Source organism: Pseudomonas sp. 2835 (assembly GCF_050435905.1).
Lineage (GTDB): Bacteria > Pseudomonadota > Gammaproteobacteria > Pseudomonadales > Pseudomonadaceae > Aquipseudomonas.
In genome coordinates this window covers 335,652-390,992 of record NZ_JBNDLE010000002.1, presented here as the reverse complement: position 1 = coordinate 390,992, position 55,341 = coordinate 335,652, and the positions used below count along the sequence as shown (strand labels likewise).

Sequence of the window (55,341 nt, the reverse complement as noted above, 5' to 3'; positions counted from 1 at the left end):
AACAGCGCCGCCAGTGCCGCCGACGCCGCCCGCGGTGCCGACCGTTCGGCCAAGGACGGTATGGCGATCATCGAGCGCAGTACCCGCGACATCACCGTGCTCGCCGAACAGGTCAGCAAGGCCGTGGGCGAAGTGGAAACCCTGGCGCAGAACAGCGAGCAGATCGGCTCGGTGCTGGAAGTGATCCGCAGCATCGCCGAGCAGACCAACCTGCTGGCGCTCAACGCCGCGATCGAGGCCGCCCGTGCTGGCGAGAGCGGTCGCGGTTTTGCCGTGGTTGCCGACGAAGTACGCAACCTGGCGCGCCGTACCCAGGACTCGGTCGAAGAGATCCGCCAGGTGATCGAGCGCATCCAGAGCAACACCCGCGAGGTGGTCGCGACCATGCATTCGAGCCACGGCAAGGCCCAGGAAAACGCCGGGCAGATCCACCAGGCGGTGCAGGCGCTGGACAAGATCAGCGAGGCGGTCACGGTGATCAGCGACATGAACCTGCAGATCGCCAGCGCCGCCGAGCAGCAGAGTGCGGTGGCCGAAGAGGTCAACCGCAACGTCTCGGCGATCCGTGGTGTGACCGAAACCCTGACCGGCCAGGCCGCCGAATCTGCGCAGGTAAGCAGCCAACTCAACACCCTGTCGTCGCAGCAGATGGCCTTGATGGATCAGTTCAGGGTTTAATTGTGGGAGCCGGCCCTGCCGGCGTTGGGGTGCGTAGCACCCCAGGCCCGGCTACAGGCTCAACACCCCACTGTACAAGCCATAGGCCGCCAATCCCGCGCCCACCAGTACGGCGGCAAAGATCAGCTTCTCCCAGGTGGTAAACAGCGCCTGGCCCTGCTCATGTTTGGCCCGGGCAAACAGGATCACCCCCGGCGCGTACAGCAGCGCCGACAGCAGCAGGTACTTCAGCCCCCCCGCATACAGCAGCCAGATCGCGTAGATCAGCGCGATACCTGCAACCAGCAGGTCCTTGCGCCGCGCGCCCGGGTGCCCCTCATACGACTCGCCGCGCACCGCCAGCAACACGGCGTACGCCGCCGACCACAGGTACGGCACGAGGATCATCGACGACGCCAGGTAGATCAGGCTGGTGTAGGTCCCGGCGGAAAACAGGGTAATCAGCAGGAACAGCTGAATCATCACATTGGTCAGCCACAGGGCATTGGCCGGCACGTGGTTGGCGTTTTCCCTGGCCAGAAAGCGCGGCATGGTCTGGTCGCGGGCCGTGGCGAAAAGAATCTCGGCGCACAGCAGGGCCCAGGACAGCAACGCCCCCAGCAACGATACCGCCAGGCCGATGCTGATCAGCAAAGCGCCCCAGGGCCCGACGATATGCTCGAGTACCGACGCCAGTGACGGGTTCTGCAGCGCCGCCAGTTCTGGCTGGGTCATCACCCCCAGCGACAGCACGTTGACCAGCACCAGCAGCGCCAGCACGCCAATAAAGCCGATCACCGTGGCCTTGCCGACGTCCGAGCGCTTCGCCGCCCGGCCCGAGTAGACGCTGGCGCCCTCGATGCCGATAAACACGAACACCGTCACCAGCATCATGTTGCGCACCTGGTCGAGCACGCCGCCGAATTTCGGGTTGCTCAAGCCCCAGATATCCCGGGTAAAAATGTCGGCGCGAAAGGCCACCGCGGCGATGACGATGAACATCACCAGCGGCACGATCTTCGCCACGGTGGTCACCTGGTTGATGAACGCCGCTTCCTTGATGCCGCGCAGCACCAGAAAATGCACCGCCCACAACAGCAGCGAGGCGCAGGCGATGGCGATCGGCGTATTGCCCTCGCCAAAAACCGGAAAGTAGAAGCCCAGGGTGCTGAACAGCAACACGAAGTAGCCGACATTACCCAGCCAGGCGCTGATCCAGTAGCCCCAGGCCGAAGAAAAACCCATGTACTCGCCAAAGCCGGCCTTGGCATAGGCGTACACCCCGGAGTCGAGCGCAGGCTTGCGGTTGGCCAGGGTCTGGAAGACGAAGGCCAGGGCCAGCATGCCCACCGCCGTGATCCCCCAACCGATCAGCACGGCACCGACATCGGCACGCGCAGCCATGTTTTGCGGCAACGAGAAAATCCCGCCACCAATCATCGAGCCGACCACCAAGGCGATCAACGCTCCCAGGCGTAGTTTCTGTCCAGGTTCGGACATGCAGATCCCCTTCTGTCTCGTGTTTGTAACGCCAGAGGTACACCCTGAGTTAAATATAAGCCCAGAGTAAGCGTCCATATATATTAAACCACTAAGCGTTCCCTGCTCATAACTAGCGTGTCTATGCCTGGCGAACTAAACGGTGAGTTTTGTGCACAATTTCCGCTTCTTCAAGCTAATAAGATAATTTCTCAGGAAAAATTTGCGATTTGCCCAAAACGGACTAGCTTCAATTCTCGCAGCCCCGCAAGAGCGATTGCTCTAAAACGCCATGGAGGTGCCAGTGGACAAGGCTTGCAGCACTGTGGTCGGCACACTCCAGGAGGCTGTTTCAGTCACTGATTTGCAATGGAATGTCCTCATGAACTGACCTGAATCAGCTAATGACTTCGCCGCTGGATTTATTCTAGCGTCATCTCTTCTCCTGGTACGGAGTTATTCAATGTCAGACGCTCCCGGAAAACTACGACTCGGTGCGCTGGTTGCACTTGTTGTCGGCTCGATGATCGGCGGCGGGATCTTTTCGCTGCCGCAAAACATGGCCGCAAGTGCTGATGTAGGCGCTGTTCTGATCGGCTGGGGCATCACCGCCATCGGCATGCTGACCCTGGCTTTCGTGTTCCAGACCCTGGCCAATCGCAAACCTGACCTGGACGGCGGTGTGTACGCCTACGCCAAGGCCGGCTTCGGCGATTACATGGGCTTTTCTTCAGCCTGGGGCTACTGGATCAGTGCCTGGCTCGGCAACGTCGGCTACTTCGTGTTGCTGTTCAGTACCCTCGGCTACTTCTTCCCGATCTTTGGCGAAGGCAATACCCCGGCGGCGGTGATTGGCGCCTCGGTGCTGCTCTGGGCCGTGCACTTTCTGGTGCTGCGCGGGATCAAGGAAGCGGCGTTCATCAACCTGGTCACCACCGTGGCCAAGGTCGTGCCGCTGGCGCTGTTCGTGCTGATCGCCCTGTTCGCCTTCAAGCTGGATATCTTCACCGCTGATATCTGGGGCTCGATGAACCCGGACCTGGGCAGCGTGATGAACCAGGTGCGCAACATGATGCTGGTCACCGTCTGGGTGTTCATCGGCATCGAGGGCGCGAGCATCTTTTCGGCCCGGGCAGAAAAACGCTCGGACGTCGGCAAGGCCACGGTCATCGGCTTCATCACCGTGCTGCTGTTCCTGGTGCTGGTCAACGTGCTGTCGCTGGGCATCATGACCCAACCGGAGCTGGCCAAGCTGCAGAACCCGTCGATGGCCGCCGTGCTCGAGCACGTGGTCGGTCACTGGGGCGCGGTGCTGATCAGCGTCGGCCTGATCATCTCGCTGCTCGGGGCCCTGCTGTCGTGGGTGCTGCTGTGCGCCGAGATCATGTTCGCCGCCGCCAAAGACCACACCATGCCGGAGTTCCTGCGCCGCGAGAACGCCAACCACGTGCCGGCCAACGCCCTGTGGCTGACCAACGCCATGGTGCAGATCTTCCTGGTCATCACCCTGTTCTCGGCCAGTACCTACCTGTCGCTGATCTACCTCGCCACCTCGATGATCCTGGTGCCTTACCTGTGGTCGGCAGCCTATGCCTTCCTGCTCGCGGTACGCAGCGAAACCTACGAACAGGCCCTGGCCGAACGCAAGAAAGACCTGGTCATCGGCGCCATCGCCCTGCTCTACGCGGTCTGGCTGCTGTATGCCGGCGGCGTCAAATACCTGCTGCTCTCGGCCTTGCTCTATGCCCCTGGCGTGATCCTGTTCGCCAAGGCCAAGCGCGAGGTCGGCCAACCGATTTTTACCAACGTGGAGAAGCTGATCTTCGCCGCCGTAGTCATTGGCGCCCTGGTGGCTGCCTATGGCCTGTACGACGGTTTCCTGACTCTGTAACCCCGTTTTCGCAACTTGGAGGAAATGAACCATGTCCACGGATAAAGTTAAGTACGGCGTACATTCCGAAGCCGGCAAACTGCGCAAAGTGATGGTCTGCTCCCCTGGCCTTGCGCACCAGCGCCTGACCCCGAGCAACTGCGACGAACTGCTGTTCGATGACGTTATCTGGGTCAACCAGGCCAAACGCGACCACTTCGACTTCGTCACCAAAATGCGTGAGCGCGGCATCGAAGTGCTGGAAATGCACAACCTGCTGACCGAGACCATCCAGAACCCCGAAGCGCTGAAATGGATCCTCGACCGCAAGATCACCCCGGACACCGTCGGTGTCGGCCTGACCAACGAAGTGCGCAGCTGGCTCGAAGGCCTGGAGCCGCGCAAACTGGCCGAATTCCTGATCGGCGGCGTGGCCGGTGAAGACCTGCCGGAAAGCGAAGGCGCCGGCGTGATCAAGATGTACCGCGACTACCTGGGCCACTCAAGCTTCCTGCTCGACCCGCTGCCCAACACCCAGTTCACTCGCGACACCACCTGCTGGATCTACGGCGGCGTGACCCTCAACCCGATGTACTGGCCGGCGCGACGTCAGGAAACCCTGCTGACCACCGCCATCTACAAGTTCCACCCCGAGTTCACCGCGGCCGACTTTGAAATCTGGTACGGCGATCCGGACCAGGATCACGGCAAGGCTACCCTGGAAGGCGGCGACGTCATGCCGATCGGCAATGGCGTGGTCCTGATCGGCATGGGCGAGCGCACCTCGCGCCAGGCCATCGGCCAACTGGCGCAATCGCTGTTTGCCAAAGGCGCGGTCGAAAAAGTCGTGGTCGCCGGCCTGCCGAAATCCCGTGCAGCGATGCACCTGGACACCGTGTTCAGCTTCTGCGACCGCGACCTGGTCACGGTCTTCCCGGAAGTGGTCAAGGAAATCGTCCCGTTCGTCATTCGCCCGGACAGCAGCAAGCCATACGGCCTGGACGTGCGCCGCGAGAACAAGACCTTCCTCGACGTAGTCGCCGAATCGCTGAACCTGAAAAAACTGCGCGTGGTCGAGACCGGTGGCAACAGCTTCGCCGCCGAACGCGAGCAATGGGACGACGGCAACAACGTGGTGGCGGTTGAGCCTGGCGTGGTCATCGGCTACGACCGCAACACCTACACCAACACCCTGCTGCGCAAGGCAGGCGTCGAAGTCATCACCATCAGCGCCGGCGAACTGGGCCGTGGCCGCGGCGGCGGTCACTGCATGACCTGCCCGATCGTGCGCGACCCTATCGACTATTAATCGACCATCAACCGCCTGCACCTACAGGTGCAGGCGGGCCGATCACCGCTTTCCGTTCACACGAACAGGAGAAACATCATGGCGTTCAACATCCACAACCGTAACCTGCTGAGCCTGGAACACCACACCCCTCGCGAGTTGCGCTACCTGCTGGACCTGTCCCGCGACCTGAAACGTGCCAAATACACCGGCACCGAGCAGCAGCACCTCAAAGGCAACAACATCGCGCTGATCTTCGAGAAAACCTCGACCCGCACCCGTTGCGCCTTCGAAGTGGCTGCCTACGACCAGGGCGCCAACGTCACCTACATCGACCCGAACTCGTCGCAGATCGGCCACAAGGAAAGCATGAAGGACACCGCCCGGGTACTCGGGCGCATGTATGACGCCATCGAGTACCGTGGCTTCAAGCAGGAAATCGTCGAAGAACTGGCCAAGTTCGCCGGCGTCCCTGTGTTCAACGGCCTGACCGACGAATACCACCCGACCCAGATGATCGCCGACGTGCTGACCATGCGTGAGCACGCCGACAAGCCGATCCACGAGATCAGCTACGCCTACCTGGGCGACGCGCGCAACAACATGGGCAACTCGCTGCTGCTGGTCGGCTCCAAGCTCGGCATGGACGTGCGCATCTGCGCGCCGAAAGCCCTGTGGCCGCACGACGACCTGGTCGCTCGCTGCAAAAAATACGCGGAAGAAAGCGGCGCGCGCATCACCCTGACTGAAGACCCGAAAGCCGCGGTCAAGGGCGTTGACTTCATTCACACCGACGTCTGGGTATCGATGGGCGAGCCAGTTGAAGCCTGGGGCGAACGCATCCAGCAACTGCTGCCGTACCAGGTCAACGCCGAGCTGATGAAAGCCACCGGCAACCCGCGCACCAAGTTCATGCATTGCCTGCCGGCGTTCCACAACTCCGACACCAAGGTCGGCAAACAGATCGCCGAGCAGTACCCGAACCTGGCCAACGGTATCGAAGTAACCGACGACGTGTTCGAGTCGCCAGCCTGCATCGCCTTCGAGCAAGCGGAAAACCGCATGCACACCATCAAGGCGATCCTGGTGTCGACCCTGGCTGACCTGTAATCCATTCAGGGAGCGAACCTTCGCTCCTGTGGGAGCCGGCCTTGCCGGCGATGGTATCGGCGCAGTACCCGTTACTGCGCGGTGCCTGAATCGCTGGCAAAGCCAGCTCCCACAAGAGCTTCGCTGCCAACGCTAAAAGGACATCATCATGCGTATCGTTGTTGCATTGGGCGGCAACGCCCTGCTGCGCCGTGGCGAACCCATGACTGCAGACAATCAGCGCGCCAATATCCGCATCGCCGCCGAGCAGATTGCCAAGATCCATCCGGGCAACGAGCTGGTCATCGCCCACGGCAATGGCCCGCAAGTCGGCCTGCTGTCGTTGCAGGCGCAATCCTACAAGCCCGACGAAGCCTACCCGCTGGACGTGCTCGGTGCCGAAACCGAAGGCATGATCGGCTACATCATCGAACAGGAGCTGGGCAACCTGCTGGACTTCGAGGTGCCGTTCGCCACCCTCCTGACCCAGGTCGAGGTGGATGCCAACGACCCGGCCTTCAAGGACCCGACCAAGTTCATCGGCCCGGTCTACAGCAAGGAAGACGCTGAGCGCCTGGCCAAGGAGAAAGGCTGGGTGGTCAAGGCCGATGGCGACAAATACCGCCGTGTGGTCGCCAGCCCGAAACCCAAGCGCATCTTCGAGATCCGCCCGATCAAGTGGCTGCTGGAAAAGAGCAGCATCGTCATCTGCGCTGGCGGTGGCGGCATCCCGACCATGTATGACGCCGATCGCAAGCTCAAGGGCATCGAGGCGGTGATCGACAAGGACCTGTGCTCGGCGCTGCTGGCCGAACAGCTCGAAGCCGACCTGCTGGTGATCGCCACCGACGTCAACGCGGCGTTTATCGACTATGGCAAGCCGAGCCAGAAGGCGATTGCCCAGGCGCACCCGGACGAGCTCGAACGCCTCGGCTTTGCCGCAGGCTCCATGGGCCCGAAAGTCCAGGCCGCTTGCGACTTTGCGCGCAACACCGGCAAAGTAGCGGTAATCGGTTCGCTGGCCGACATCGAGGATATCGTCAAGGGTACGGCCGGTACCCGGGTTTCCACCGCCAAGCCGGGAATCAGCTACCGTTGAATGCAGTTGGCGGGCCCAGGGCCCGCCGTTTTCACCTTTGCGGAGGATTCCATCATGGCCCAGTTCAAACCCGGTCACGTGCATATCGAGCGCACTGCGCTGAACAAGGCTGATCACAGTTACGACCTGAATATCGAGTACGCAGCAGTCCGGGAAGCCAACAAACACGGCATTGATTTCCACATGCATGGGAGCATCGAAGGCAAGACCGTGGAGGAAAAGTTCTTCCTGAGCAAAGAAGAGGTACTGCCGAGCTTCCTGAGTGTTGCCACGCGCAGGGCGCAGAGCTACATGCCATCGCCCAAGAAATTCGAGAGCCTGGGCTCAACGCACAAGATCTACGACCTGATGTTCGAGGACATTCGCGAGAAGCTGGAGGTGAAGTCGGGGGACCCGGTCAATCCCGAGCACTTCGAATAGCCCTACCGGCCTCATCGCCGGTTCCCACAGAGACTCGGCTTCCCACTGTGGGAGCCGGCGTTGCCGGCGATTCGACCGCACAGCGGTCGCAAGGCATACTTGGCCTCTTCGGCCGCCTTGAACCCCTCCCCCATGCGCATCCACGTCAGTTTCATCGACCGCGTCGGTATCACCCAGGAAGTGCTGGCCCTGCTCGGCGCCCGCAACCTCAACCTGGACGCCGTGGAGATGGTGCCGCCGAACGTCTACATCGACGCCCCGACCCTCAGCCCCCACGTGCTCGAAGAGCTGCATGACGCGCTGTTCAACGTGCAGGGCGTACAAACAGTACAAGTGGTCGACATCCTCCCCGGCCAGCGCCGCCACCTGCAACTCGACGCCCTGCTCGCGGCCATGAGCGATCCGGTACTGGCCCTGGACAGCGCCGGTCACGTGCTGCTGGCCAACCCGGCGCTGGTGGCGCTGTGCGGGCAGGAGCCGTCCGACCGTTCGGTGGCCGACCTGTTTGGCGACCCGGGCTTGCTCGAAGCGCTGATCGAACAGGGCTTTCACCTGCCCCTGCGCGAAGTGACCCTCAACGGCCAGACCCTGCTACTCGATGCTACGCCAATCACCAACGCCGGCGCCCTGCTGACCCTGTACCAGCCCAACCGCATCGGCGAGCGGCTGTCGGCACTGCACCATGATCACGCCGAGGGCTTCGATGCACTGCTGGGTGACTCACCGCCAATCCGCACCCTCAAGGCCCGCGCCCTGCGCGTGGCGGCCCTGGATGCGCCGCTGCTGATCCACGGTGAAACTGGTACCGGCAAGGAGTTGGTAGCGCGCGCCTGTCATGCCATCAGCAGCCGCCACAGTGCGCCCTTTCTGGCCCTCAACTGCGCGGCGCTGCCAGAGAACCTGGCCGAAAGCGAGCTGTTCGGTTACGCCCCCGGCGCCTTTACCGGCGCACAACGCGGCGGCAAGCCAGGGTTAATGGAGCTGGCCAACCAGGGTACGGTGTTCCTCGACGAGATCGGCGAAATGTCGCCGTACCTGCAGGCCAAGCTCCTGCGTTTTCTCAACGACGGCAGCTTTCGCCGGGTCGGCGGTGATCGCGAGGTCAAGGTCAATGTACGGATCCTCAGCGCCACCCACCGCGACCTGGAAAAAATGGTCGCCGAAGGCACCTTTCGCGAAGACCTGTTCTACCGCCTGAACGTGCTCAACCTGCAGGTGCCGCCGCTGCGCGAGCGCGGCCAGGACATCCTCCTGCTGGCGCGCTACTTCATGCAGCAGGCCTGCACCCAGATCCAGCGCCCGCTGTGTCGCCTGGCCCCGGCCACTTACCCGGCGCTGCTGGGCAACCGCTGGCCGGGCAACGTGCGTCAGTTGCAGAACGTGATCTTCCGCGCCGCCGCCATCAGCGAAAGCAGCCTGGTGGACATCGGCGACCTGGATATCGCCGGCACCTCGGTGGCCCGTGGGCATGACGCTGAAGTCGATAGCCTGGAACAGGCCGTGGAGGACTTCGAACGCAACCTGCTGAGCAAGCTTTACAGTAGCTACCCCTCGACTCGCCAGCTCGCCAGCCGCCTGCAAACCTCGCACACCGCCATTGCCCATCGCCTGCGCAAGTACGGTATTCCCGCCAAGCCCTGATCAGTGTACTGAAATCGCTACATCGTAATGATATCGATACAGAACAGTTTCAGGGCCACAGCGCAAGGTTCTGATCCACTTGAGCTTTTTTTCCTGCCTTTGGGTGTATCGATTTCGATACAGTGATTGCATCAACTTTGCCTGAAAAACATTTAAGCCATTGTTTTGTAACGATATTTTATAGATGGCCGCAATATTGCTATGTCATTACTCATCACTGGGCTCACCTGAGCCACGCCCACAGCCGTCCCCTGCGGCCCTTGAGGAGTTTCCATGAGCGAGTTGCGTTTTACCGAAGATCACGAATGGCTGCGTAGCGAAGCTGACGGCAGTGTTACTGTCGGGATTACCGCCTTTGCCCAGAACGCCCTGGGCGATGTGGTCTACGTGCAACTGCCGGAGCTGCAACGCTACGAGCAAGGCGCCGAAGCGTCGACCGTCGAATCGGTGAAGGCCGCCAGCGGTGTATACATGCCCCTGACCGGCGAAGTGGTGGCGGTCAACGATCAACTCAACGATAGCCCCGAGCTGGTCAACGAAGACCCGCTGGGTGAAGGCTGGTTCTTCCGTTTCATTCCGGCCGACGCCGACGCCGTCGCGCAACTGCTCGATCAGGACGCCTACGACCGCCTGATCCAAGCCAACGCTCAAGCCTGAGGACCTGCCATGACCATCAACCTCGGCACTGCCAACGAATTTATCGCCCGCCACATCGGCCCACGCCAGCACGACGAGCAACACATGCTCGCCACCCTTGGCTTCGACTCGCTGGAGGCCATGAGCGCCGCAGTCATCCCCGACAGCATCAAGGGCACCAGCGTCCTTGAACTGGGCGCCGGGCAAAGCGAAGCGCAGGCCCTGGCCTCGCTCAAGGCCATCGCCGGCAACAACCAGCTGTTCAAGAGTTTCATCGGCCAGGGTTATTACAACTGCCACACCCCGGCGCCGATCCTGCGCAACCTGCTGGAGAATCCGGCCTGGTACACCGCCTATACCCCGTACCAGCCAGAGATTTCCCAAGGCCGCCTGGAAGCGCTGCTGAATTTCCAGACCCTGATCAGCGACCTCACCGGCCTGCCGATCGCCAACGCATCCTTGCTCGACGAAGCCACCGCCGCTGCCGAAGCCATGACCTTCTGCAAGCGCCTGAGCAAGAACAAGGCGAGCCACGCCTTCTTCGCTTCCGTGCATTGCCACCCGCAGACCCTCGACGTGCTGCGTACCCGTGCCGAGCCGCTGGGTATCGAAGTGGTCGTTGGCGATGAGCGCGAACTGAGCGATGTCAGCGCCTTCTTCGGCGCCCTGCTGCAATACCCGGCCAGCAGCGGTGAAGTCTTCGACTACCGCGAGCTGGTCGAACGCTTCCACGCGGCCAATGCCCTGGTGGCCGTGGCTGCCGACCTGCTGGCCCTGACCTTGCTGACCCCGCCGGGCGAATTCGGTGCCGACGTGGCCATCGGCAGCGCCCAGCGCTTCGGCGTGCCGCTGGGCTTCGGTGGCCCGCATGCGGCCTACTTCTCGACCCGCGACGCGTTCAAGCGCGACATGCCCGGCCGCCTGGTCGGCGTATCGATCGACCGCTTCGGCAAGACTGCCCTGCGCCTGGCCATGCAAACCCGCGAGCAACACATCCGCCGCGAGAAAGCCACCAGCAACATCTGCACCGCTCAGGTACTGCTGGCCAACATCGCCAGCATGTACGCCGTGTACCACGGCCCGCAGGGCCTGAAGCAGATCGCCGAGCGTACCCACGCGCTGACCGCGATCCTCAAGGCCGGCCTGCAACAGTTGGGTGTTCAGGTCGAGGTCGAACACTTCTTCGACACCCTGACCCTGGCTACCGGCAGCGGCACCGCCGCCCTGCACGACCAGGCCCGCGCCCAGCGTCTGAACCTGCGCCAGATCGACGCCCAGCGCCTGGGCCTGTCGCTGGATGAAACCAGCAACCAGGCCGACGTCGAAGCGCTGTGGCAGCTGTTTGCCGCTGGCAAGGCCACCCCGGACTTCGCCGCCCTCGCTGCCAGCGTTCAAGCGCAACTGCCGCGCGCCCTGCTGCGCCAGTCGGCGATCCTCGAGCACCCGGTGTTCAACCGCTACCACAGCGAAACCGAGCTGATGCGCTACCTGCGTCGCCTGGCCGACAAGGACCTGGCCCTGGACCGCACCATGATCCCTCTGGGCTCGTGCACCATGAAGCTCAACGCCGCCAGCGAAATGATCCCGGTGACCTGGGCCGAGTTCGGCAACCTGCACCCGTTCGCACCAGCCGAGCAGAGCCAGGGTTACCAGCAACTGACCAGCGAGCTGGAAGCCATGCTCTGCGCAGCCACCGGCTACGATGCCGTTTCGCTGCAGCCCAACGCCGGCTCCCAGGGTGAATACGCAGGCCTGCTGGCCATCCGCGCCTACCACCAGAGCCGTGGCGAAGCACGCCGCGACATCTGTCTGATCCCATCCTCGGCCCACGGCACCAACCCGGCCACCGCGCACATGGCCGGTATGCGCGTGGTGGTCACCGCCTGCGATGCCCGCGGCAACGTTGACATCGACGACCTGCGCGCCAAGGCCATCGAACACCGCGAGCACCTTGCCGCGCTGATGATCACCTACCCCTCGACCCACGGCGTGTTCGAAGAAGCCATCGGCGAAATCTGCGCGATCATCCATGACAACGGCGGCCAGGTGTACATCGACGGCGCCAACATGAACGCCATGGTCGGACTCTGCGCCCCGGGCAAGTTCGGCGGCGATGTCTCGCACCTGAACCTGCACAAGACCTTCTGCATCCCTCACGGCGGTGGCGGCCCGGGCGTCGGCCCGATCGGCGTCAAATCGCACCTGGCGCCGTTCCTGCCTGGCCATGCGCACATGGACAACAAGCAGGGCGCGGTCTGCGCCGCACCGTTCGGCAGCGCCAGCATCCTGCCGATCACCTGGATGTACATCCGCATGATGGGTGGCGCCGGGCTCAAGCGCGCGTCGCAGATGGCGATCCTCAACGCCAACTACATCGCCCGCCGCCTGGAAGAGCACTATCCTGTGTTGTACACCGGCAGCAATGGCCTGGTGGCGCACGAGTGCATTCTCGATTTGCGTCCGATCAAGGACAGCAGCGGCATCAGCGTCGATGACGTGGCCAAGCGCCTGATCGACTTCGGCTTCCATGCCCCGACCATGTCGTTCCCGGTGGCCGGCACGCTGATGATCGAACCGACCGAAAGCGAGTCTAAAGAAGAACTGGACCGCTTCTGCGAGGCGATGATCCGTATCCGCGAAGAAATTCGCGCGGTCGAAAGCGGCAGCCTGGACAAGGACGACAACCCGCTGAAGAACGCCCCGCACACCGCCGCCGAAATCGCCGGTGAGTGGAGCCACCCGTACAGCCGCGAGCAGGCGGTTTATCCGCTGGCGGCGCTGGTCGAAGGCAAGTACTGGCCGCCGGTCGGCCGCGTCGACAACGTGTTCGGCGACCGCAACCTGGTCTGTGCCTGCCCGTCGATCGAGAGCTATCAGGACGTCTGAGTACGAGCTGATGGCCTCATCGCTGGCAACGCCAGCTCCCACAGGTTCTGATAACAGCAAAGAACCCTGTGGGAGCCGGCCTTGCCGGCGATGCTATCCCCAAATTACGAGGGTACGACCATGTCACTAAGCGTCTTCGACCTGTTCAAGATCGGCATCGGCCCCTCCAGTTCCCATACCGTCGGCCCCATGCGTGCCGCCGCACGCTTTGCCGAAGGGCTGCGCCGCGACGACCTGCTCACTGCCACGGTTTGCGTCAAGGCAGAACTCTACGGCTCGCTCGGCGCCACCGGCAAAGGCCACGGCAGCGACAAGGCCGTGCTCCTTGGCCTTGAAGGCGAACACCCGGACAGCGTCGATACTGAAAGCATCCCCGCACGCCTGCAGGCCATTCGCAGCAGCGGCCGGCTCAACCTGCTCGGCGAGCATGTCATCGACTTCGTCGAAAAACAGCACCTGGCGATGATCCGCAAGCCCCTGGCCTTCCACCCCAACGGCATGATCTTCCGAGCCTTTGACGCCGCCGGCTTGCAGATTCGCAGCCGCGAGTATTACTCGGTAGGCGGTGGTTTCGTGGTCGACGAGGACGCGGCTGGCGCCGATCGCATCGTCGAAGACAGCACCGTGCTGCCCTACCCGTTCAAGACCGCCAAGGAGCTGCTCGGCCATTGCACCGCGCAGAACCTGTCGATCAGTCAGATCATGCTGGCCAACGAGGCGGCCTGGCGCCCGGAAAGTGAAACCCGCAGCGGCCTGCTGCGCATCTGGCAGGTCATGCAGGATTGCGTGTCCGCCGGTTGCCGTAACGAGGGCATCCTGCCTGGAGGGCTCAAGGTCAAGCGCCGCGCCGCCGCGTTGTACCGCCAGCTCTGCAGCAACCCGGAAGCGAGCCTGCGCGACGCGTTGTCGGTGCTCGACTGGGTCAACCTGTATGCCCTGGCCGTCAACGAAGAAAACGCCTTCGGCGGGCGCGTAGTTACTGCGCCGACCAATGGCGCCGCCGGTATCGTCCCTGCAGTGCTGCACTACTACATGCGCTTTATCCCGGGCGCCAATGACGATGGCGTAGTGCGCTTTCTGCTGACTGCCGCCGCCATCGGCATCCTCTATAAAGAAAACGCCTCGATCTCCGGTGCCGAAGTCGGTTGCCAGGGCGAGGTTGGCGTTGCCTGTTCGATGGCCGCCGGTGCCCTGTGCGAGGTCATGGGCGGCAGTGTGCAGCAGGTCGAGAACGCCGCCGAAATTGGCATGGAACACAACCTGGGCCTGACCTGCGACCCGATTGGCGGGTTGGTCCAGGTGCCCTGCATCGAGCGTAACGCCATGGGCTCGGTCAAGGCCATCAATGCTGTGCGCATGGCCCTGCGCGGTGACGGGCAGCACTTCGTCTCGCTGGATAAAGTCATCCGCACCATGCGCCAGACCGGCGCCGACATGAAAAGCAAATACAAGGAGACCGCCCGCGGCGGTCTGGCCGTCAACATCATCGAATGCTGACACCCTCTCAAGCCCCAAGGAGTCATCAATGTCCACCGAAACACTGCTCAAGACCCCGCTGCACGCCCTGCACCTGGAGCTGGGCGCCCGCATGGTGCCCTTCGCCGGTTACGACATGCCGGTCCAGTACCCGCTGGGAGTGATGAAAGAGCACCTGCACAGCCGCGAGCAAGCCGGCCTGTTCGATGTTTCGCACATGGGCCAGATCCGCCTGAGCGGCGCCGGTGCGGCCAAGGCCCTGGAAACCCTGGTGCCGGTCGACATCATCGACCTGCCGGTGGGCATGCAGCGCTATGCCATGTTCACCAACGAACAAGGCGGCATCCTCGACGACCTGATGGTCGCCAACCTGGGTAACGACGAACTGTTCCTGGTGGTCAACGCTGCCTGCAAGGAGCAGGACCTGGCTCACTTGCGCAAACATATCGGCGACCAATGCCAGATCCAGCCGCTGTTTGAAGAGCGCGCCCTGCTGGCCCTGCAGGGGCCGGTGGCGGTCAAGGTGCTGGAGCGCCTGGCGCCCGCCGTGGCGAAAATGACCTTTATGCAGTTTCAGCCGGTACAACTGCTGGGCGCCGACTGTTTCGTCAGCCGTTCGGGTTATACCGGTGAAGACGGTTTCGAGATTTCCGTTCCGGCAGAAAAAGCCGAAGAGCTGGCGCGCCGCCTGCTGGCCGAGCCTGAAGTACAAGCAATCGGCCTGGGTGCACGCGACTCGCTGCGCCTGGAAGCCGGCCTGTGCCTGTATGGCCATGACATGAACACTCAGACCACACCAATCGAAGCCAGCCTGCTGTGGGCCATCTCCAAGGTGCGGCGTGCCGACGGCGAGCGTGCCGGGGGCTTCCCGGGGGCCGACGCAATCTTCGCCCAGCAGCACAGCGGTGTTGCACGCAAACGCGTGGGCCTGCTGCCGCAGGAACGCACGCCTGTGCGTGAAGGCGCCGAGATTGTCGACGAGGCAGGCACGGTTATCGGCAGTATCTGCAGTGGCGGCTTTGGACCGTCATTGAACGCACCCGTGGCAATGGGTTATCTGGATGCGGCCCACAGCGCACTGGATACTCAGGTATGGGCAATTGTTCGTGGCAAGCGCGTAGCGATGAAAGTCAGCAAGATGCCGTTCGTTGCCCAGCGCTATTACCGCGGCTGAATCGATACTTGAAACAGAGTGTCATGGCGCGTTCGGATTTTCGAATTCGAACGCGTTTTATAACTTTCGAAAAGCGTTGCAACACCGCTTGGAATGAGCCGGAAAAAATCCATCGAACGGTGGCTAAAAGGCACAGCGGCAGCGGTCTGCAGGGCTTGTTTTTGTCTTCAAAGTTAGCGTATTGTCTGTGCACTGTGTTTGCATGGGTCGCTATGGTTCGTGACCTGGGCAGTAGCTCTGATGTTTGCTACACCCGTTCGACGTCTCTTACTTTCCTGCAACCCAGCCCAGTACTCTTTCATTTGGAAGAAGCTGTTACTAATTCTAAGTTTCATAGGAAATAAGCTATGTCGACTCGTCAGAGCGGTACCGTCAAGTGGTTTAACGACGAAAAAGGTTTTGGTTTCATCACTCCAGAAAGCGGTCCGGATCTGTTCGTACATTTCCGCGCTATTCAGGGCAACGGCTTCAAGAGCCTGAAAGAAGGCCAGAAAGTCACCTTCATCGCCGTGCAGGGCCAAAAAGGCATGCAGGCTGACGAAGTTATCGCGGAAGCCTGATTTCCCGATAGAAAAGCCCCTGCTGGCAACAGCAGGGGCTTTTTTGTGCGCGTTCGGCGGGCCTGGCCAGGAAACCGTGTCGCAGGGCAACGAATTGTCCGCGTAATTTCGTAGAATGGCGGTTTTGCCCAAGGAGGGCCCGTGTATGCCCAAGCCGTTGTTGCAGCCCCAGGGCGATTTCCCCCCGGTCGACCTGGGCCGCCGCCTGGCCGCGATGTTCTACGACTTCCTGCTCTGTACGGCGCTGCTGATCGTCACCGCAGGCGCCTACAAGATGATCCAGATGGCCTTTATCGGCGAGGCGCGCATGCGCGAGTTGACCGAGGCAGGCGCCCTGGATGGCGACCCCTTGCTCTCGACCATTTTGCTGTTCGCCCTGTTCGGCTTCTTCGCCAAGTTCTGGACCCACGGCGGCCAGACCCTGGGCATGCAGGTATGGGGCATCCGCGTGCAGAACGCCGACGGTAGCGCCATCAGCCTGTGGCAGGCGCTGCTGCGTTTTGTCGTGTCGATTGGCTCCTGGCTTTGCCTGGGCCTGGGTTTTATCTGGGCGCTGTTCGACAAGCGCAAGCGCAGCTGGCATGACATCTACTCCGACACTCAGCTGGTGCGTATTCCCAAGCGCAAAAAATGACCGTACACAAAAAAGCCGACCTTGAGGTCGGCTTTTTCTTGTTCGCAGCAAGCTATCCGGCGCGCCGCAACAGCCACAACCCGGCCACCGCACAGATCGCCGCCGGCAGCACCACCGCCAGCAATGGTGGGAAGCCGAAGACCTGACTGGAAGGCCCGAGCAGGTCCTGGGCGATGCGGAACACGAAGCCCACCAGCACACCGGTGAACACTCGCTGACCAAGGGTTACCGAGCGCAGCGGACCGAAGATGAAGGAGATCGCCATCAGCACCAGCGCAGCAGTGACCATCGGCTGCAGCACTTTGGTCCAGAATGCCAGCCAGTAACGGGCATTGTTCAGGCCCTGGTCGGACAGGTAGTGGATGTAGTCCCAGAGGCCGGTGATCGACAGTGACTCTGGCGCTACCACCACGGTATTGAGCAACTGCGGGGTAACGGAAACATCCCAGCGTTCTTCAGGCGTTTTGATGACTTCGGTGTGATCGCCACGGAAATAGGTGGTGGTCACGTCGTTGAGCAGCCAGTGATCTTCCTTGTACTGAGCACGGCGGGCAAAGCTCGACGTCTGCATGTGCCGCTCATTGTCGAAACGATAGCGGGTCACGCCGTACAGCAAGCCGTTGGGCTGCACCGAGTTGATGTGCACGAACTCGTCACCCTGGCGGTGCCACATGCCGCGCTTGGAGCTCTGCGCCTCACCGCCACCCTGGGCCAGGGAACGGTCGGCCTGGGCCTTGTTCTCGGTAACCGGGGCCAGGTATTCGCCAATCAGGATACCGGCCAGCATCAGCACCAGCATCGGCTTCATCACCGCCCAGACGATCCGCCCGATCGACACGCCGGCAGCGCGCATGATGGTCAGTTCGCTACTGCTGGCCAGGCTGCCCAGGCCGATCAGGCAGCCGATCAGCGCGGCCATCGGCAGCATGTCGTAGAGGCGCCGCGGTGCGGTGAGCAGGACGAAGTTGCCGGCGTCCATCAGCGTGTAGGTGTCGGTGATATCGCCCATCTCGTCGATGAAGGCAAACAGCGAAGCCAGGCCGAGAATGATCCCCAAAACGGCGAGGATCGCCATCAGCACGCTTTTGCCGATGTAACTGTCGAGCTTAACCATGGGCCACCTCCGCACGGCGAGCGGCGCGCTTGAGGCGCAACGGCTCCCAGTACATCAGCCCCAGGCCGATCAACAGGAACAGGCCATGGACCCACCAGATGCCCAGGCCGATCGGCAACTTGCCTTTCTCCAGGGCGCCACGCACGGCAATCAGCATTGTCAGGTACGCCATATACAGAAGAATCGCCGGCAGCAGCTTGAGGAAACGGCCCTGGCGCGGGTTGACCCGTGACAGTGGCACCGCCAGCAGGGTGACGATGAACACCAGCAATGGCAGCGACAGGCGCCATTGCAGCTCGGCACGCTCGCGCAGGCCCTTGCTGCCAATCAATTGCGAAGTCGGGATGGCTTCACGCTCGGTGATTTCTTCACTGACTTCAGGCTTGGGCAACAGCACGCCGTAGGTGTCGTACTTGATTGCGCGGTAATCAGCCTGGCCAGGGCTACCGTCATAGCGGTAGCCGTTTTCCAGGATCAGGTAGCGGTTGCCATCAGGATTGACCTGCTGGTGGCCTTTTTCCGCCACCAGTACCGACGGACCGCGGTCCTTGGTCTTGTCCTGGTTGAAACGCTTCTCGGAAATGAACACACCGCCGAGGTTGACCCGGTCTTCCGACAGTTGCTCGGTATAGGTAACCCGCGAACCATCGCGCAGGGTCTGGAAGCGGCCCGGCACCAGGGTGTCGAACTCGGTCAGGGCGTCCTGCTGGTTGATGATCTGCGCGACCTGGGTAACGCCCTGGGGCGCCAGGCTCAGGCTCAGCCAGGCCACCAGCAGGGCAACCAGTGCCGCCGGCGCCATGGTCATGCCCAGCAGGCGCTGCTGGCTCATGCCAGTGGCCGACAGCACGGTCATTTCGCTTTCCAGGTACAACCGGCCATAGGCCAGGAGGATGCCGAGGAACAGGCCCAACGGCAGGATCAGTTGCAGGAAGCCCGGCAGGCGGTAGCCCATGATCAGGAACAGCACGCTCGGGTCGAGCACGCCCTGGGCCGCCTGGGCCAGGTATTTGATGAAGCGCCCACTCATGATGATGACCAGCAGCACAGCGCTGACGGCACTCAAGGTCACCAGGACCTCGCGGGACAGATAACGAAAGACGATCAAACCAGACACTCCTGGGTTGTCAGGCTCGGACAGCCGAACAAGAAATCCATAACAGCCAAGATAGTAGCCCGCTCGCCAGAGCGAACCCGGGTAAAAGTTGGCGCATTATCCTGTGATTGGCCGTGCCTGTCACTTGGCGCCGCACAATGCTTCATCTCGGGGTTGTCACGGCGGGCGAAGCAGGCTCAAACTGGGGGCTTTAGCACTGGTACGCGACCACGCGGCCACGACCGCGCCTGCATAGACAACGCGCATCGACAGATCATTCGGGGAACCTGACATGGAACTGGTTGTAAAAAGCGTCGCCGCAGCATCCTTGAAAACCGCCACCCTGGTCCTGCCTGTGGCCGAAGGCGGCAAACTCGGCGCCATCGCCAAGACCATCGACCAGGCCACCGGCGGTGCCCTGGCCAGCGTGCTCAAGCGCGGCGACCTGGCCGGCAAGGTCGGCCAGACCCTGCTGCTGCACAGCCTGCCGAATCTCAAGGCCGAGCGCGTGCTGCTGGTCGGTACCGGCAAGGACGCCGAGCTGGGTGATCGCAGCTGGCGCAAGGTCATTGCCGCCGTGCTGGCAGTGCTCAAGGGCCTGAACGGTAGCGACGCAGCACTGGCCCTGGACGACGTCAAGGTTGCCGGCCGCGATGCTTTCTATGGCAAGACCCGCCTGTTGGCTGAAACCCTGCTCGACGGCCAGTACGTGTTCGACCAGTTCAAGAGCAAGAAAGCCGAACCACGCGCCCTGAAGAAAATCACCCTGCTCAGCGCCAAGGCCGGCGCTAGCGATGTCGAGCGCGCGGTCAAGCACGCCGTCGCCATCGCCAACGGCATGGGCTTCACCCGCGACCTGGGCAACCTGCCACCGAACGTCTGCCACCCAAGCTACCTGGCCGAACAAGCCAAGGCCCTGGGCAAGGAATTCAAAGGTCTCAAGGTCGAGGTTCTGGACGAGAAGAAGATCAAGGACCTGGGCATGGGCGCCTTCTACGCCGTTGGCCAGGGCAGCGACCAGCCGCCACGCCTGATCGTGCTCAACTACCAGGGCGGCAAGAAGAGCGAGAAGCCTTTCGTTCTGGTGGGCAAGGGCATTACCTTCGACACCGGCGGCATCAGCCTCAAGCCCGGCGCCGGCATGGATGAAATGAAGTTCGACATGGGCGGTGCCGCCAGCGTCTTCGGCACCCTGCGCGCCGTGCTCGAGCTGCAACTGCCGATCAACCTGGTGTGCCTGCTGGCCTGCGCCGAGAACATGCCAAGCGGCGGCGCCACCCGTCCGGGCGATATCGTCACGACCATGAGCGGGCAGACCGTCGAGATCCTCAACACCGACGCCGAAGGCCGCCTGGTGCTGTGCGATACCCTGACCTACGCCGAGCGTTTCAAGCCGCAGGCGGTAATCGACATCGCCACCCTGACCGGTGCCTGCATCGTTGCCCTGGGCAGCCATACCTCGGGCCTGATGGGTAACAACGACGACCTGGTCGGGCAACTGCTCGACGCCGGCAAACGTGCCGACGACCGCGCCTGGCAACTGCCGCTGTTCGACGAATACCAGGAACAGCTCGACAGCCCGTTCGCCGACATCGCCAACATCGGCGGGCCAAAAGCCGGCACCATTACCGCCGGTTGCTTCCTGTCGCGCTTTGCCAAGGCCTACAACTGGGCTCACCTGGACATCGCCGGCACGGCCTGGATCAGCGGCGGCAAGGACAAGGGCGCCACTGGCCGCCCGGTTCCGCTGCTGACCCAGTACCTGCTCGATCGCGCCAACGCCTGAGACGACGCCAGCCGCCTGCGCCCTCGGGCGTAGGCGGCCGGCAGGCTGACCATGACCAAAGTCGATTTCTACATATTGCCCAGCGCCGCGCCCTCGGCGCGCCTGGATTTCGCCTGCAAGCTCTGCGACAAAGCCTGGCGCCTGGGGCATCGGGTTTACCTGCATTGCAGCGATGCGGCCCAGCGCGATGAGCTGGATGCACGGCTGTGGGCGTTCAAGGGCGAGGCATTCGTGCCCCACGACGCGGCTGAAGACGACCCGCAGGGCAGCGTGGCCCTGGGCCTTGGCGATGACGCCGGCAGCCACCAGGACCTGCTGATCAACCTTGACCTCAAGGTGCCAGCGTTCGCAGCGCGCTTTGCCCGGATCGCCGAGATCGTGGTCGAAGAGCCGGCGATTCGTCAGGCGGCCCGAGAGAGTTTCCGTTTCTACCGCGAACAGGGCTATGCTCTGCAAGATCACCGCTTACAGCGACTCTGAAGACGATGGACAAACCCACTGCCCTGCCCCAATCCGCGCACCTGCTGGACGACCTGGAGTCGATCCGCCAGCTGCTTGGCGATGCATCCCTCGAACCGCCGCTGTTGACCGAGACCGTCGAGGAGCAGATCCCGCTGCTGCTCGAAGAAGCCCAAGCGGCACCGCAGCCGGCACCTGAAGCGCCAGCCGACCCGCAGGCCAAGCGCCAGGAAACCCTGCTGCACCTGGACGCTGAATTGCGCGCGGCCGCGCAACTGATCATGCAGGATGTGATCAACGATTTCGCCCCGCATATCGAGAGCGAGATCAAGCGCCGCCTGGATGCCCGGCTCGAGCGCCTGCTCAACCAATAAAAAGCAGTAACAAGCTTCAAGCGACAAGCTGCAAGAGCCGTGCGGCGCTCCAAGCTTGCAGCTTGTCGCTTGAAGCTTGCCGCTTCGTTATACTCTCCGGCTTTCCTGAATAAATGCCTAAGGGTCCCGCCGCGCATGGATAAGACCTACCAGCCGCACGCCATTGAAACTTCCTGGTACAACACCTGGGAGTCCGAGAATTATTTCGCTCCGCAAGGCGCGGGCGATTCCTACACCATCATGATCCCGCCGCCGAACGTCACCGGCAGCCTGCACATGGGTCATGGCTTCAACAACGCGATCATGGACGCCTTGATCCGTTTCCGCCGCATGCAGGGCCGCAACACCCTGTGGCAGCCAGGTACCGACCACGCCGGTATCGCCACGCAGATGCTGGTCGAGCGTCAACTCGAAGCCAAAGGCCAGAACCGTCACGACCTGGGTCGCGAGAAGTTCCTGGAAAAGGTCTGGGAATGGAAAGATCAGTCCGGTGGCAACATCAGCCGCCAGATTCGCCGCCTGGGCTCGTCGGTCGACTGGAGCCGCGAGCGTTTCACCATGGACGACGGCCTCTCGGAAGCAGTGAAAGAAGCCTTCGTGCGCCTGCATGAAGACGGCCTGATCTACCGCGGCAAGCGCCTGGTCAACTGGGACACCAAGCTGCACACGGCGATTTCCGACCTCGAAGTGGAAAACCACGACGAGAAGGGTCACCTGTGGAACCTGCGCTACCCGCTGGCTGACGGCGCCAAGACCGCCGATGGCAAGGATTACCTGATCGTCGCCACCACGCGGCCGGAAACCATGCTCGGCGACGCCGCCGTTGCCGTGAACCCGGAAGACGAGCGCTACAAGGCACTGATCGGCAAGTTCGTCGAGCTGCCGCTGGTTGGCCGGCGCATCCCGATCATCGCCGACGACTACTGCGACCCTGAGTTCGGCACCGGCTGCGTGAAGATCACCCCGGCCCACGATTTCAACGACTATGAAGTCGGCAAGCGCCACAACCTGCCGCTGCTGAACATCTTCGACAAGAACGCCTTCGTCCTGCCGGCCGCCCAGGTGTTCAACCTCGACGGCAGCATCAACGAAAGCATCGACGCGACCCTGCCTGCCCAGTATGCAGGTCTGGACCGCTTCGTCGCGCGCAAGCAGATCGTCGCCGATTTCGACGCCGCCGGCCTGTTGGTCAGCGTCGACGACCACGCCCTGAAAGTGCCGAAAGGCGACCGCTCGGGCACCGTCATCGAGCCGTGGCTGACCGACCAGTGGTATGTATCGACCAAGCCGCTGGCAGAGCCTGCGATTGCTGCCGTCGAAGACGGCCGCATCCAGTTCGTGCCCAAGCAGTACGAAAACATGTACTTCTCGTGGATGCGCGACATCCAGGACTGGTGCATCAGCCGTCAGCTGTGGTGGGGCCACCGTATTCCGGCCTGGTACGACGAGTCCGGCAAGGTCTACGTCGGCCGTAGCGAAGAAGAAGTGCGCAGCAAGCACAACCTCGGCGCCGACGTGGTCCTGAACCAGGACAACGACGTTCTCGACACCTGGTTCAGCTCGGGCCTGTGGACCTTCTCGACCCTGGGCTGGCCGCAGCAGACCGAATTCCTCAAGAAGTTCCACTCCACCGACGTGCTGGTCACCGGCTTCGACATCATTTTCTTCTGGGTTGCCCGGATGATCATGCTGACCATGCACCTGGTGAAGAACGAGGACGGCACCCCGCAGGTACCGTTCAAGACCGTCTACGTGCACGGCCTGGTGCGCGATGGCCAGGGCCAGAAGATGTCCAAGTCCAAGGGCAACGTCCTTGACCCGCTGGACATCGTCGACGGCATTACCCTGGACGAACTGCTGGAAAAACGCACCAGCGGCATGATGCAGCCAAAGCTTGCCGAGAAAATCGCCAAGCAGACCAAGGCCGAGTTCCCTGACGGCATCGCCAGCTACGGCACCGACGCCCTGCGCTTCACCTTCTGCTCGCTGGCCTCCACCGGCCGCGACATCAAGTTCGACATGGGCCGCGTCGAAGGCTACCGCAACTTCTGCAACAAGATCTGGAACGCTGCGCGCTACGTCCTGGACAAGGGCGAAGACTGCGGCCAGAACGGTGAAGCCTACGAGCTGTCGCTGGCTGATCGCTGGATCATCTCGCAGTTGCAGCGCACCGAAGCCGAAGTGACCCGTCAGCTCGATCAGTTCCGCTTCGACCTCGCCGCCCAGGCGCTCTACGAGTTCATCTGGAACCAGTATTGCGACTGGTACCTGGAACTGTCCAAGCCGGTACTGTGGGACGAGAACGCCCCGGTCGAACGCGCCCGTGGCACTCGCCGCACCCTGGTTCGGGTACTGGAAGTGGCGCTGCGCCTGGCGCATCCGTTCATGCCGTTCATCACCGAAGAAATCTGGCAGCGCCTGGCGCCGCTGGCCGGCGCGCAAGGCAAGACCATCATGCTGCAGCCATGGCCAGTGGCCAATGAAAGCCGCATCGATGCTGCTGCCGAAGGCGATATCGAATGGCTCAAGGAGCTGATGCTTGGCGTGCGCAACATCCGTGGCGAAATGAACATCGGCCCGGGCAAGCCGCTGCAACTATTCCTGAAAAACGCCAGTGCCGAAGACCAGCGTCGCCTGCAGGAAAACGAAGCGCTGCTGAAGAAGCTGGCGAAGATCGAATCCTTCACCGTACTCGGCGAACAGGACGAAGCGCCACTGAGCGCCACCGCACTGGTCGGCGATCTGCAGGTGCTGGTGCCGATGGCCGGGCTGATCGACAAGGATGCCGAGCTGGCTCGCCTGAACAAGGAAATCCAGCGTCTGCAGGGTGAAGTCCAGCGCGTCGGCGGCAAGTTGTCCAACGCCGCCTTCGTCGACAAGGCACCGCCTGCGGTGATCGACAAGGAGCGCGCCAAGCTGGCTGAAGCCGAACAGGCCCTGGCCAACTTCACCGAGCAGCATGCGCGGATTGCCGCCTTGTAACGATCGCTGACCTCAGTGATGCCAGCGCGGGTCAAGCCCGCTCCCACAGGAGTCTCTGTAGGAGCGGGCTTGACCCGCGATGCTTTCCACCGGACATCAAGATGACCACAGCCAACAAACCGACCCTGCACCCGCGCAACCGCCACCAGGGCCGCTACGACTTCCCCCAGCTGATCAAGAGCAGCCCTGAGCTGGGCCGGTTCATGATCACCAACCCCCACGGCAAGCCGAGCATCGACTTCGCCAACCCGGATGCAGTCAGGGTCTTCAACCGCGCCCTGCTCAAGGCCCAGTACGGCATCCAGCACTGGGACATCCCGGCTGACTATCTGTGCCCGCCAATCCCCGGCCGGGCCGACTACGTGCACGTGCTGGCCGACCTGCTGGCAGATGAGAACGGCGGCGAAATCCCCCGAGGCGCGCAGGTCCAGGTTCTGGACATCGGCGTCGGTGCCAACTGCATCTACCCGTTATTGGGCCACAGCGATTACCGCTGGCGCTTTCTCGGTTCAGACATCGACGCCACGGCGCTGGCTGCGGCCGGCGCCATCGTCCAGGCCAACAGCCTGGGCAAGGCCATCAGCCTGCGCCAGCAAGGCAATCGCAAGCACATCCTGCTGGGGCTGCTAAAAGGCGACGAGCGCTTCGACCTGACCCTGTGCAACCCGCCCTTCCACGCCTCGCGCGAAGAAGCCACCCGCGGCAGCCAGCGCAAATGGCGGGCGCTGGGCAAGGCCGACCCCAAGCGCAAGTTGCCGGTGCTGAACTTTGGCGGGCAAAACAACGAACTCTGGTGCGAAGGCGGCGAGATCCGCTTCGTCAGCCAGTTGGTGGCTGAGAGCGCCAGCCTTGGCCAGCAGGTGCTGTGGTTCACCAGCCTGGTGTCCAAAGCCTCCAACCTGCCCGGCATCCAGGCGGCGCTGAAAAAGGCCGCAGTTGTCGATCAGCGGGTGGTGGAGATGGGCCAGGGGCAGAAGCAGAGCCGCATGATCGCCTGGACCTTCCAGGATGCTGCGGCGCGCCAGGCCTGGCGCCAGCAGCGCTGGAGCAAAACCAAGGCATAAAAAAACCGCGTCCGGGCAACCCGGACGCGGCTTTTGTCGAGCTGTTTACAATTACTTGTTTACAGCGTCGGTCAGCACTTTGGCTGGTACGAACTTGACGACTTTCTTGGCAGCGATTTCGATGGCAGCGCCAGTCGAAGGGTTGCGGCCGGTACGGGCAGGACGCTCGGTGATTTTCAGTTTGCCGATGCCTGGCAGGGTGATTTCGCTGCCATTTTCCAGTTGATCAGCAACGATCTGGCCCAGTTGCTCCAGAGCGTTACGCGCGGTGGTTTTTGGCGCGTCGATAGCTTCAGCGATATCGGCGATCAGTTGGTCTTTGGTCAATGCCATGGTGGTGTTCCTTCCCTATCAAATTCAGTGAGTATGCAGAGTGCTACGTCAGTCATCGAGCCAGACCTGCGGGGTAGCCGGCGGTCCGGTGTTACAGCCACGTCAATCGCGTATGTAGATACGTAAAACGACGTTTGGTTCGACGTGACGCAAGCGGTCTGCCAGCAATGCGCCACACACGGGGCGCAAGACCGGGCAAAACTACCACAGGAATAGATAAATATCCGCCTCCCACAGGGCAAATGTGCAGGTTTTTCGGGGGTTTGCGCGAAAAAACGCAAAATTTTGAACAAAAAACGAACAACCGACATATCTGCCAACATCTGGCCGCTGAATCACCCCTGTGCTGAGGTACACTTGGCGACTTTGCAACGCGGCCAGCACCGCCCATTTTCAACCGAGAATCCCATGCCGATCCGTCATTGCATCGTCCACCTGATCGACAAGAAACCCGATGGCAGCCCCGCCGTGCTGCACGCCCGCGACTCGGAACTGGCCGAGTCGGGTGCCATCGAAAACCTCCTGGCCGATCTCAACGACAGCTACAACGCCAAACAGGGTAAAGCCTGGGGCTTCTTCCACGCAGAATCCGGCGCCCACCCGTTCAGCGGCTGGCTCAAGGAATACCTGGATGAAGGCAGCACCTTTACCGCCTTTAGCCGCGTCGCCGTCGAGCACCTGCAAAAGCTGATGGAAGAGTCCAACCTTTCGGTCGGCGGCCACGTCCTCTTCGCCCACTACCAGCAGGGCATGACCGACTACCTGGCGATTGCCCTGCTGCACCACAGCGAAGGCGTGGCCGTGAACGCCGAGCTGGATGTGACCCCGTCGCGCCACCTGGACCTGGGCCAGTTGCACCTGGCCGCGCGCATCAATATTTCAGAGTGGCAGAACAACAAGGCTTCCAAGCAGTACATCTCGTTCATCAAGGGCAAGAACGGCAAGAAGGTCTCGGAGTACTTCCGCGACTTCATCGGCTGCCAGGAAGGCGTCGATGGCCCGGGCGAGACCCGCACCCTGCTCAAGGCCTTCAGTGACTTCGTCGAAAGCGAAGACCTGCCCGAAGAAGCCGCCCGCGAGAAGACCCAGACCCTGGTCGACTACGCCACCAGCCAGACCAAGGCCGGCGAGCCGGTGACCCTCGAGGAGCTTTCGGGGCTGATCGACGAAGACCGCCCTCGGGCCTTCTACGAGCACATTCGCAACAAGGACTACGGCCTGTCGCCGGAAATCCCCGCCGATAAACGCACCCTCAACCAGTTCCGCCGCTTCACCGGTCGCGCCGAAGGCTTGTCGATCAGCTTTGAAGCGCACCTGCTGGGCTCGAAGATCGAGTACGACGAAGAAGCCGGCACCCTGATCATCAAGGGCCTGCCGACACAACTGACCGATCAGCTCAAGCGTCGCAAGGACTGAGCCCCGCCCAGGAGGCCACCAGCGCCTCCTTGGCACTTTTGCGCAGCTTCTTCACCAGCCGCTCCTGTTGCAGGGCCTTGGTTTTGTCGGGCCAGGCCTCGACATAGACCAGTGCCACCGCCGGGCTGGTGCTGAAGTAGCGAGCCCCCTGGCCCTTCTGATGGGCCAGGAAGCGCCGCTCGGGATTGTCACTGATCCCGCAGTACAGCGAACCATTGGCGGCGCGCACCAGATAGACGTACCAGGGCTTTGAGGTCGGCGGTGTAGTGTCGCTCACGCGGGCTGGACCGATAGTTTTCGAGTCGTCGATTCTAACAATTCCTCGCGGTAACAATCCCCTCTCTCATGCATTCCTACGCATCTGCCAACCGCTTGTGAGCGCGCGTATCGGCTTTTTGCCAGCGCCTTTTGCCGCTCGGCGACATACGCTCCGCGCACAGGAAAATAACGTAGGTAGCCCATCTCTCATCAGGGCTACACAACATGAAATCGATACCTGCAAAACACATTCTGCTGGCTTGCGCATTGACCCTCCCCGCAGCCAGCATGGCCTTTGCCGAGATCGGCCCGCGCACCGCAGCAGCCATGCAGGCTGCATACGAAGACAGCCGCCAGGATTGCGACGGTGAGCCTGCGTATGCCTGTTCCGGCATCATGTTGCGGGTAACCAGACCCTCAAGCCAGTATTACACCTGGAACAACAGCCCCAAGGCCATTGCCAAACGCGGCGTATCATTCTCTTACCTGCGGGCGGACGCACCGATCAGTGCATTGGCCGAAAGTGCCCGCAGCGGATACACCCTGGCGCCCATCAAGCTCCGGCCTGCCGGCAGCATGTCGTACAAACCACTCTGCGCCTATCCAACCGACGGCGACAGCTGGGAGCGCGACAAGAGCGGTTGTGGCGATAACATGCGCACTCCCCAGATAAAAGAGAACCTGTGCGACAGGCTCGGCATACATACCGCCGTACAATGGATCAGCCATTACAGAACGTCCTCCGATCCGCAGGTGATCGACCGCTGGAACGGCAATCCCGATTACCGCTACGCAGTGCAATGCAGCTTCGACATCCGCAGGACGACGGGTGTTGCGGCGGCAGAAAATTTCTATCAGGCACTACGTGTGATGCAACTGATGGAGGATCGGCCGTTTGCCTGGAACGAAATCATCATCCTGACATGGGATGAGCAACGCTTCAGGGAACTGCCTATCCAGTCGTTTTTCTACCTCGAGGGCAGCCCGGGGGGCCTTGAAGATGCTCAACGCGTGCAACGTGACTGGTACCAGCAAGCGGGCACGTTCGTTCCGGTCATCCAGATCAGCCTGCCTTGGGCCGAGCAGCCGGCACGCTTCGTCTTTAACCCCGAGGACCAAGTGATCGAAACTGATCAGCCGCGCCCCGCCTGAAACGCGCGCAGGCCTTTCTGCGCCTGGGCGCGCACCTTGCCCTGAACCAACGGCGACCAGCCCAGCAACAGCCCTGTGGCGCCCAATGCCTGGCGCGACCAGCGCCACAGGTCGAAGTTGTCGTGGTGTTCACAGATCTTGCCGTCACGAAACACGAAACGTGCCTGGATGTCGTTGACCACCGTGCGGCCGGTCTGGCTGAACAGGTAGCGGGCGACCCAGTGGGCGCTGCCAGCACGCTCGTCAGCGCGCACAGTGTCAAAGGTCAGGGAGAAGTCCTTGGCGCGGGTGGTGAGCATGCGCCACATGTCACCCGCGTCCTTGCCGCGCAAAGTACCGAAGGCCGGGTCGCTGAAAACGATATCGTCGCTGTAGCAGGCGACCATGGCTTCGGCGTCCAGGCGCTGGAAAGCCTGGTAGAAGCGGGTGATCACGGCAGTGTTGGCATCACTCATGAGGCAGGTCCGGTTCCTTTGGAATAGACCTGCACGATAGTCCGCTGAAGTGGCAAAAAGCTATGGGCATTTGCCTGGCGAATGCCAGGCTCAAACCCGCTCGCTGACTACTTGCACATGCAGGTTGCGCCCGGCCTTGAGGCCAAAGCCGATGGCACCGACACCCAGTACGGCAAAGATCCAGCCCACCGCGTCCCAGCCGCCGGTCAGGTCATGCACCAGGCCGACCGCGAACGGCCCCATCGATGCCAGGGTATAACCGATGCCCTGGGCCATGCTCGACAGGTTGGCCGCGACGTGAGCGTCCTTTGAGCGCAGCACGATCAGGGTCAGCGCCAGGGCGAAGGTACCGCCCTGCCCCAGGCCCAGTACGATGGCCCAACCCCACAGCCCTTCCAGCGGCGCATACAGGCAGCCGAACAGACCGGCCAGGGCCATGAGCATGACCACCACGATGGCCAGGCGCTGGTCCTTGCCACGGGTCGCCAGCCACGGCGCGCTGAGCGAACTGATCAATTGCACGATCACCGAACCGGACAGCACCAGCCCCGCCTGGGTCGGGCTCAGGCCACGACCGATAAGGATCGACGGCAACCAGCCGAAGACGATATAGGCCAGCGACGATTGCAGGCCCATGTACAGGGTGACCTGCCAGGCCAGCGGATCACGCAGCAGCCCGCGCACGCGGTACGCCACGTGATGAGCGCCGTGACCCTGGCGGGCCTGGGGCAGCCAGACCAGCGCGGCCAGTAAAGCCGGAATCAGCCAGAACCCCAGGCCCAGCGACCAGCTATCGCCCAGACGCTGGCTCAAGGGCACGGTAGCGCCCGCAGCCATTGCCGCGCCCAGGCACAAGGCCATGGTGTAGACGCCGGTCAGGGTCCCGGCGTGCTTGGGAAAGTCACGTTTGACGATGCCCGGCAACAGCACGCCAATCACACCGATGCTGGCCCCGGCCATGATGCTGCCGACGAATACCCCGGTGCTGCCAAAAGCGCTGCGCACGGCAATACCGGCTGCCAGCACCAGCAAAATACCGAGGATCACCCGCTCGCTGCCAAAGCGCCGCGCCAGAATCGGCGCCAGCGGCGCGAACAGCCCCAGGCACAGCACCGGCAAGGTGGTCAGCAAACCGGCCTGGGAGGCCGTCAGGCCAAGGCTGTCCGAGACCAGGCTGAGTAGCGGCGCCATGCTCGACAGCGCCGGGCGCAGGTTCAGCGCCACCAGCACCAGGCCGAGCAGCAACAGCCAGGGGCGCTTGAGCAGCACCGGTTGCTGTTGCACTTGTTCGTCGTCAGCTTCGGCATCAATCAGCAGCTCTTCCAGCTCCGGCCCGTTGGCCGGTGCCGCAGTTCGGGTTGTTTCATGGCCCATGGCAGTCTCGCAAGGTCAGGATTCGTTTATCAGTGTCCGGCTCAGGGCCTTGGCCTTGGCCGGATCGCGTTGTTCGATGGCATCGAGAATCTGCCCGTGCAGGTCGAAGACCAGCTGGCAGCGGGGCGCGTGGCTCAGGTTGTGGTGCAAGGTAGCCGCCACCACGCCGGAGAAGTAGCGATACAACTCGCTCAAGGCCGGGTTATGCGCGGCATCTACCAGGCGCTGGTGAAACACCAGGTCGCACCCGATGTACTGCTCCAGGTCGTCATGAAAGTGCGCGCTGCTGTGCCTGAGCGCTTCGCGCAGGCCTTGCAGGTCTTCTTCGGTGCGGCGCAGCGCAGCCAGGCCAATGGCCTCGGCCTCAAGGATGTGGCGAGTTTCCCGCGCCTGCTCCAGGTCGCAGCGTGACAGCGCCTGCAGGGCTTGCAACGGGTCGACGGCGGTCCGCAGGTAGCTGCCATCGCCCTGGCGAACTTCGACCAGGCCGCTGAAGGCCAGTACACGCATGGCTTCGCGCACGGTGTTGCGGCTGATGCCCAGTTCCGTGGCCAGTTCCGGTTCGGTGGGCAGGCGCTGGCCCACCGTCCAGGCCCCACTGGCGACCCGTTGGCGCAGTTGCTCGACGGCTTGTTCGACCAGGGAGCGTTTGATCAATAACGTCATGACATCCAATCATCGGATGAATTCAGAAGGGAAAGATTACCGGTAACAAGCATCGCGGGGCAAGTCGAGGCGTCGCACCGCCGCTCCCACAGTGGGAGCGGGCTTGCCCCGCGATAAGGACTGAGCAGTTTCAGTTCAGCGCATCAAGCAACGCCTGGTTCTGCTCCGGGGTACCGATGGTGATGCGCAGGAACTGGGCGATCCGCGCCTGCTTGAAGTGCCGCACGATCACCCCTTGCTCGCGCAGGCGGGCCGCAAGCTCGGCGGCGTCCTGCTGCGGGTGGCGGGCAAAGATGAAGTTGGCCGCCGACGGCAGGACTTCAAAACCAAGGGCGCTCAATTCCTTGACCAACTGCTCGCGACTGTCGATCACTTTGCGGCAGGTTTCGTCGAAGTACGTACGGTCGGCGAACGCTGCCGCCGCACCGACAATCGCCATGCGATCGAGCGGATAGGAGTTGAAGCTGTTCTTGATCCGCTCCAGCGCCTCGATCAGGTCCGGATGGCCCACCGCCAGGCCTACCCGCAAGCCGGCCAGCGAACGCGACTTGGACAGGGTCTGGGTGACCAGCAGGTTGTCATAGCGGTCCACCAGGCTGATGGCGGTCTGGCCGCCAAAGTCGATATAGGCTTCATCGACCACCACCACCGAATCCGGGTTGGCCTTGAGCAGTTGCTCGATGGCGTCCAAAGCGAGCAGGCAGCCGGTCGGCGCGTTAGGGTTGGGAAAGATGATCCCGCCATTGGCCTTACGGTAGTCATCGACGCGGATCTGGAACTGCTCGTCCAGCGCCACCGCCTCGAACGGGATGCCATACAGGCCGCAGTAGACCGGGTAGAAGCTGTAACTGATGTCGGGGAACAGCAACGGCGCATCGTGCTGGAACAGGCCATGGAAGATGTGCGCCAGCACTTCGTCCGAACCGTTGCCGAGGAACACCTGGTTACCCTGCACACCGTAGTAGTCCGCTACCGCCTGCTTGAGCAGGTCGCTGTTGGGGTCCGGGTACAGGCGCAGGTTGTCGTTGAGCTCGCCGCGCATGGCTTCCAGCGCCTTGGGTGACGGGCCGTAGGGGTTCTCGTTGGTGTTGAGCTTGACCAGCTTGGCCAGCTTTGGCTGCTCGCCCGGCACGTAAGGCACCAGGTCCTTGACGAAGGGGCTCCAGAATTTACTCATGTTCAGTTCCCCTTCTTGTCGGCAAGAATGCGGTATTCGGCGCTGCGGGCGTGGGCGGTCAGCGATTCGCCACGGGCCAGCACCGAGGCGGTGTGGCCCAGGTCGGAAGCGCCCTGCTTGGAGCAGAAGATGATCGACGAACGCTTCTGGAAGTCATACACCCCCAGCGGCGACGAGAATCGCGCGGTGCCGGAAGTCGGCAGCACGTGGTTCGGGCCTGCACAGTAATCGCCCAGGGCTTCGCTGGTGTGGCGCCCCATGAAGATCGCGCCGGCGTGACGAATCTGTGGCAACCAGGCTTGCGGATCGGCCACCGACAACTCCAGGTGCTCAGGGGCGATGCGGTTGGCAACGTCCATCGCCTGCTGCATGTCGCGCACCTGGATCAATGCACCACGGCCGTTGATCGAGGTCTTGATGATCTCGGCACGCTCCATGGTCGGCAGCAGCTTGTCGATGCTCGCAGCGACCTTGTCAAGGAACCCGGCGTCAGGGCTGACCAGGATCGCCTGGGCATCCTCGTCGTGCTCGGCCTGGGAGAACAGGTCCATGACGATCCAGTCCGGATCGGTCTGGCCGTCACAGACCACAAGAATCTCCGAGGGGCCGGCGATCATGTCGATGCCGACCTGGCCGAACACATGGCGCTTGGCGGTGGCCACGTAGATGTTGCCCGGGCCGACCACCTTGTCGACCTGTGGCACGCTCTCGGTGCCATAGGCCAGGGCGGCAACCGCCTGCGCGCCACCGATGGTGAAGACCCGGTCGACACCGGCGATGCACGCGGCGGCCAGCACCAGCTCGTTGACCTCACCACGCGGGGTTGGCACCACCATGACCACTTCACCGACACCGGCGACCTTGGCCGGAATCGCGTTCATCAGTACCGACGACGGGTACGACGCCTTGCCGCCAGGCACATACAGGCCGGCACGATCCAGCGGCGTAACCTTCTGGCCGAGTACGGTGCCGTCGGCTTCGGTGTAGCTCCAGGAATCCTGCTTTTGCCGCTCGTGGTAGCTGCGCACGCGCTCGGCGGCTTTTTCCAGGGCTTCGCGCTGGGCTGGGGTGATGCGGGTCAGGGCCAGTTCCAGGCGCTCGCGACCGAGGATCAGGTCGTCGATCGAGGTAGCCTGCACACCGTCAAAACGCTGGGTGAACTCCACCAGTGCCGCATCGCCACGCTCGCGCACGGCCTTGATGATGTCGAGCACGCGCTGGTTGACCGCGTCGTCAGAAACACTTTCCCAGCTCAGCAGATGATCCAGATGTCGGGCGAAATCCGGGTCAGCGGCATTGAGTCGGGCGATTGCAGTGGACGTGGTCATAGCGAGGGCCTCATAAATGGCGAATGCTCAGGCGCCCTAAGCTACCAGTCCATCCGCGCGGGCACCCGAGAAAATTGGCTATGACGCGGATAGACGGGCGCGACAGCGAAGGTCGCGCGCAGGAGGTAGAAAGTCTTAGCCGCGGTGTCGCGATTCGACAGCCTGGCGCAGGGTGTCGATCAGGCTCTGGATGCGGGCGTGCTGCATCTTCATCGAAGCCTTGTTGACCACCAGCCGGGAGCTGATGGTGGCAATCAGTTCCTGGGGTTCCAGGCCATTGGCACGCAGGGTGTTACCGGTGTCGACAACGTCGATGATCTTGTCGGCCAGGCCGATCAGCGGCGCCAGCTCCATCGAACCATACAACTTGATGATATCGACCTGACGGCCTTGTTCGGCATAGTAGCGCTTGGCGACGTTGACGAACTTGGTAGCGATGCGCAGGCGGCCCTTGGGCTCGGCAGCACCAACCTTGCCAGCGGTCATCAGCTTGCACTGGGCAATCTGCAGGTCCAGCGGCTCGTACAGGCCCTGGCCACCGTACTCCATCAGCACGTCCTTGCCGGCCACACCCAGGTCGGCGGCACCATGCTCGACATAAGTCGGCACGTCGGTGGCGCGCACGATCAGCAGACGCACGTCTTCCTGAGTCGTAGGGATGATCAGCTTGCGGCTCTTGTCCGGGTTTTCGGTCGGCACAATACCGGCTTCCGCCAGCAACGGCAGGGTATCGTCGAGAATCCGACCTTTGGATAGCGCGATGGTCAACATGGGAAACGTCGGTCCTTATGCGGCTACAGCCGGCCGGGCCTCAACAGGCCCGGCCGCATTCAATTCTTTGCAGCAATTGGCTGGCGCGTCCCTGCGCCACTCACAGACTAGCCCGGTACGCGACGGATCTTGGCGCCGAGCATCTGCAGTTTTTCTTCGATGCACTCGTAACCACGGTCGATGTGGTAAATGCGGTCGATCAGGGTATCGCCTTCGGCAACCAGCGCCGACAGTACCAGGCTGGCCGAAGCCCGCAGGTCGGTAGCCATCACTGGAGCGCCTTTGAGGGTCTTGGTCCCGGTGACGATGGCAGTGTTGCCCTCGACCTGGATCAGGGCACCCATGCGGTGCATTTCGTAAACGTGCATGAAGCGGTTTTCGAAGATCGTCTCGATCACTGCACCCGTGCCTTCGGCAATGGCGTTGAGCGAGATGAACTGCGCCTGCATGTCGGTCGGGAACGCCGGATACGGAGCGGTACGCAGGTTCACGGCTTTCGGCCGCTTGCCGTGCATGTCCAGCTCGATCCAGTCTTCACCGGTGGTGACTTCGGCGCCGGCTTCCTTGAGCTTCTCAAGGACGGCTTCGAGGATGGTCGGATCGGTGTCCTTGACCTTGACGCGACCGCCAGTCACGGCAGCGGCAACCAGGTAGGTACCGGTTTCGATACGGTCAGGCATGACGCGGTAGGTCGCCGAACCCAGGCGCTCGACGCCATCGATGGTGATGGTGTCGGTACCGGCGCCCTGGACTTTGGCACCCATGGCGTTGAGGAAGTTGGCAAGGTCGACCACTTCCGGCTCGCGCGCGGCGTTTTGCAGCACGCTGCGGCCCTTGGCCAAAGCGGCGGCCATCATGATGTTCTCGGTACCGGTTACGCTCACGGTATCGAAGAAGAAGTGTGCGCCACGCAGGCCGCCTTCAGGCGCCTTGGCCTTGATGTAGCCGCCTTCGACCTCGATCTTCGCACCCATGGCCTCAAGGCCGCGGATGTGCAGGTCGACCGGGCGCGAACCAATGGCGCAACCGCCAGGCAGGGCCACTTCGGCTTCGCCAAAACGGGCGACCATCGGGCCCAGTACCAGGATCGAGGCGCGCATGGTTTTCACCAGCTCGTACGGCGCGACCAGGGTCTTGATGGTGCGCGGGTCGATTTCGACCGAGAGCTTCTCGTCGATGACCGGCTCAATGCCCATGCGCCCGAACAGCTCGATCATCGTGGTGATGTCGTGCAGGTGCGGCAGGTTGCCAACGGTGACCGGGCCATCGCAGAGCAAGGTGGCCGCCAGGATCGGCAGGGCAGCGTTCTTTGCCCCGGAAATGCGGATTTCGCCATCGAGGCGAACGCCGCCAGTAATAATCAGTTTGTCCATTAGAGTCTCGCCGCCAAGTTGGCTCAGGTGCGCTCAGCCCAGGCTGCGCTGCTGAAAAATTTCATGGTTACCGCATGGATGCTGCCATCGGTGATCCACGGGTTAAGGTGAGCATAGATCTGCTGCTGACGCTTGACCGGGCTCAGGCCCGCCAATTCGTCGCTGATCACGTTCAACTGGAAGTTGCAGCCTTCGCCTTCAACTTCGACCCGGGTTCCCGGCAACTTTTCTTCAAGGAAGTTCTTAACTTCTACGGCCTGCATGCTCAACCTCAATCGGCGCCCTTTGCGCGCGGGTCGGCCATCATACAAAAAAGCCCCTCGCCTGCGAACCCCGTAATCGGAGACTCTGACAGAGGGGCCAGTCGCTGGCTGGCGGTCATTGACCGGCCAGCACCTCGTCAAGATCATAAACCTCGGCGATTTCCCGCATATCCTGCGGCATGGCGCGAACCTCGACGGCCTTGCCGGCTGCCTTGGCGTCGCGCATGAAGGCCAGCAGCAGGGACAGGCCGACACTGCTGGATTTTTCAACCTGCGAGCAATCCAGCACCAGCCCGGGGGCCTTGCACGCCGCGATCAGTGCCTTGCCCTGCTTGCGCAAGGCCGGCCCGTTGCGGTAGTCGAGCACCCTGGCCAGGCTCAACACACCTGGCTCGCTCATGGTCACGACGCTGTCGGTCATTGCGCTTGCTTCTCGGCTGCTTGCTCGGTGGTTTCCTTGGCCTTGGCCACTTCACCCGCCCAACCGTCGATAGTCTTGTCCAGGTCGTTGCCGTTGCGCTGCATGGCGTCGGCGAACTGGTCACGGAACAGCTTGCCGATGTTGATGCCGTTGACGATAACGTTCCGCACTTTCCATTCGCCGTCCAGCTTGGTCAGGGTGTAGGACACAGGATAGACGGCACCGTTGTTGCCCTTGACGCTCATGTCGACACTGGCACGGTCGTCGCCGTCCTTCTTCTCGTTGCCAACGGTAATACCCTGGTTGTTGTACTCGAGCAGGGCATTGCCATAGAACTGCATCAGGCTGCGCTTGAAGTTTTCCTGGAAGCGCTGCATCTGCGCCGGGGTAGCCTTGCGCGAATATTTGACGGTCATGATGCTTTTCGAGATGCCATCGGCATCGACGACCGGGCCCAGGTTGGCATTGAGCGCGTCGTAGAAGGCGCTCGGGTTGGCCTTGTATTGCTCCTTGTTGGCTTTCAGGTCAGCCAGCAACTGGTTGGTGGTCTTCTCGATCACCTGCTTGGGAGACAGAGCAGCTGCACCGGCCATCAACGGCAGCGCTGCCAGCAACACCAGCAAGCCGCGTCGCAGGATAGAAATCATGGAAACTCCTTATTTAGCTTCTTTGCCAACGGTATTGAGCAGGAACTTGCCAATCAGATCTTCCAGTACCAGCGCCGACTGGGTGTCGTGAATGGTTGCACCATCCTTGAGCACCGCATCTTCTCCGCCGACGCTGATACCGATGTATTTCTCGCCGAGCAGCCCTGCGGTGAGGATAGATGCAGTGGAATCGACAGGCAGGTTATCGACCCGTTTTTCCAGCTGCAGCGTCACCCGACCGGTGAAGGTGTCACGATCCAGATCGATGGCGGTGACCTTGCCGATGGTCACACCGGCCATGGTCACTTTAGCTCTGACAGTCAAACCGGCGATATTGTCGAAGTTGGCATAAAGTTTATAGGTGTCGCTGCTCGGGCTCGCCGACAGGCCGCTGACGCGCAGGGCCAGCAGGATCAGCGCCAGGATCCCGGCCAGGAGGAACAGGCCGACACCGATTTCCAGGGTGCGGTTTTGCATCAGAAATCTCCAAACATCAAGGCGGTCAGAATAAAGTCCAGACCCAGGACTGCCAATGAGGCGTAGACCACGGTCTTGGTGGTGGCACGACTGATCCCTTCTGAGGTGGGCTCGCAGTCATAACCCTGGAACACGGCAATCCAGGTCACGACGAAGGCAAACACCAGGCTTTTGATCACCCCGTTGAGCACATCGTCGGTAAAGGAAACACTGTTCTGCATGTTGGCCCAGAACGAGCCTTCGTAAACGCCCAGCCAGTCTACGGCCACCCACGATCCACCCCAGATACCGACCACGCTGAAGATCAGCGCCAGCAACGGCAGCGAGATGAAACCGGCCCATAGCCGCGGCGCGACGATGTACTTGAGCGGATCAACGCCAATTGTCTCCAGGCTGGACAACTGTTCGGTGGACTTCATGTTGCCGATTTCGGCGGTCAGCGCCGAACCGGCACGTCCGGCGAACAGCAGCGCGGTAACCACCGGGCCCAGTTCACGCAGCAAGGTCAGGGCAACCATCTGCCCCACCGCCTGTTCGGAGCCGTACTTGGTGAGGATGCTGAAACCCTGCAGGGCCAGCACCATGCCGATGAACACCCCGGAAACGACGATGATCGCCAGCGACAGCACGCCAACCGAATAGAGTTGGCGGATCAGCAGCTGGAAACCGCCGCCGGTGCCGCTGCGCCCAACCAGCGAATGCAGCAGGAACAGAAAGGAACGGCCGAGCACGGCCAGCACGTCGATGGCCGAGCGACCAAAGCGACGGATACGTTCGAGCAATGATTTTCTGCGCATCAACGCTTCCCCAGAAGATCGGCGCGGTAATCCGGCGCAGGAAAGTGAAAGGGCACCGGGCCATCCGGGTCGCCTTTCATGAATTGACGAATGCGCGGGTTGTCGGAGCCCATCAACTCTTGCGGCGTGCCCTGCCCCAACACCTGGCCGTCACCGACCACATAGATGTAGTCGGCGATGCTGGCGGTTTCGGCCAGGTCGTGGGAAACCACGATGCTGGTGATGTCCAGGGCATCGTTGAGCAGGCGGATCAGCCGCACCAGTACGCCCATGGCAATCGGGTCCTGACCGACGAACGGTTCATCGTACATGAGGATCTGCGGGTCGAGGGCTATTGCCCGGGCCAGGGCCACACGACGCTTCATGCCACCGGAAAGCTCGTCGGGCATCAGCTCGATGGCCCCGCGCAGGCCAACGGCCTGAAGCTTCATCAGGACGATGTCGCGAATCATCTCGTCAGACAGCTGGGTATGCACGCGCAGCGGGAAGGCAACGTTCTCGAACACATCGAGATCGGTGAACAGCGCGCCACTCTGGAACAGCACACCCATCTGCTTGCGGGCATCGAACAGGTCACTGCGCGACAGGGTCGGCAGGTTCTGCCCGGCCACCCAGACCTCGCCACTGGCCGGGCGCAGTTGTGCCCCCATCAGCCGCAGCAGCGTGGTTTTGCCGCACCCGGAAGGCCCCATGATGCCGGTAACCTTGCCGCGGGGAATGCGTATGTCGACATTATTGAAGATGCTGCGCGAACCGCGCTTGAAGGAAACGCCCTTCAATTCGACCGCGTAGGCGTTATCAACGCTCATCTAGACTCCTTGCGATGCAGCCTTCTCACTCAGACGCGCGCCCCCTTCGTGGAGGCACGCACGCACCGAGCGGGCCGAACAGCGGCGAACTATAGCACCGCTGGTAGTGCCGCCCCAAGGCCGCCGCTGTGCTTGTTCAGCTATGGTTAAGCCAACTGGGCGAATGTATGACAATCACAAGGTGAGGCTTTCGCCCATTACCGCTATAATCGCCGCCTTTTCATCAGGCAATCCGATTTTCGACATGAGCCAATCCAGCGACCTGATCCAATCCGCGCAGCGCACCATCCGTTTCGAACTCGAGGCGGTTGAGGGCCTGCTGGCCCACATCGACGCCGATTTCGTCAAGGCATGCGAGCTGATCCTGGCCAGCAAGGGCCGGGTGGTGGTGGTCGGCATGGGCAAGTCGGGGCACATCGGCAACAAGATCGCCGCCACCCTGGCCAGCACCGGTACGCCGGCGTTTTTCGTGCACCCGGCCGAAGCCAGCCATGGCGACATGGGCATGATCACCCGTGATGACGTGATCCTGGCCCTGTCCAACTCGGGCTCCACCGCCGAGATCGTCACCCTGCTGCCGCTGATCAAGCGCCTGGGCATCCAGTTGATCAGCCTGACCGGCAACCCCGATTCGCCACTGGCCAAGGCTGCCGAGGTCAACCTCGACGCCCGCGTTGCCCAGGAAGCCTGCCCGCTGAACCTGGCACCGACCTCCTCGACCACCGCGGCACTGGTACTGGGCGACGCCCTGGCCATCGCCCTGCTCGAAGCCCGCGGCTTTACCGCTGAAGATTTCGCCTTTTCGCACCCCGGCGGCGCCCTCGGCCGACGCCTGCTGCTGAAGGTCGAGAACGTCATGCATGCCGGCGACGAGCTGCCGCACGTGCAACGCGGCACCCTGCTCAAGGACGCGCTGCTTGAAATGTCCCGCAAAGGTTTGGGGATGACCGTGGTGCTCGAAGCCGACGGACGGTTGGCCGGGATCTTCACCGACGGCGATCTGCGCCGCAGCCTCGATCGCAATATCGACGTGCACAAGACCCTTATCGAAGAAGTCATGACCGCCCACGGCAAGACCGCCCGCGCCGAAATGCTCGCCGCTGAAGCCCTGAAGATCATGGAAGACCACAAGATCAGCGCCCTGGTGGTGATCGACAAGGACGAGCTCCCGGTCGGCGCCCTGAACATGCACGACCTGTTGCGTGCGGGAGTGATGTAAATGACCCAGGACCTGCTCCAGCGCGGCAAGGCCATCAAGCTGGCGGTTTTCGACGTAGACGGCGTGCTCACCGACGGTCGCCTGTACTTTCTCGAAGATGGCAGCGAATTCAAGACCTTCAACACCCTCGACGGCCAGGGCATCAAGATGCTCATGAACTCGGGCGTGACCACGGCGATCATCAGCGGGCGCAAGACCCCGGTGGTCGAGCGCCGGGCAAAGAACCTCGGCATCCCTCACCTGTACCAGGGCCGGGAAGATAAACTGGTGGTATTGGACGAGCTTCTCGGCCAGCTCAACCTAAGCTATGAACAGGTCGCCTATCTGGGCGACGACCTGCCTGACCTGCCGGTGATCCGCCGGGTCGGCCTGGGCATGGCGGTGGCCAATGCCGCCGCTTTCGTCCGCGAGCACGCCCACGGGGTAACCCGGGCACGTGGCGGCGAAGGGGCAGCGCGCGAATTCTGCGAACTGATCCTGCAAGCCCAGGGCAATCTTGACGCGGCCAACGCCCATTACCTGTAGAGCGACACATGTTCAGTAAGAAAATCCGCAACATTGCGCTGTTCAGTGTGATCGCCGCCCTGCTGGTGGCGGTCGGCTACTGGAACATCAGCCCCGAGAGTTTCCTCGACAACAAGCCGGTTGCCGGGCCGGACCAGAGCGCCATCGACTATTACGCGGTGAACGCTCACAGCGTGCAGTTTTTGCCTGACGGCAAGATGCAGTACGAGATGACCGCCGACAAGGTCGAGCACCTCAAGGCCAGCGAAGTCACCCTGCTGACCAAACCCGACCTGCAGATGTACCGCGGCACCACTTATCCGTGGCACGTGCAGAGCGAGCGCGGCGAGGTCAATCCCGACGGCAGCGAAGTCGAACTGATCGATTCGGTACGGGTTGCCCGCACCGACGAAAAGAACCGCACCATGATCATTACCAGCAGCCGCATGACGGTATTCCCGCAGAAGCAATATGCGCAAACCGAGCAAGCCGTTAGAATCGACGGCGCCGGTGGCGTCACTACGGGCAATGGAATGAAAGCGTATTTGAAAGACGGCAGGATGGACCTGCTGTCCAACGTAAGAGGACAGTATGAGGCTCGTTAAAACCCTCCCCTTTTTGCTCAGCCTGAGCGCAGCACTGGGAAGCGCGAGCGCCTGGGCCCTGCCGAACGACCGTGACCAGCCGATCCGCATCCAGGCCGACCACGCTCAACTGGACGACAAGAAAGGCATCGCCACCTACACCGGTGACGTGATCATCACCCAGGGCTCGATGATGATCAAAGGCAACACCGTGACCATCACCCGTACCGCCGGTGGCGACATCGACGTGGTGACCTCGGTGGGCAACCTGGCCTACTTCGAACAGCAGCAGAGCGCCGCCAAGCCAGACAAGATGCAGGGCTATGGCAAGACCATCCAGTACAATGCGCCGCAAAACCGCATCGTCCTGATCGACCGCGCCAAGGTTATCAACGAAGGCAACACCACCGAAGGCGAGAAGATCGTCTATGACACGGTGAAACAGATCGCTACCGCCGGTCGCGGTGGCAAAGTCACCGAGTCGCGTCCGCGCATCGACATGGTGATCCAGCCGAAGAAGAAGGCCGAGTAAATGGCAACCCTCAAAGCCCAGCACCTGGCCAAGAGCTACAAGAGCCGGCAAGTGGTCCGCGACGTCAGCCTGTCGATCGACAGCGGCCAGATCGTCGGCCTGCTCGGCCCTAACGGCGCCGGCAAGACTACCTGCTTCTACATGATCGTCGGCCTGGTTCAGGCCGATCAGGGCCGCGTGCTGATCGACGACCTTGATGTCAGTCACCAGCCCATGCACGGCCGTGCCCGCGCCGGTATTGGCTACCTGCCGCAGGAAGCCTCGATCTTTCGCAAGCTGTCGGTCGCCGACAACATCATGGCGATCCTCGAAACCCGCAAGGACCTGGACCGCGATGGCCGGCGCAAGGAGCTGGAAAGCCTGCTGCAGGAATTCCACATCAGCCACATCCGCGACAACCTCGGCATGAGCCTTTCCGGTGGTGAGCGCCGCCGCGTCGAGATTGCCCGCGCCCTGGCCACCGCACCCAAGTTCATCCTGCTCGACGAACCCTTTGCCGGTGTCGACCCGATCTCGGTTGGCGACATCAAGCAGATCATCCATCACCTGAAGGCCAAGGGCATCGGCGTTCTGATCACCGACCACAACGTCCGTGAAACCCTGGATATCTGCGAAACCGCTTACATCGTCAACGATGGCCAGCTGATCGCCGAAGGCGATGCAGAGACCATCCTGGCCAACGACCTGGTCAAAGAGGTTTACCTCGGCCATGAGTTCCGCCTGTAGGCTCAAGGTGTAAGGCGCTGCCGGAGCGCTCGTAAACAGGCCAGATGATGGCTTAATTGTTACGGCGCTCTAGGCAAACGCTGCAATTTCAGGCATATAATTTGCTTAAAGTTGGCGCTTCGGTGCCCTTGTAGTGGATGGCGCATGTGCGCCGGCAAATAAGGTGTTAAGCCCCTGCCATGAAACCATCGCTCGTCCTAAGAATGGGCCAGCAACTGACGATGACCCCGCAGTTGCAACAGGCCATACGTCTGCTCCAGCTTTCTACCCTGGATCTCCAGCAGGAAATCCAGGAAGCGCTGGAATCAAACCCGATGCTCGAGCGCCAGGAAGATGGCGACGACTTCGACAACAGCGACCCGATGGCCGACAACGCCGAGAGCAAACCCGTCGCCGAAGTTCAGGAAACCAGCTTCCAGGAGACCGCCCCGACGGTGGACAACCTCGAAGAAGGCGAATGGAACGAACGCATCCCCAACGAGCTGCCGGTCGATACCGCTTGGGAAGACATCTACCAGACCAGCGCCAGCAGCCTGCCCAGCAACGATGATGACGAGTGGGACTTCACCACCCGCACCTCCGCTGGCGAAAGCCTGCAGAGCCACCTGCTCTGGCAGCTCAACCTGGCACCGATGTCCGACACCGACCGGCTGATCGCCGTGACCCTGATCGACTGCATCAACAACCAGGGTTATCTCGACGAAACCCTGGAAGAAATCTGCGACTCCTTCGACCCCGAGCTCGACATCGAGCTGGACGAAGTCGAAGCCGTGCTGCACCGCATCCAGCAGTTCGAGCCCGCCGGTATCGGCGCGCGCAACCTCAGCGAGTGCCTGTTGCTGCAACTGCGCCAACTGCCGCCGCGCACGCCGTGGATGACCGAAGCCCAGCGCCTGGTCAGCGACTTCATCGACCTGCTCGGCGGCCGCGACTACAGCCAGCTGATGCGCCGCATGAAGCTCAAGGAAGACGAGCTGCGCCAGGTCATCGAACTGGTACAGAGCCTCAACCCGCGCCCGGGCTCGCAAATCGAATCCAGCGAAGCCGAATACGTGGTACCCGACGTGATCGTGCGCAAGGACAACGAGCGCTGGCTGGTCGAGCTCAACCAGGAAGCGGTACCGCGCCTGCGCGTCAACCCGCAGTACGCAGGCTTCGTCCGTCGCGCCGACACCAGCGCCGACAACACCTTCATGCGCAACCAGTTGCAGGAGGCGCGCTGGTTCATCAAGAGCCTGCAAAGCCGCAACGAAACCTTGATGAAGGTCGCCACCCAGATCGTCGAGCACCAGCGCGGCTTCCTCGATCATGGCGACGAGGCGATGAAGCCGCTGGTGCTGCACGACATCGCCGAAGCGGTGGGCATGCACGAGTCGACCATTTCCCGCGTGACCACGCAAAAATACATGCACACGCCCCGCGGAATTTACGAGCTGAAGTACTTTTTCTCCAGCCACGTCAGCACCTCCGAAGGCGGTGAATGCTCGTCCACGGCGATCCGCGCGATCATCAAGAAACTGGTTGCAGCGGAAAATCAGAAAAAGCCATTGAGTGACAGCAAGATCGCTGGTTTACTGGAGGCACAAGGCATCCAGGTAGCACGTCGCACCGTCGCCAAGTACCGCGAGTCCCTCGGCATTGCACCGTCGAGCGAGCGCAAGCGATTGATGTAACGGCTCCTGAGGTGTGCCACCGCAGTTCAGTGGCAGGCGCAATACCTGCCTCTTATGCACCGGCAACAAAGGAGAAGCTGTATGCAAGTCAATATCAGTGGACAGCATGTAGAAGTTACTCAGCCCCTGCGTGAGTACGTACTTGAAAAGCTTGCTCGCTTGGAGGGGCATTTCGACAAGATTACCAATGTGACGGTAATCATGAAGGTCGAGAAGCTTCAACAGAAGATCGAGGCCACCCTGCAGATCCCGGGCGGCGAAGTGGTTGCAAATGCCGAACACCAAGACATGTATGCAGCGATCGACGCCTTGACTGACAAGCTCGACCGCCAACTGAAAAAACACAAGGAAAAACAGCAAAGCCTGCTGCAAGGTGCAGCGGCCCGCTGATCCCCCTCATCCATGATCCGACTTGAAACCATCCTGACCCCCGGCCGTTCCCTCGTGAACGTGCCGGGCGGCAGTAAAAAACGTGCGCTCGAACAGATCGCCAATCTGATCGGCAAAGAAGTGCCCGAGCTGGACACCCAGATCGTGTACGAAGCCCTGATCGCCCGGGAAAAACTGGGCTCCACCGGTTTCGGCAACGGCATTGCCATTCCCCATTGCCGCCTCAAGGGCTGTGAGTCGCCGGTCAGCGCGCTGTTGCACCTTGACGCCCCTATTGATTTCGACGCCATCGATGGCGCCCCGGTCGACCTGCTGTTCGTACTGCTGGTCCCGGAAGCGGCTACCGATGCGCACCTGGAGCTGCTGCGCCAGATCGCCAGCATGCTCGACCGCCAGGACGTACGCGAAAAACTGCGTGCGGCCGCCAGTAACGAATCCTTGTACCAGGTCGTACTGGACGTACAAAACGGGCACTGAACATGCGCTTGATCATCGTTAGTGGCCGGTCTGGCTCCGGCAAGAGTACCGCCCTCGATGTACTTGAGGACAACGGCTACTACTGCATCGACAACCTGCCTGCTGGCTTGCTGCCGCAACTGGCCGAAAGCGCCCTGATCAACACCGAATTGATGCAGCCCAAGGTGGCCGTGTCGATTGACGCGCGCAACCTGCCCAGCCACCTCTCGCGCTTTCCCGAGCTGCTCGAGGATGCCCGTAGCCGGCATATCCAGTGCGATGTGCTGTACCTGGATGCCGACGAAGAAACCCTGCTCAAGCGTTTCTCGGAAACCCGCCGCCGCCACCCGCTGACCAACAACGAACGCTCGCTGGCCGAAGCGATCGAAGTCGAAAGCGAGCTGCTCGGGCCAATTGCCGACCTCGCCGACCTGAAGATCGATACCACCAACCTGAACCTGTATCAGCTGCGTGATTCGATCAAATTGCGCCTGCTCAACCAGCCGGAGCCAGGCACGGCCTTCCTGGTCGAATCCTTCGGCTTCAAGCGCGGCATGCCGGTAGACGCCGACCTAGTGTTCGATGTGCGTTGCCTGCCCAACCCTTACTGGAAGCCGGAACTGCGCGACCATTCGGGCCTGGAGCAACCGGTAATCGATTACCTGGCAGCCCAGCCGGATGTCGAGGACATGTTCCAGGACATCTCCAGCTACCTGCTCAAATGGTTGCCACGCTTTGCCGCCAGCAACCGCGCGTATGTCACCATTGCCATTGGCTGCACGGGCGGCCACCACCGTTCGGTGTACCTGACCGAGCGTCTGGGCCAGCTACTGCAACAATCGTTAAAGAACGTCCAGGTTCGCCACCGCGACCTCTAGCCCACAGGATCTGCGCCTCGATGCCCGCTCGTGAAATCACCATCATCAACAAGCTGGGGCTGCACGCCCGGGCGGCTGCGAAGTTCGTTGGCGTCGCTGGCAGATTCCCCTGCCAGGTACGCGTGGGTCGGGCGCCAGACAAACTGGTAGACGGCAAGAGCATCATGGCGGTCATGATGCTTGCCGCCGGCAAAGGCACCCAGGTGCATTTGCACACCGAGGGCGAGGACGAGACTGCGGCTCTCGATGCCCTGATCGAACTGATCAACAACTATTTCGACGAGGGCGAGTAACCGCCCCCGTTTTCTCACGACAACGCCGTATCCATCACCATCATCAGGCAGAAGCCGATGCACAGGCCAAGACTAGCCAGTCGGTGATGGCCGTTGCTGCGCGACTCGGGAATGATTTCCTGAGTCACTACCAGCAACATCGCCCCCGCCGCACAGGCCAGCCCCAGTGGCAGCAATAACTCCGCCACCGTCACCAGCCAGGCACACACCACCGCTGCCAGCGGCTCGACCAGGCCTGAAGCCGCGCCAATCAGAAACGCCTTGAAACGGGCCATCCCCGCCCCTGCCAACACCAGGGCGATGACCAGGCCTTCAGGCACATCCTGCAAGGCAATCCCCATGGCCAGGCTGTCGGCATCGGGCATGCCGCCACCGGCAGACACACCAATGGCCATGCCTTCGGGAATGTTATGGGCAATGATGGCAATCACGAACACCCAGATCCGTGCGGCAATCACCGGCTGCTGAGGCGTACCTACCAGCGCCTCGGGCGAAGCGCCAGACACCTTGAGGTCGACCAGGTACAGGCAGAAGGCGCCGAACAGCAAGCCGAAGCTGACCAGGCCACCAGCACCCCATTTACCCAAACCAATGGCCTGGGCGGCATCCAGCCCGGGAATGATCAGCGAAAAGGCCGTGGCCGCGAGCATCACCCCGGCGCCGAAGCCCAGCAGGGTATCGGCCAGGGCCACCGGCATGTTGCGGATCACCAGCACCGGCACGGCGCCCAGGGCGGTGCCCAAGGCACACAGTGCCCCGCCTTCGAGGGCCCGCAACATGCGCGGTTCCAGATCCAGCCAGGCGATACCCTGGGCCACCAGCAGCGCGAAGCCGACCAGCAACAACAGGGTACCGAGCGCCAGGCGAAACAGCCGCACGCCGGCAATGGACATCACATCCGAACGCATTGCGCTGCGACTCACACAAGCGCGGCTGCGTAACGGCGCTCTACCTCGGACCAATCGATCACGTTGTAAAAGGCGCTGATGTATTCCGGACGGCGATTCTGATAGAGCAGGTAGTAAGCGTGTTCCCAGACGTCCAGGCCGAGGATCGGCGTATTGCCATTCATCAGCGGGCTGTCCTGGTTGCCACTGCTTTCAACCACCAGGGTCTTGGCCGGGGTCACGCTCAACCAGGCCCAGCCACTGCCGAAGCGGGTCAGTGCAGCCTTGGTGAAGGCATCCTTGAAGGCCTCGAAGCCACCCAATTGCTGATCAATGGCCTTGGCCACGGCGCCTTGCGGCAGGCCACCGCCCTGGGGCGACATCACGGTCCAGAACAGCGAGTGGTTGGCGTGGCCGCCGCCCTGGTTGATCACTGCGTTCTGCAGTTTTTCCGGCAGCTGCTTGACGCTGGCGACCAGTATTTCTACCGGCCACTCGGCATACTCGCTACCTTCTACCGCCGCGTTGAGGTTGTTGATGTAGGTCTGGTGGTGCTTGCTGTGGTGAATCTGCATGGTCTGGGTATCGATGTGCGGTTCCAGCGCATCGTAGGCGTAAGGCAATGCAGGCAAGGTATAAGGCATATCACTGGATTCCATATTGTAGGACTGAAGGCGCGGCGCTTTCCTGGCCGGCATGCAGGGCCGGCTGCGGCTCATGCCGGTAGAGCAGACGTTCGGTGCGCGGGTACTGGCCATACTCGCTGATGAAGCTCAGCAGCTCGGTGTAGGTCTTGCTGCTGTGACGCAGCGCAGCTTCACGCAGCAGCGGCGCCATGCGCGGGTTCTGGGCGGTCTGCAGCAGCCGCTGGTGAATGGCGCAAAGGTACTCGGCGCTTTCCTGCGGTTGATTCAGGCGCAGGTGCAGATCGGCCAGGTTGTGGTGAGCGATGACACACACGGCCACCGCTTCGTCGGCGTCATGCCAGCGCTCGAACAACACCTGGGCAAGCGCCAGGGCTTGCAGATACAACTCGCGGGCATCGACCAGCTCGCCTTGTTTGAACAGACGGTTGGCAATTTCGGTGGTGCGTTTCCAGTGCTGCATGACAAACCTCCAGAGCGGTGGACCGGCTCAGATCCCGCCAGCGGTGAGCTTTTCCGGATCGAGCAGCGCTTCAAGCTGGCTGCGCGGCAGGTCGGTGTGTTCCAGGGCTACGTCGATAATCGGGCGGCCTTGCTTGTAAGCGGTCTTGGCGATTTCGGCTGCCTTCTGGTAGCCGATGATCGGGTTCAGGGCGGTAACCAGGATCGGGTTGCGCGCCAGAGCTTCCTTGAGCTTGGGCTCATTGACCTTGAAGCTGGCGATCGCCTTGTCAGCCAGCAGGCGGCTGGCATTGGCCATCAGTTCGATACTGCTGAGCAGGTTCTGGGCGATGATTGGCAGCATCACGTTGAGTTCGAAGTTGCCCGACTGCCCGGCCACGGCGATGGTCGCGTCGTTGCCGATCACCTGCGCGGCGACCATGGCGGTAGCCTCCGGAATTACCGGGTTGACCTTGCCTGGCATGATCGAAGAGCCCGGCTGCAAGCCTTCGAGCTCGATTTCACCGAGGCCTGCCAGCGGCCCTGAGTTCATCCAGCGCAGGTCGTTGGCGATTTTCATCAGTGCCACAGCGGTGGTCTTGAGCTGGCCGGATACCGCCACTGCGGTGTCTTGCGAGCCAATCAGGGCGAACAGGTTGTGCCCCGGGACAAACTCGACACGGGTCAGCGCGGTCAGTTGCTGACTGAAGCGTGCAGCAAACTCAGGATGGGCATTGATGCCAGTACCCACGGCGGTGCCGCCCTGAGCCAGCGCCTGCAGGCTTGGCAGGGTGGCTTGCAGATGGGCAATGGCTGCCTTGATCTGCGCCGACCACCCACCCAGTACCTGGCTCATGCGCACCGGCATGGCATCCATCAGGTGGGTGCGGCCGGTCTTGATGAACGGATGCACCTGCTCGGCCTTGGCGTCGATCACCTTGACCAGGTGCTGCAGCGCCGGCAGCAACTGCTCGTGCAGGGCCAGCGCGGCACTGACATGAATGGTGGTAGGGATGATGTCGTTGCTGCTTTGCCCGCAGTTGACGTGATCGTTGGGATTGACCGTGTCGCCCAGCACGCGGCTGGCCAGGGTGGCGATCACCTCGTTGGCGTTCATGTTCGAGCTGGTACCGGAGCCGGTCTGGAAGATATCCACCGGGAAATGCTGCATGAAGTCACCGGCCAGCAACTGCTCCACGGCCTTGACGATCGCCTCGCCACGGGCCTGGTCGAGCTGCTTGAGCTCGATATTGGCCTTTGCCGCGGCAGCCTTGGCCAGCAGCAGCGCGCGGATGAACTGGGTCGGCATGCGTTGCTGGCTGATCGGGAAGTTGTTCACCGCGCGCTGGGTCTGGGCGCCATACAGGGCCTGGGCCGGCACCAGCAGTTCACCCATGCTGTCGCGCTCGATACGGGTATTACTCATCATCAAGTCCTTGCATCAGTTCATCGTAGGAAATCGAAGGCAGCAGCACACAGTTCGCCAATTGCAGGGCGAAGGGCTGCCAGCGCTGGTTGTTTTCGCGCCGATCAAGGTTGCGCAGCTCCAGCAGCGGCCGCCAGGCCTGGTCCAGGCACAGGCAGCGCCAATGCCAGGGCAGCGCGCGATCGCAGGCGGTGTCCAGCAGCAGGCGAAATGAGGTCAAGGCGATGGTCCAGGCACTGGTATCGGTGCAACACACCAGATAACGGCCTTCGGTGAGGTAGTGCTCGATCAGGCGCGGCTCGTCCGGATCAAGGGCACAGCGAATGCGCCGGCTCAGCCAGCGCCAGTTTTCCAGGTAGGGCAATTCGTGGAGGACTGGTTTCATGAACATCATCGCCTAGATAATGATATTCATTATTAAGTGATAATCAGAATCAGTTCAACAAAATGAAAAAAGAAAAACAAAAAGCCCGACACATGGCCGGGCTTCGCAGGGGGAGAAATACCGGGCGTTAACTGCCCGCGACGGTCATCCGTTCGATCAGCACCGAGCCGGTGTGAATATTGCTGCGGGTTTCCAGATCGTTACCAATCGCGACGATTTGCTGGAACATATCCTTCATATTGCCGGCGATTGTCACTTCCTGAACAGCGAACTGAATTTCGCCGTTTTCCACCCAGTAACCTGCCGCACCACGGGAGTAGTCGCCTGTGACCATGTTCAGGCCATGGCCCATCAACTCGGTAACCAACAGGCCACGGCCCATGCGCCGCAGCAAGGCGGCCTGGTCTTCGACACCATGGGTAACGAACAGGTTGTGCACGCCGCCGGCGTTGGCGGTGCTCGGCAAGCCCAGCTTGCGCCCGGAATAGGTACCTAGCACGTAGGACACCAGCTGGCCGTTTTCGACGAACGGTTTGGCATAGGTTGCCAGGCCGTCACCATCGAACGCGGCACTGCCCAGTGCCTTTTGCAGGTGCGGACGCTCGTCCAGGGTCAGCCAGCTGGGGAACAGGCGCTGGCCCATGGCACCATCGAGGAACGATGACTTGCGGTACAGGTTGCCGCCGGAAATCGCCGAAAGGAAGCTGCCGAACAGCCCGCCAGCCAGCTCGGCCGAGAACAGCACCGGCACTTCACAGGTGGGCACCGGACGCGCGCCCAGGCGGCTGGCCGCCCGTTGCGCGGCGCGGATTCCGATGCTGCGCGGGTCGGCCAGCAGTTCGCCCTGGCGATTGACGTCATACCAGTAGTCGCGCTGCATCTGCCCGTCCGCTTCGGCGATCATCACGCAGCTCAGGCTGTGCCGGGTCGAAGCGTAGCCACCGATAAAGCCGTGACTGTTGCCATACACGCGGCAGCCCTGGTGGGTGTTGAGGGTGGTGCCATCGGCATTCTTGATCCGCGCATCGGCGTCAAAGGCCGCAGCTTCGCATTCCAGGGCCTTTTCAATGGCCTGTTCGGGAGTGATGTCCCAAGCGTGATAGAGGTCGAAATCCGGCTGTTCACGGGCCATCAGTGCCGGATCGGCTAGCCCGGCACACTCATCTTCAGAGGTGTGTTTGGCAATCGCCAGGGCGGCGGCGACGGTTTCCCGGATCGCCTCGCTGCCGCTGGCCGACGTGCTCGCCGAGCCCTTGCGCTGGCCCACATACAGGGTGATGCCAAAGCCCTGGTCGCGGTTGAATTCGACGGTCTCGACTTCGCGCTGGCGCACCGAAGTCGACAACCCCTGCTCCAGCGATACTGCCACTTCACAGGCACTGGCGCCCTGGCGCCGGGCTTCGGCGATGATCTGTTCGACCTGTTCCTGCAACGCCGGCAGGGCCTGCGGACCTACGCTCTGGACTGCACTCATGGTTTTCTCCACTCAAATTCTGCGTTCGGCGCGGGTCAATCTACGACCGGACCGGACAAGCGGCCCCCGACTGGTTATCATGGCGGCGATTCTCAGCGGACTGCCCCCATGGTTGATTCTTACGACACCGCCTTTGACGGCGAAAAAAGCAAAACCCAGGTTAAGCGCGAGATGCAGGCGCTGGTTGATATGGGCGAGCGCCTTACCTTGCTCAAGCCCGATACCCTGGCCAAACTGCCGTTGACCGACGAACTGCGCGCGGCCCTGGAAGAACACAAGCGGCACACCGCGAACGAGGCCAAACGGCGCCACAAGTCGTTCATCGGCAAGCTGATGCGCGACCAGGACATCGACGCGATCAATGCCCTGCTTGACCAGCTCGACGCCTCCTCGCGCCAGTACAACGAGCGCTTCCACAACCTCGAACGCTGGCGCGACCGGCTGATCGACGGTACCGACGAAGTCCTGGAGAAGTTCGTCCAGGAATACCCGGATGCCGATCGCCAGCAGCTACGCTCGCTGATCCGCCAGGCCCAGCACGAGCTGGCGCGCAACAAGGCGCCAAGCGCGAGCCGCAAGATCTTCAAGTACATCCGCGACCTCGACGAAGTCCAACGCGGCTTGCGTTGAACCCCGCACACGGGCAGGCGCCCTGCCTGCCCGGTTTCTTCTTCATGCGCCCGTGCCACCGACGGTGATCGCATCAATCTTCAGGGTCGGCTGGCCAACGCCTACCGGCACCGACTGACCATCCTTGCCGCACGTACCGACACCGCTGTCCAGCGACAGGTCGTTGCCGACCATCGATACCCGGCTCATGGCTTCCGGGCCATTGCCGATCAGGGTTGCGCCTTTGACCGGCGCGGTAATCTTGCCGTCTTCGATCAGGTACGCCTCGCTGGTGGAAAACACGAACTTGCCGCTGGTGATGTCGACCTGGCCACCGCCGAGGTTGGCGCAGTAGATGCCCCTTTTCACCGAGGCGATGATTTCTGCCGGGTCGCTTTCGCCAGCCCGCATGTAGGTGTTGGTCATGCGTGGCATTGGCAGGTGCGCATAGGATTCGCGGCGGCCGTTGCCGGTGCGGGCCATGCCCATCAGGCGGGCGTTGAGCTTGTCCTGCATGTAGCCTTTGAGGATGCCGTTCTCGATCAGCGTGGTGCACTCGGTCGGGGTGCCTTCGTCGTCGACACTCAGCGAACCGCGACGACCTTCCAGGGTGCCGTCGTCGACAATGGTGCACAGGCTCGAAGCAACTTTCTCGCCCATGTGGCCGCTGTAGGCCGAACTGCCCTTGCGGTTGAAGTCGCCTTCCAGGCCATGGCCGACCGCTTCGTGCAGCAATACGCCCGACCAGCCGGAGCCGAGCACCACCGGCAGGGTACCGGCCGGCGCCGGAATGGCTTCGAGATTGACCAGCGCCTGGCGCAGGGCCTCACGGGCAAAGCCCATGACTCGTTCGTCGGTGAAATAGCGGTAATCGGTACGCCCGCCACCACCATGACCGCCGCGCTCGCGACGGCCGTTCTGCTCGACGATGACACTGACGTTAAAACGCACCAGCGGGCGAATGTCGGCGGCCAGGCTACCATCGGCGGCGGCGACCAGAATGCGCTCCCAGACCCCGGCCATGCTCACGGTGACTTGCTGGATACGCGGATCGAGCTTACGCGTGGCAGCATCGACACGCTTGAGCAGCTCGACCTTCTCGGCGCGGCTGATGACCTCAAGCGGGTTGTCAGTGCCATAAAGCTGGGTAACGTCCTGGCTGTTGAACGCCTGCACGCTGCCATTCTGCCCGGCACGGGAAATCGATCGCGCCGCACGGGCCGCCGAGGTCAGGGCTTCGAGGTTGATGGCGTTGCTGTAGGCAAAACCGGTCTTCTCGCCAGACTGGGCACGCACGCCCACGCCCTGGTCGAGGTTGAAGCTGCCTTCTTTGACGATGCCGTCTTCCAGCGCCCAGGATTCGGAAATCTGCCCCTGGAAATACAGGTCGGCGGCATCGATGCCTGGCCCGGCCAGCTCGCCCAGCACTGACTGCAGGCTGTCGAGGGTCAGGCCGCCCGGCGCCAGCAGGTGTTCGCTGACAGTGGATAACATCTCGCTCATAGTCACTCCGAGGTGTGCGCAGGCCGCAAGGCGTCCTGCGAGAAAAAGCGCCGGTGTAAAGTCACCGGCATCCGCGCCCGGATGGACGCCTGTTCACTGCTGTCGCGTTCGCTCAGCAGCACGGCCTCGCCACTGGCCTGTTCGGCGACGATGCGCCCCCAGGGGTCGACGATCGCCGCATGGCCATAAGTTTCCCGTGGCCCCGGGTGGGTACCGCCCTGGGCCGCAGCCAGGACATAGCATTGGGTTTCGATCGCCCGCGCCCTGATCAGCACCTCCCAGTGCGCGGCACCGGTCACGGCGGTGAAGGCCGATGGCGCGCTGATCAGTTCAGCTCCGGCCTCGCGCAGCGCGCTGTACAACTCGGGGAAGCGCAAGTCATAGCAGACACTCAGGCCCAGGCGCCCCACCGGGGTGTCGGCTACCACCACCTGAGCGCCGTGGGCATAGTCATCGGATTCACGATAGCGGCCACGGTTATCAGCGACATCGACATCGAACAGGTGCAGCTTGTCATAGCGCGCCACCTGTTCGCCGTGCTCATCGATCAGCAGGGAGCAGGCATGGGACTTGGCTTCGACCTGACCGACCGGCGGCAACGGCAAAGTACCCGCCACTATCCATAACTTGAGGTCGCGGGCGGTCTGTTTCAACCAGGGCAGGATCGGGCCTTCGCCCAGGGCCTCGGCGCGACCGATCGCAGCACTGTCGCGCCGGCCCATGGCCGCGAAGTTTTCCGGCAGCACGGCAAGCCGCGCACCGCCTGCGGCTGCCTGCTCAAGCAGTTGCCGGGCGCGCACCAGGTTGGCCAGAACGTCGCTCTGGCTGACCATCTGGATAACCGCTGACTTCATGCCGGCTCCTAGCGTGATTTTTCGAAAGGTTTGATAAAGCTTATCTTAGGCTCTTTCCACGGACCCTCGACGCGATAATGCACGCTGGCGTAGCGCGCCACCCGGTCACCGAGCAGGCGGTCGACCAGGAACAGCGCCCCGCCGATGGCTGGCGCCCCGACAATCAGCGCGGCAATCGGCAGGTTGTTGGTCACCGGCAAGGTCACCAGCAGGTTGGCATCGACCCGGTCACGGACCATGTCCAGGGTGCCGTCGAGTTCAAGATTGCTCGAGGGGCCGGTCAGGGTGATCGGCTCGCGGGTCACATAAACCCCCTCACTGGCCACCAGCAGGCCCTTGACCCGGTCGTAGCTCAGGCCCTT

Annotated in this window: 58 protein-coding genes (2 of these 58 running past the window's edge); 31 read left to right on the top strand and 27 right to left on the bottom strand. The window is 62.1% G+C overall.

Annotated features, from left to right (window positions below; translation table 11 throughout):
* Positions 1-678 carry the 3' portion of a methyl-accepting chemotaxis protein gene (locus ABIE20_RS03900; RefSeq protein ID WP_371128687.1) on the top strand. 78 nt of this gene lie to the left of the window's left edge, so only the last 678 of its 756 coding nucleotides appear in the window; its start codon lies off the left edge, out of view; it ends in the stop codon at positions 676-678.
* A 51-nt stretch (positions 679-729) separates the two neighbouring features.
* Here ABIE20_RS03900 and arcD (ABIE20_RS03895) read toward each other — a convergent pair whose 3' ends face one another.
* Positions 730-2,157, bottom strand: coding sequence for an arginine-ornithine antiporter (gene arcD / locus ABIE20_RS03895; protein ID WP_429502933.1), 1,428 nt, complete (start codon positions 2,155-2,157; stop codon positions 730-732).
* 442 nt (positions 2,158-2,599) lie between these two features.
* Between arcD (ABIE20_RS03895) and arcD (ABIE20_RS03890) the strand changes: the two genes are divergently transcribed.
* The 12 genes from arcD (ABIE20_RS03890) (at position 2,600) to ABIE20_RS03835 (ending at position 16,909) form a co-directional block, all read left to right on the top strand.
* Positions 2,600-4,027 carry an arginine-ornithine antiporter gene (gene arcD / locus ABIE20_RS03890; protein ID WP_045196417.1) on the top strand — a complete coding sequence of 476 codons (1,428 nt, stop codon included), beginning with the start codon at positions 2,600-2,602 and terminating at the stop codon, positions 4,025-4,027.
* Positions 4,028-4,058: 31 nt separating this feature from the next.
* Positions 4,059-5,315 (top strand): arginine deiminase, encoded by a 1,257-nt coding sequence (arcA, locus tag ABIE20_RS03885; RefSeq protein ID WP_045196415.1) that lies wholly within the window; start codon positions 4,059-4,061, stop codon positions 5,313-5,315.
* A 78-nt stretch (positions 5,316-5,393) separates the two neighbouring features.
* On the top strand, positions 5,394-6,404 hold the full coding sequence (locus ABIE20_RS03880; protein WP_045196413.1) for an ornithine carbamoyltransferase: 1,011 nt from the start codon (positions 5,394-5,396) through the stop codon (positions 6,402-6,404).
* 148 nt (positions 6,405-6,552) lie between these two features.
* Positions 6,553-7,482 carry a carbamate kinase gene (gene arcC / locus ABIE20_RS03875; protein WP_429502930.1) on the top strand — a complete coding sequence of 310 codons (930 nt, stop codon included), beginning with the start codon at positions 6,553-6,555 and terminating at the stop codon, positions 7,480-7,482.
* 54 nt (positions 7,483-7,536) lie between these two features.
* Positions 7,537-7,902, top strand: coding sequence for a DUF5064 family protein (locus ABIE20_RS03870; protein WP_429502928.1), 366 nt, complete (start codon positions 7,537-7,539; stop codon positions 7,900-7,902).
* Positions 7,903-8,034: 132 nt separating this feature from the next.
* Positions 8,035-9,543: a sigma-54-dependent transcriptional regulator gene (locus ABIE20_RS03865; RefSeq protein ID WP_429502926.1), complete on the top strand. Its 1,509-nt coding sequence runs from the start codon at positions 8,035-8,037 to the stop codon at positions 9,541-9,543.
* 273 nt (positions 9,544-9,816) lie between these two features.
* Positions 9,817-10,200 (top strand): glycine cleavage system protein GcvH, encoded by a 384-nt coding sequence (gene gcvH / locus ABIE20_RS03860; RefSeq protein WP_429502924.1) that lies wholly within the window; start codon positions 9,817-9,819, stop codon positions 10,198-10,200.
* Between the two features lie 9 nt (positions 10,201-10,209).
* Positions 10,210-13,065 (top strand): aminomethyl-transferring glycine dehydrogenase, encoded by a 2,856-nt coding sequence (gcvP, locus tag ABIE20_RS03855; RefSeq protein ID WP_429502922.1) that lies wholly within the window; start codon positions 10,210-10,212, stop codon positions 13,063-13,065.
* 120 nt (positions 13,066-13,185) lie between these two features.
* The gene (locus ABIE20_RS03850) at positions 13,186-14,562 is read left to right on the top strand and encodes an L-serine ammonia-lyase (RefSeq protein WP_429502918.1); all 1,377 of its coding nucleotides are present in this window, start codon (positions 13,186-13,188) and stop codon (positions 14,560-14,562) included.
* Between the two features lie 28 nt (positions 14,563-14,590).
* On the top strand, positions 14,591-15,715 hold the full coding sequence (gene gcvT, locus ABIE20_RS03845) for a glycine cleavage system aminomethyltransferase GcvT (protein ID WP_429502916.1): 1,125 nt from the start codon (positions 14,591-14,593) through the stop codon (positions 15,713-15,715).
* Between the two features lie 347 nt (positions 15,716-16,062).
* Positions 16,063-16,275, top strand: coding sequence for a cold-shock protein (locus tag ABIE20_RS03840; RefSeq protein ID WP_236177791.1), 213 nt, complete (start codon positions 16,063-16,065; stop codon positions 16,273-16,275).
* Between the two features lie 145 nt (positions 16,276-16,420).
* The gene (locus ABIE20_RS03835) at positions 16,421-16,909 is read left to right on the top strand and encodes an RDD family protein (RefSeq protein ID WP_429502914.1); all 489 of its coding nucleotides are present in this window, start codon (positions 16,421-16,423) and stop codon (positions 16,907-16,909) included.
* Positions 16,910-16,961: 52 nt separating this feature from the next.
* Here ABIE20_RS03835 and lptG read toward each other — a convergent pair whose 3' ends face one another.
* On the bottom strand, positions 16,962-18,023 hold the full coding sequence (gene lptG / locus ABIE20_RS03830) for an LPS export ABC transporter permease LptG (protein ID WP_429502912.1): 1,062 nt from the start codon (positions 18,021-18,023) through the stop codon (positions 16,962-16,964).
* Positions 18,016-19,131 carry an LPS export ABC transporter permease LptF gene (gene lptF / locus ABIE20_RS03825; RefSeq protein WP_429502911.1) on the bottom strand — a complete coding sequence of 372 codons (1,116 nt, stop codon included), beginning with the start codon at positions 19,129-19,131 and terminating at the stop codon, positions 18,016-18,018. Before lptF ends, lptG begins: the two co-directional genes overlap by 8 nt.
* Positions 19,132-19,411: 280 nt before the next feature.
* Here lptF and ABIE20_RS03820 point away from each other — a divergent pair, with 280 nt between their 5' ends.
* From ABIE20_RS03820 to rlmF, 5 genes are all read left to right on the top strand, one after another.
* Positions 19,412-20,905: a leucyl aminopeptidase gene (locus tag ABIE20_RS03820; protein WP_429502909.1), complete on the top strand. Its 1,494-nt coding sequence runs from the start codon at positions 19,412-19,414 to the stop codon at positions 20,903-20,905.
* 51 nt (positions 20,906-20,956) lie between these two features.
* Positions 20,957-21,385, top strand: a complete 429-nt coding sequence (locus tag ABIE20_RS03815; protein WP_429502907.1) for a DNA polymerase III subunit chi — start codon at positions 20,957-20,959, stop codon at positions 21,383-21,385.
* Positions 21,386-21,390: 5 nt separating this feature from the next.
* Positions 21,391-21,738, top strand: a complete 348-nt coding sequence (locus ABIE20_RS03810; protein WP_429502905.1) for a DNA polymerase III subunit chi — start codon at positions 21,391-21,393, stop codon at positions 21,736-21,738.
* Between the two features lie 135 nt (positions 21,739-21,873).
* Positions 21,874-24,720 (top strand): valine--tRNA ligase, encoded by a 2,847-nt coding sequence (locus tag ABIE20_RS03805; protein ID WP_429502903.1) that lies wholly within the window; start codon positions 21,874-21,876, stop codon positions 24,718-24,720.
* Between the two features lie 101 nt (positions 24,721-24,821).
* Positions 24,822-25,784 carry a 23S rRNA (adenine(1618)-N(6))-methyltransferase RlmF gene (gene rlmF / locus ABIE20_RS03800; protein WP_429502902.1) on the top strand — a complete coding sequence of 321 codons (963 nt, stop codon included), beginning with the start codon at positions 24,822-24,824 and terminating at the stop codon, positions 25,782-25,784.
* 51 nt (positions 25,785-25,835) lie between these two features.
* On the opposite strand, the gene ABIE20_RS03795 is transcribed toward rlmF, so the two are convergent.
* A complete protein-coding gene (locus ABIE20_RS03795; RefSeq protein WP_009398256.1) occupies positions 25,836-26,117 on the bottom strand; it encodes an HU family DNA-binding protein in 282 nt (93 codons plus the stop codon).
* Between the two features lie 408 nt (positions 26,118-26,525).
* Between ABIE20_RS03795 and yejK the strand changes: the two genes are divergently transcribed.
* The gene (gene yejK / locus ABIE20_RS03790; protein WP_429502899.1) at positions 26,526-27,533 is read left to right on the top strand and encodes a nucleoid-associated protein YejK; all 1,008 of its coding nucleotides are present in this window, start codon (positions 26,526-26,528) and stop codon (positions 27,531-27,533) included.
* Here the strand turns inward: yejK and ABIE20_RS03785 are convergent.
* The gene (locus ABIE20_RS03785; protein ID WP_429502898.1) at positions 27,514-27,810 is read right to left on the bottom strand and encodes a GIY-YIG nuclease family protein; all 297 of its coding nucleotides are present in this window, start codon (positions 27,808-27,810) and stop codon (positions 27,514-27,516) included. The genes yejK and ABIE20_RS03785 overlap by 20 nt on opposite strands.
* A gap of 206 nt (positions 27,811-28,016) precedes the next feature.
* Here ABIE20_RS03785 and ABIE20_RS03780 point away from each other — a divergent pair, with 206 nt between their 5' ends.
* The gene (locus ABIE20_RS03780; RefSeq protein WP_429502896.1) at positions 28,017-28,943 is read left to right on the top strand and encodes a hypothetical protein; all 927 of its coding nucleotides are present in this window, start codon (positions 28,017-28,019) and stop codon (positions 28,941-28,943) included.
* Here the strand turns inward: ABIE20_RS03780 and ABIE20_RS03775 are convergent.
* The 13 genes from ABIE20_RS03775 to ABIE20_RS03715 all read right to left on the bottom strand — a co-directional run bounded on the left by ABIE20_RS03775 (position 28,925) and on the right by ABIE20_RS03715 (position 39,501).
* Positions 28,925-29,398, bottom strand: coding sequence for a nuclear transport factor 2 family protein (locus ABIE20_RS03775; RefSeq protein ID WP_429502894.1), 474 nt, complete (start codon positions 29,396-29,398; stop codon positions 28,925-28,927). The two genes, ABIE20_RS03780 and ABIE20_RS03775, sit on opposite strands and share 19 nt — an antisense overlap.
* A gap of 90 nt (positions 29,399-29,488) precedes the next feature.
* Positions 29,489-30,772 (bottom strand): CynX/NimT family MFS transporter, encoded by a 1,284-nt coding sequence (locus ABIE20_RS03770; protein ID WP_429502892.1) that lies wholly within the window; start codon positions 30,770-30,772, stop codon positions 29,489-29,491.
* 15 nt (positions 30,773-30,787) lie between these two features.
* A complete protein-coding gene (locus ABIE20_RS03765) occupies positions 30,788-31,438 on the bottom strand; it encodes a FadR/GntR family transcriptional regulator (protein WP_429502890.1) in 651 nt (216 codons plus the stop codon).
* Positions 31,439-31,568: 130 nt separating this feature from the next.
* Positions 31,569-32,615, bottom strand: coding sequence for a histidinol-phosphate transaminase (hisC, locus tag ABIE20_RS03760; RefSeq protein WP_429502888.1), 1,047 nt, complete (start codon positions 32,613-32,615; stop codon positions 31,569-31,571).
* 2 nt (positions 32,616-32,617) lie between these two features.
* A complete protein-coding gene (gene hisD / locus ABIE20_RS03755) occupies positions 32,618-33,943 on the bottom strand; it encodes a histidinol dehydrogenase (protein WP_429502886.1) in 1,326 nt (441 codons plus the stop codon).
* A gap of 135 nt (positions 33,944-34,078) precedes the next feature.
* Positions 34,079-34,714 carry an ATP phosphoribosyltransferase gene (hisG, locus tag ABIE20_RS03750; RefSeq protein ID WP_038996931.1) on the bottom strand — a complete coding sequence of 212 codons (636 nt, stop codon included), beginning with the start codon at positions 34,712-34,714 and terminating at the stop codon, positions 34,079-34,081.
* A 107-nt stretch (positions 34,715-34,821) separates the two neighbouring features.
* Positions 34,822-36,087, bottom strand: a complete 1,266-nt coding sequence (murA, locus tag ABIE20_RS03745) for a UDP-N-acetylglucosamine 1-carboxyvinyltransferase (protein WP_010223372.1) — start codon at positions 36,085-36,087, stop codon at positions 34,822-34,824.
* A gap of 23 nt (positions 36,088-36,110) precedes the next feature.
* Positions 36,111-36,350 carry a BolA family protein gene (locus ABIE20_RS03740; RefSeq protein ID WP_093388180.1) on the bottom strand — a complete coding sequence of 80 codons (240 nt, stop codon included), beginning with the start codon at positions 36,348-36,350 and terminating at the stop codon, positions 36,111-36,113.
* Positions 36,351-36,465: 115 nt separating this feature from the next.
* On the bottom strand, positions 36,466-36,771 hold the full coding sequence (locus ABIE20_RS03735) for an STAS domain-containing protein (RefSeq protein ID WP_429502883.1): 306 nt from the start codon (positions 36,769-36,771) through the stop codon (positions 36,466-36,468).
* Positions 36,768-37,418 (bottom strand): MlaC/ttg2D family ABC transporter substrate-binding protein, encoded by a 651-nt coding sequence (locus tag ABIE20_RS03730; RefSeq protein WP_429502881.1) that lies wholly within the window; start codon positions 37,416-37,418, stop codon positions 36,768-36,770. The genes ABIE20_RS03735 and ABIE20_RS03730 overlap by 4 nt, the downstream gene beginning before the upstream one ends.
* A 9-nt stretch (positions 37,419-37,427) precedes the next feature.
* Positions 37,428-37,895 carry an outer membrane lipid asymmetry maintenance protein MlaD gene (gene mlaD, locus ABIE20_RS03725; protein ID WP_010223376.1) on the bottom strand — a complete coding sequence of 156 codons (468 nt, stop codon included), beginning with the start codon at positions 37,893-37,895 and terminating at the stop codon, positions 37,428-37,430.
* The gene (mlaE, locus tag ABIE20_RS03720; protein ID WP_429502879.1) at positions 37,895-38,692 is read right to left on the bottom strand and encodes a lipid asymmetry maintenance ABC transporter permease subunit MlaE; all 798 of its coding nucleotides are present in this window, start codon (positions 38,690-38,692) and stop codon (positions 37,895-37,897) included. Before mlaE ends, mlaD begins: the two co-directional genes overlap by 1 nt.
* Positions 38,692-39,501 carry an ATP-binding cassette domain-containing protein gene (locus ABIE20_RS03715; RefSeq protein WP_429502877.1) on the bottom strand — a complete coding sequence of 270 codons (810 nt, stop codon included), beginning with the start codon at positions 39,499-39,501 and terminating at the stop codon, positions 38,692-38,694. The genes mlaE and ABIE20_RS03715 overlap by 1 nt, the downstream gene beginning before the upstream one ends.
* A 244-nt stretch (positions 39,502-39,745) precedes the next feature.
* Between ABIE20_RS03715 and ABIE20_RS03710 the strand changes: the two genes are divergently transcribed.
* The 10 genes from ABIE20_RS03710 (at position 39,746) to ABIE20_RS03665 (ending at position 46,756) form a co-directional block, all read left to right on the top strand.
* Positions 39,746-40,720, top strand: a complete 975-nt coding sequence (locus ABIE20_RS03710) for a KpsF/GutQ family sugar-phosphate isomerase (RefSeq protein WP_429502876.1) — start codon at positions 39,746-39,748, stop codon at positions 40,718-40,720.
* Positions 40,721-41,245: a KdsC family phosphatase gene (locus ABIE20_RS03705; protein WP_429502874.1), complete on the top strand. Its 525-nt coding sequence runs from the start codon at positions 40,721-40,723 to the stop codon at positions 41,243-41,245.
* A gap of 8 nt (positions 41,246-41,253) precedes the next feature.
* Positions 41,254-41,829 carry an LPS export ABC transporter periplasmic protein LptC gene (gene lptC / locus ABIE20_RS03700; protein ID WP_045196349.1) on the top strand — a complete coding sequence of 192 codons (576 nt, stop codon included), beginning with the start codon at positions 41,254-41,256 and terminating at the stop codon, positions 41,827-41,829.
* Positions 41,816-42,340 (top strand): lipopolysaccharide transport periplasmic protein LptA, encoded by a 525-nt coding sequence (lptA, locus tag ABIE20_RS03695; protein WP_045196347.1) that lies wholly within the window; start codon positions 41,816-41,818, stop codon positions 42,338-42,340. The genes lptC and lptA overlap by 14 nt, the downstream gene beginning before the upstream one ends.
* A complete protein-coding gene (gene lptB, locus ABIE20_RS03690) occupies positions 42,341-43,066 on the top strand; it encodes an LPS export ABC transporter ATP-binding protein (protein WP_038996944.1) in 726 nt (241 codons plus the stop codon).
* 179 nt (positions 43,067-43,245) lie between these two features.
* Positions 43,246-44,739 (top strand): RNA polymerase factor sigma-54, encoded by a 1,494-nt coding sequence (locus ABIE20_RS03685; RefSeq protein WP_429502871.1) that lies wholly within the window; start codon positions 43,246-43,248, stop codon positions 44,737-44,739.
* Between the two features lie 81 nt (positions 44,740-44,820).
* The gene (gene hpf / locus ABIE20_RS03680) at positions 44,821-45,129 is read left to right on the top strand and encodes a ribosome hibernation-promoting factor, HPF/YfiA family (RefSeq protein ID WP_429502869.1); all 309 of its coding nucleotides are present in this window, start codon (positions 44,821-44,823) and stop codon (positions 45,127-45,129) included.
* Between the two features lie 12 nt (positions 45,130-45,141).
* Positions 45,142-45,606, top strand: coding sequence for a PTS IIA-like nitrogen regulatory protein PtsN (gene ptsN / locus ABIE20_RS03675; protein WP_429502867.1), 465 nt, complete (start codon positions 45,142-45,144; stop codon positions 45,604-45,606).
* A 2-nt stretch (positions 45,607-45,608) separates the two neighbouring features.
* Positions 45,609-46,463, top strand: coding sequence for an RNase adapter RapZ (gene rapZ / locus ABIE20_RS03670; protein WP_045196339.1), 855 nt, complete (start codon positions 45,609-45,611; stop codon positions 46,461-46,463).
* 20 nt (positions 46,464-46,483) lie between these two features.
* Positions 46,484-46,756: an HPr family phosphocarrier protein gene (locus ABIE20_RS03665; protein ID WP_429502865.1), complete on the top strand. Its 273-nt coding sequence runs from the start codon at positions 46,484-46,486 to the stop codon at positions 46,754-46,756.
* 14 nt (positions 46,757-46,770) lie between these two features.
* Here ABIE20_RS03665 and ABIE20_RS03660 read toward each other — a convergent pair whose 3' ends face one another.
* The 6 genes from ABIE20_RS03660 to pmbA all read right to left on the bottom strand — a co-directional run bounded on the left by ABIE20_RS03660 (position 46,771) and on the right by pmbA (position 52,013).
* Entirely contained in the window at positions 46,771-47,664 is an 894-nt protein-coding gene (locus tag ABIE20_RS03660) for a ZIP family metal transporter (RefSeq protein WP_045196335.1), read from the bottom strand.
* Between the two features lie 11 nt (positions 47,665-47,675).
* Positions 47,676-48,287 carry a superoxide dismutase gene (locus ABIE20_RS03655; protein ID WP_429502863.1) on the bottom strand — a complete coding sequence of 204 codons (612 nt, stop codon included), beginning with the start codon at positions 48,285-48,287 and terminating at the stop codon, positions 47,676-47,678.
* Between the two features lies 1 nt (position 48,288).
* On the bottom strand, positions 48,289-48,750 hold the full coding sequence (locus ABIE20_RS03650; RefSeq protein ID WP_429502861.1) for a hypothetical protein: 462 nt from the start codon (positions 48,748-48,750) through the stop codon (positions 48,289-48,291).
* A 27-nt stretch (positions 48,751-48,777) separates the two neighbouring features.
* A complete protein-coding gene (locus ABIE20_RS03645) occupies positions 48,778-50,154 on the bottom strand; it encodes a class II fumarate hydratase (protein WP_429502859.1) in 1,377 nt (458 codons plus the stop codon).
* Entirely contained in the window at positions 50,147-50,548 is a 402-nt protein-coding gene (locus ABIE20_RS03640) for a FagA protein (protein ID WP_082075425.1), read from the bottom strand. Before ABIE20_RS03640 ends, ABIE20_RS03645 begins: the two co-directional genes overlap by 8 nt.
* A gap of 118 nt (positions 50,549-50,666) precedes the next feature.
* Positions 50,667-52,013, bottom strand: a complete 1,347-nt coding sequence (gene pmbA / locus ABIE20_RS03635) for a metalloprotease PmbA (RefSeq protein WP_429502857.1) — start codon at positions 52,011-52,013, stop codon at positions 50,667-50,669.
* Between the two features lie 108 nt (positions 52,014-52,121).
* Here pmbA and yjgA point away from each other — a divergent pair, with 108 nt between their 5' ends.
* Entirely contained in the window at positions 52,122-52,643 is a 522-nt protein-coding gene (gene yjgA / locus ABIE20_RS03630) for a ribosome biogenesis factor YjgA (RefSeq protein ID WP_429502855.1), read from the top strand.
* A gap of 42 nt (positions 52,644-52,685) precedes the next feature.
* Here yjgA and tldD read toward each other — a convergent pair whose 3' ends face one another.
* The 3 genes in view from tldD to ABIE20_RS03615 are tightly spaced (at most 8 nt apart) and all read right to left on the bottom strand, a layout consistent with a single transcriptional unit that may run on beyond the window.
* Positions 52,686-54,125, bottom strand: a complete 1,440-nt coding sequence (gene tldD / locus ABIE20_RS03625; protein WP_429502853.1) for a metalloprotease TldD — start codon at positions 54,123-54,125, stop codon at positions 52,686-52,688.
* A 2-nt stretch (positions 54,126-54,127) separates the two neighbouring features.
* The gene (locus tag ABIE20_RS03620; RefSeq protein WP_429502851.1) at positions 54,128-54,979 is read right to left on the bottom strand and encodes a carbon-nitrogen hydrolase family protein; all 852 of its coding nucleotides are present in this window, start codon (positions 54,977-54,979) and stop codon (positions 54,128-54,130) included.
* An 8-nt stretch (positions 54,980-54,987) separates the two neighbouring features.
* A protein-coding gene (locus tag ABIE20_RS03615) for a YhdP family protein (protein WP_429502849.1) crosses the window boundary here: on the bottom strand, positions 54,988-55,341 show its final stretch. 3,462 nt of this gene lie beyond the right edge of the window; 354 of the gene's 3,816 nt are visible here — the last part of the coding sequence; the start codon falls outside the window, past its right edge; its stop codon occupies positions 54,988-54,990.

What these genes read in the sequence shown, in the direction of transcription:
- arcA (WP_045196415.1), top strand. Translation starts at nt 4,059, where the DNA reads ATGTCCACGGATAAAGTTAAGTACGGCGTACATTCCGAAGCCGGCAAA.
- ABIE20_RS03710 (WP_429502876.1), top strand. Translation starts at nt 39,746, where the DNA reads ATGAGCCAATCCAGCGACCTGATCCAATCCGCGCAGCGCACCATCCGT.
- ABIE20_RS03740 (WP_093388180.1), bottom strand. Translation starts at nt 36,350, where the DNA reads ATGCAGGCCGTAGAAGTTAAGAACTTCCTTGAAGAAAAGTTGCCGGGA.
- ABIE20_RS03705 (WP_429502874.1), top strand. Translation starts at nt 40,721, where the DNA reads ATGACCCAGGACCTGCTCCAGCGCGGCAAGGCCATCAAGCTGGCGGTT.
- ABIE20_RS03810 (WP_429502905.1), top strand. Translation starts at nt 21,391, where the DNA reads ATGGACAAACCCACTGCCCTGCCCCAATCCGCGCACCTGCTGGACGAC.
- ABIE20_RS03655 (WP_429502863.1), bottom strand. Translation starts at nt 48,287, where the DNA reads ATGCCTTATACCTTGCCTGCATTGCCTTACGCCTACGATGCGCTGGAA.
- ABIE20_RS03835 (WP_429502914.1), top strand. Translation starts at nt 16,421, where the DNA reads ATGCCCAAGCCGTTGTTGCAGCCCCAGGGCGATTTCCCCCCGGTCGAC.
- gcvP (WP_429502922.1), top strand. Translation starts at nt 10,210, where the DNA reads ATGACCATCAACCTCGGCACTGCCAACGAATTTATCGCCCGCCACATC.
- ABIE20_RS03650 (WP_429502861.1), bottom strand. Translation starts at nt 48,750, where the DNA reads ATGCAGCACTGGAAACGCACCACCGAAATTGCCAACCGTCTGTTCAAA.
- lptB (WP_038996944.1), top strand. Translation starts at nt 42,341, where the DNA reads ATGGCAACCCTCAAAGCCCAGCACCTGGCCAAGAGCTACAAGAGCCGG.
- arcD (WP_429502933.1), bottom strand. Translation starts at nt 2,157, where the DNA reads ATGTCCGAACCTGGACAGAAACTACGCCTGGGAGCGTTGATCGCCTTG.
- ABIE20_RS03795 (WP_009398256.1), bottom strand. Translation starts at nt 26,117, where the DNA reads ATGGCATTGACCAAAGACCAACTGATCGCCGATATCGCTGAAGCTATC.
- yjgA (WP_429502855.1), top strand. Translation starts at nt 52,122, where the DNA reads ATGGTTGATTCTTACGACACCGCCTTTGACGGCGAAAAAAGCAAAACC.
- tldD (WP_429502853.1), bottom strand. Translation starts at nt 54,125, where the DNA reads ATGAGCGAGATGTTATCCACTGTCAGCGAACACCTGCTGGCGCCGGGC.
- gcvH (WP_429502924.1), top strand. Translation starts at nt 9,817, where the DNA reads ATGAGCGAGTTGCGTTTTACCGAAGATCACGAATGGCTGCGTAGCGAA.
- rlmF (WP_429502902.1), top strand. Translation starts at nt 24,822, where the DNA reads ATGACCACAGCCAACAAACCGACCCTGCACCCGCGCAACCGCCACCAG.
- ABIE20_RS03780 (WP_429502896.1), top strand. Translation starts at nt 28,017, where the DNA reads ATGAAATCGATACCTGCAAAACACATTCTGCTGGCTTGCGCATTGACC.
- ABIE20_RS03620 (WP_429502851.1), bottom strand. Translation starts at nt 54,979, where the DNA reads ATGAAGTCAGCGGTTATCCAGATGGTCAGCCAGAGCGACGTTCTGGCC.
- rapZ (WP_045196339.1), top strand. Translation starts at nt 45,609, where the DNA reads ATGCGCTTGATCATCGTTAGTGGCCGGTCTGGCTCCGGCAAGAGTACC.
- ABIE20_RS03735 (WP_429502883.1), bottom strand. Translation starts at nt 36,771, where the DNA reads ATGACCGACAGCGTCGTGACCATGAGCGAGCCAGGTGTGTTGAGCCTG.
- ABIE20_RS03665 (WP_429502865.1), top strand. Translation starts at nt 46,484, where the DNA reads ATGCCCGCTCGTGAAATCACCATCATCAACAAGCTGGGGCTGCACGCC.
- ABIE20_RS03850 (WP_429502918.1), top strand. Translation starts at nt 13,186, where the DNA reads ATGTCACTAAGCGTCTTCGACCTGTTCAAGATCGGCATCGGCCCCTCC.
- yejK (WP_429502899.1), top strand. Translation starts at nt 26,526, where the DNA reads ATGCCGATCCGTCATTGCATCGTCCACCTGATCGACAAGAAACCCGAT.
- ABIE20_RS03815 (WP_429502907.1), top strand. Translation starts at nt 20,957, where the DNA reads ATGACCAAAGTCGATTTCTACATATTGCCCAGCGCCGCGCCCTCGGCG.
- hisC (WP_429502888.1), bottom strand. Translation starts at nt 32,615, where the DNA reads ATGAGTAAATTCTGGAGCCCCTTCGTCAAGGACCTGGTGCCTTACGTG.
- mlaD (WP_010223376.1), bottom strand. Translation starts at nt 37,895, where the DNA reads ATGCAAAACCGCACCCTGGAAATCGGTGTCGGCCTGTTCCTCCTGGCC.
- ABIE20_RS03865 (WP_429502926.1), top strand. Translation starts at nt 8,035, where the DNA reads ATGCGCATCCACGTCAGTTTCATCGACCGCGTCGGTATCACCCAGGAA.
- ABIE20_RS03715 (WP_429502877.1), bottom strand. Translation starts at nt 39,501, where the DNA reads ATGAGCGTTGATAACGCCTACGCGGTCGAATTGAAGGGCGTTTCCTTC.
- gcvT (WP_429502916.1), top strand. Translation starts at nt 14,591, where the DNA reads ATGTCCACCGAAACACTGCTCAAGACCCCGCTGCACGCCCTGCACCTG.
- hisD (WP_429502886.1), bottom strand. Translation starts at nt 33,943, where the DNA reads ATGACCACGTCCACTGCAATCGCCCGACTCAATGCCGCTGACCCGGAT.
- pmbA (WP_429502857.1), bottom strand. Translation starts at nt 52,013, where the DNA reads ATGAGTGCAGTCCAGAGCGTAGGTCCGCAGGCCCTGCCGGCGTTGCAG.
- ABIE20_RS03880 (WP_045196413.1), top strand. Translation starts at nt 5,394, where the DNA reads ATGGCGTTCAACATCCACAACCGTAACCTGCTGAGCCTGGAACACCAC.
- lptC (WP_045196349.1), top strand. Translation starts at nt 41,254, where the DNA reads ATGTTCAGTAAGAAAATCCGCAACATTGCGCTGTTCAGTGTGATCGCC.
- mlaE (WP_429502879.1), bottom strand. Translation starts at nt 38,692, where the DNA reads ATGCGCAGAAAATCATTGCTCGAACGTATCCGTCGCTTTGGTCGCTCG.
- ABIE20_RS03775 (WP_429502894.1), bottom strand. Translation starts at nt 29,398, where the DNA reads ATGAGTGATGCCAACACTGCCGTGATCACCCGCTTCTACCAGGCTTTC.
- ABIE20_RS03870 (WP_429502928.1), top strand. Translation starts at nt 7,537, where the DNA reads ATGGCCCAGTTCAAACCCGGTCACGTGCATATCGAGCGCACTGCGCTG.
- ABIE20_RS03765 (WP_429502890.1), bottom strand. Translation starts at nt 31,438, where the DNA reads ATGACGTTATTGATCAAACGCTCCCTGGTCGAACAAGCCGTCGAGCAA.
- hisG (WP_038996931.1), bottom strand. Translation starts at nt 34,714, where the DNA reads ATGTTGACCATCGCGCTATCCAAAGGTCGGATTCTCGACGATACCCTG.
- ABIE20_RS03770 (WP_429502892.1), bottom strand. Translation starts at nt 30,772, where the DNA reads ATGGGCCATGAAACAACCCGAACTGCGGCACCGGCCAACGGGCCGGAG.
- lptA (WP_045196347.1), top strand. Translation starts at nt 41,816, where the DNA reads ATGAGGCTCGTTAAAACCCTCCCCTTTTTGCTCAGCCTGAGCGCAGCA.
- ptsN (WP_429502867.1), top strand. Translation starts at nt 45,142, where the DNA reads ATGATCCGACTTGAAACCATCCTGACCCCCGGCCGTTCCCTCGTGAAC.
- ABIE20_RS03660 (WP_045196335.1), bottom strand. Translation starts at nt 47,664, where the DNA reads ATGCGTTCGGATGTGATGTCCATTGCCGGCGTGCGGCTGTTTCGCCTG.
- ABIE20_RS03840 (WP_236177791.1), top strand. Translation starts at nt 16,063, where the DNA reads ATGTCGACTCGTCAGAGCGGTACCGTCAAGTGGTTTAACGACGAAAAA.
- hpf (WP_429502869.1), top strand. Translation starts at nt 44,821, where the DNA reads ATGCAAGTCAATATCAGTGGACAGCATGTAGAAGTTACTCAGCCCCTG.
- ABIE20_RS03640 (WP_082075425.1), bottom strand. Translation starts at nt 50,548, where the DNA reads ATGATGTTCATGAAACCAGTCCTCCACGAATTGCCCTACCTGGAAAAC.
- ABIE20_RS03645 (WP_429502859.1), bottom strand. Translation starts at nt 50,154, where the DNA reads ATGAGTAATACCCGTATCGAGCGCGACAGCATGGGTGAACTGCTGGTG.
- arcD (WP_045196417.1), top strand. Translation starts at nt 2,600, where the DNA reads ATGTCAGACGCTCCCGGAAAACTACGACTCGGTGCGCTGGTTGCACTT.
- ABIE20_RS03805 (WP_429502903.1), top strand. Translation starts at nt 21,874, where the DNA reads ATGGATAAGACCTACCAGCCGCACGCCATTGAAACTTCCTGGTACAAC.
- ABIE20_RS03820 (WP_429502909.1), top strand. Translation starts at nt 19,412, where the DNA reads ATGGAACTGGTTGTAAAAAGCGTCGCCGCAGCATCCTTGAAAACCGCC.
- arcC (WP_429502930.1), top strand. Translation starts at nt 6,553, where the DNA reads ATGCGTATCGTTGTTGCATTGGGCGGCAACGCCCTGCTGCGCCGTGGC.
- ABIE20_RS03730 (WP_429502881.1), bottom strand. Translation starts at nt 37,418, where the DNA reads ATGATTTCTATCCTGCGACGCGGCTTGCTGGTGTTGCTGGCAGCGCTG.
- murA (WP_010223372.1), bottom strand. Translation starts at nt 36,087, where the DNA reads ATGGACAAACTGATTATTACTGGCGGCGTTCGCCTCGATGGCGAAATC.
- lptG (WP_429502912.1), bottom strand. Translation starts at nt 18,023, where the DNA reads ATGGTTAAGCTCGACAGTTACATCGGCAAAAGCGTGCTGATGGCGATC.
- ABIE20_RS03685 (WP_429502871.1), top strand. Translation starts at nt 43,246, where the DNA reads ATGAAACCATCGCTCGTCCTAAGAATGGGCCAGCAACTGACGATGACC.